At 49.6% G+C, this 57,671-nt stretch carries 43 protein-coding genes (2 of these 43 running past the window's edge); 28 read left to right on the plus strand and 15 right to left on the minus strand.

The genetic code is table 11. From position 1 onward, the window contains the following. The 3 genes from Q4E40_RS08015 to Q4E40_RS08025 form a co-directional block, all read left to right on the plus strand. Window positions 1–1,500, plus strand: partial view of an ATP-binding protein gene (locus Q4E40_RS08015; protein WP_303411274.1) — the 3' portion only. Its footprint begins 156 nt before the window's first position; the window shows 1,500 of its 1,656 coding nt (coding positions 157–1,656); its start codon lies beyond the left edge, outside the window; it ends in the stop codon at window positions 1,498–1,500. A gap of 191 nt (window positions 1,501–1,691) precedes the next feature. Then, on the plus strand, window positions 1,692–1,964 hold the full coding sequence (locus tag Q4E40_RS08020; RefSeq protein ID WP_303411276.1) for a site-specific integrase: 273 nt from the start codon (window positions 1,692–1,694) through the stop codon (window positions 1,962–1,964). 500 nt (window positions 1,965–2,464) lie between these two features. Continuing rightward, window positions 2,465–2,587 carry a Fic/DOC family N-terminal domain-containing protein gene (locus Q4E40_RS08025; protein ID WP_303411857.1) on the plus strand — a complete coding sequence of 41 codons (123 nt, stop codon included), beginning with the start codon at window positions 2,465–2,467 and terminating at the stop codon, window positions 2,585–2,587. On the opposite strand, the gene Q4E40_RS08030 is transcribed toward Q4E40_RS08025, so the two are convergent. The 3 genes from Q4E40_RS08030 to Q4E40_RS08040 are packed head-to-tail and all read right to left on the minus strand — an operon-like array spanning window position 2,584 to window position 4,553. Next, complete coding sequence (locus tag Q4E40_RS08030; protein WP_303411277.1) at window positions 2,584–3,273, minus strand: hypothetical protein; 690 nt, start codon at window positions 3,271–3,273, stop codon at window positions 2,584–2,586. The genes Q4E40_RS08025 and Q4E40_RS08030 overlap by 4 nt on opposite strands. A 16-nt stretch (window positions 3,274–3,289) precedes the next feature. Further along, complete coding sequence (locus Q4E40_RS08035) at window positions 3,290–4,039, minus strand: LVIVD repeat-containing protein (RefSeq protein ID WP_303411278.1); 750 nt, start codon at window positions 4,037–4,039, stop codon at window positions 3,290–3,292. Between the two features lies 1 nt (window position 4,040). Further along, a complete protein-coding gene (locus Q4E40_RS08040) occupies window positions 4,041–4,553 on the minus strand; it encodes a hypothetical protein (RefSeq protein ID WP_303411279.1) in 513 nt (170 codons plus the stop codon). A gap of 223 nt (window positions 4,554–4,776) precedes the next feature. On the opposite strand from Q4E40_RS08040, the gene Q4E40_RS08045 reads away from it, so the two are divergent. Together Q4E40_RS08045 and Q4E40_RS08050 are read left to right on the plus strand one after the other, a co-directional pair. Next, on the plus strand, window positions 4,777–5,115 hold the full coding sequence (locus Q4E40_RS08045) for a transposase (protein WP_303411280.1): 339 nt from the start codon (window positions 4,777–4,779) through the stop codon (window positions 5,113–5,115). 164 nt (window positions 5,116–5,279) lie between these two features. Then, window positions 5,280–6,023 carry an IS3 family transposase gene (locus Q4E40_RS08050; RefSeq protein ID WP_303411859.1) on the plus strand — a complete coding sequence of 248 codons (744 nt, stop codon included), beginning with the start codon at window positions 5,280–5,282 and terminating at the stop codon, window positions 6,021–6,023. 599 nt (window positions 6,024–6,622) lie between these two features. Here the strand turns inward: Q4E40_RS08050 and Q4E40_RS08055 are convergent. After that, a complete protein-coding gene (locus Q4E40_RS08055; RefSeq protein WP_303411281.1) occupies window positions 6,623–6,961 on the minus strand; it encodes a YegP family protein in 339 nt (112 codons plus the stop codon). Between the two features lie 95 nt (window positions 6,962–7,056). Here Q4E40_RS08055 and Q4E40_RS08060 point away from each other — a divergent pair, with 95 nt between their 5' ends. Next, a complete protein-coding gene (locus tag Q4E40_RS08060; RefSeq protein ID WP_303411283.1) occupies window positions 7,057–8,073 on the plus strand; it encodes a helix-turn-helix transcriptional regulator in 1,017 nt (338 codons plus the stop codon). A 357-nt stretch (window positions 8,074–8,430) separates the two neighbouring features. Here Q4E40_RS08060 and Q4E40_RS08065 read toward each other — a convergent pair whose 3' ends face one another. The 3 genes from Q4E40_RS08065 to Q4E40_RS08075 form a co-directional block, all read right to left on the minus strand. After that, window positions 8,431–9,387, minus strand: coding sequence for a toprim domain-containing protein (locus Q4E40_RS08065; protein ID WP_303411284.1), 957 nt, complete (start codon window positions 9,385–9,387; stop codon window positions 8,431–8,433). Window positions 9,388–9,676: 289 nt separating this feature from the next. Then, window positions 9,677–10,621, minus strand: a complete 945-nt coding sequence (locus Q4E40_RS08070; RefSeq protein ID WP_303411285.1) for an ArdC family protein — start codon at window positions 10,619–10,621, stop codon at window positions 9,677–9,679. A 77-nt stretch (window positions 10,622–10,698) separates the two neighbouring features. Beyond that, window positions 10,699–11,169, minus strand: a complete 471-nt coding sequence (locus Q4E40_RS08075) for a JAB domain-containing protein (RefSeq protein WP_303411287.1) — start codon at window positions 11,167–11,169, stop codon at window positions 10,699–10,701. Between the two features lie 516 nt (window positions 11,170–11,685). Between Q4E40_RS08075 and Q4E40_RS08080 the strand changes: the two genes are divergently transcribed. Next, the gene (locus Q4E40_RS08080; protein ID WP_303411289.1) at window positions 11,686–11,955 is read left to right on the plus strand and encodes a helix-turn-helix domain-containing protein; all 270 of its coding nucleotides are present in this window, start codon (window positions 11,686–11,688) and stop codon (window positions 11,953–11,955) included. A gap of 134 nt (window positions 11,956–12,089) precedes the next feature. Here Q4E40_RS08080 and Q4E40_RS08085 read toward each other — a convergent pair whose 3' ends face one another. Further along, a complete protein-coding gene (locus Q4E40_RS08085; protein ID WP_303411291.1) occupies window positions 12,090–12,395 on the minus strand; it encodes an ROK family protein in 306 nt (101 codons plus the stop codon). An 18-nt stretch (window positions 12,396–12,413) separates the two neighbouring features. On the opposite strand from Q4E40_RS08085, the gene Q4E40_RS08090 reads away from it, so the two are divergent. From Q4E40_RS08090 to Q4E40_RS08115, 6 genes are all read left to right on the plus strand, one after another. Further along, complete coding sequence (locus Q4E40_RS08090; protein ID WP_303411292.1) at window positions 12,414–12,557, plus strand: hypothetical protein; 144 nt, start codon at window positions 12,414–12,416, stop codon at window positions 12,555–12,557. Window positions 12,558–12,676: 119 nt separating this feature from the next. Beyond that, the gene (locus Q4E40_RS08095; protein WP_303411293.1) at window positions 12,677–13,654 is read left to right on the plus strand and encodes a helix-turn-helix domain-containing protein; all 978 of its coding nucleotides are present in this window, start codon (window positions 12,677–12,679) and stop codon (window positions 13,652–13,654) included. Window positions 13,655–14,516: 862 nt separating this feature from the next. Next, window positions 14,517–16,079: an apolipoprotein N-acyltransferase gene (gene lnt / locus Q4E40_RS08100; protein WP_303411294.1), complete on the plus strand. Its 1,563-nt coding sequence runs from the start codon at window positions 14,517–14,519 to the stop codon at window positions 16,077–16,079. Window positions 16,080–16,180: 101 nt separating this feature from the next. Continuing rightward, complete coding sequence (locus tag Q4E40_RS08105; RefSeq protein WP_303411295.1) at window positions 16,181–23,488, plus strand: HYR domain-containing protein; 7,308 nt, start codon at window positions 16,181–16,183, stop codon at window positions 23,486–23,488. A 27-nt stretch (window positions 23,489–23,515) separates the two neighbouring features. After that, window positions 23,516–24,511 carry a PorP/SprF family type IX secretion system membrane protein gene (locus tag Q4E40_RS08110; protein WP_303411297.1) on the plus strand — a complete coding sequence of 332 codons (996 nt, stop codon included), beginning with the start codon at window positions 23,516–23,518 and terminating at the stop codon, window positions 24,509–24,511. A 12-nt stretch (window positions 24,512–24,523) separates the two neighbouring features. Next, window positions 24,524–25,747, plus strand: a complete 1,224-nt coding sequence (locus Q4E40_RS08115; RefSeq protein ID WP_303411299.1) for an OmpA family protein — start codon at window positions 24,524–24,526, stop codon at window positions 25,745–25,747. A 235-nt stretch (window positions 25,748–25,982) separates the two neighbouring features. Here the strand turns inward: Q4E40_RS08115 and Q4E40_RS08120 are convergent, their stop codons facing one another. Beyond that, complete coding sequence (locus Q4E40_RS08120) at window positions 25,983–27,227, minus strand: ROK family transcriptional regulator (RefSeq protein ID WP_303411300.1); 1,245 nt, start codon at window positions 27,225–27,227, stop codon at window positions 25,983–25,985. A 314-nt stretch (window positions 27,228–27,541) separates the two neighbouring features. Here Q4E40_RS08120 and Q4E40_RS08125 point away from each other — a divergent pair, with 314 nt between their 5' ends. The 8 genes from Q4E40_RS08125 (at window position 27,542) to Q4E40_RS08160 (ending at window position 41,040) form a co-directional block, all read left to right on the plus strand. Continuing rightward, window positions 27,542–29,635, plus strand: a complete 2,094-nt coding sequence (locus Q4E40_RS08125; protein WP_303411302.1) for a hypothetical protein — start codon at window positions 27,542–27,544, stop codon at window positions 29,633–29,635. Between the two features lie 87 nt (window positions 29,636–29,722). After that, a complete protein-coding gene (locus Q4E40_RS08130; RefSeq protein WP_303411304.1) occupies window positions 29,723–30,925 on the plus strand; it encodes a DUF5689 domain-containing protein in 1,203 nt (400 codons plus the stop codon). 49 nt (window positions 30,926–30,974) lie between these two features. Further along, the gene (locus Q4E40_RS08135) at window positions 30,975–34,217 is read left to right on the plus strand and encodes a SusC/RagA family TonB-linked outer membrane protein (RefSeq protein WP_303411306.1); all 3,243 of its coding nucleotides are present in this window, start codon (window positions 30,975–30,977) and stop codon (window positions 34,215–34,217) included. Window positions 34,218–34,227: 10 nt separating this feature from the next. Then, entirely contained in the window at window positions 34,228–35,991 is a 1,764-nt protein-coding gene (locus tag Q4E40_RS08140) for a RagB/SusD family nutrient uptake outer membrane protein (protein ID WP_303411307.1), read from the plus strand. Window positions 35,992–36,131: 140 nt separating this feature from the next. Continuing rightward, window positions 36,132–36,950 (plus strand): endonuclease/exonuclease/phosphatase family protein, encoded by an 819-nt coding sequence (locus tag Q4E40_RS08145; RefSeq protein ID WP_303411308.1) that lies wholly within the window; start codon window positions 36,132–36,134, stop codon window positions 36,948–36,950. Between the two features lie 12 nt (window positions 36,951–36,962). Continuing rightward, window positions 36,963–38,591: an alkaline phosphatase PafA gene (pafA, locus tag Q4E40_RS08150; protein ID WP_303411310.1), complete on the plus strand. Its 1,629-nt coding sequence runs from the start codon at window positions 36,963–36,965 to the stop codon at window positions 38,589–38,591. A gap of 1 nt (window position 38,592) precedes the next feature. After that, window positions 38,593–39,780 carry a n-acyl-d-glucosamine 2-epimerase gene (locus tag Q4E40_RS08155; RefSeq protein ID WP_303411312.1) on the plus strand — a complete coding sequence of 396 codons (1,188 nt, stop codon included), beginning with the start codon at window positions 38,593–38,595 and terminating at the stop codon, window positions 39,778–39,780. Window positions 39,781–39,783: 3 nt separating this feature from the next. Then, window positions 39,784–41,040 (plus strand): sugar MFS transporter, encoded by a 1,257-nt coding sequence (locus Q4E40_RS08160; RefSeq protein ID WP_303411314.1) that lies wholly within the window; start codon window positions 39,784–39,786, stop codon window positions 41,038–41,040. A gap of 263 nt (window positions 41,041–41,303) precedes the next feature. On the opposite strand, the gene Q4E40_RS08165 is transcribed toward Q4E40_RS08160, so the two are convergent. The 6 genes from Q4E40_RS08165 to Q4E40_RS08190 form a co-directional block, all read right to left on the minus strand. After that, the gene (locus Q4E40_RS08165) at window positions 41,304–42,371 is read right to left on the minus strand and encodes a LacI family DNA-binding transcriptional regulator (RefSeq protein WP_303411315.1); all 1,068 of its coding nucleotides are present in this window, start codon (window positions 42,369–42,371) and stop codon (window positions 41,304–41,306) included. Between the two features lie 269 nt (window positions 42,372–42,640). After that, window positions 42,641–44,074 carry a Gfo/Idh/MocA family protein gene (locus Q4E40_RS08170; protein ID WP_303411317.1) on the minus strand — a complete coding sequence of 478 codons (1,434 nt, stop codon included), beginning with the start codon at window positions 44,072–44,074 and terminating at the stop codon, window positions 42,641–42,643. Between the two features lie 40 nt (window positions 44,075–44,114). Further along, the gene (locus tag Q4E40_RS08175; protein ID WP_303411319.1) at window positions 44,115–44,813 is read right to left on the minus strand and encodes a carbohydrate-binding family 9-like protein; all 699 of its coding nucleotides are present in this window, start codon (window positions 44,811–44,813) and stop codon (window positions 44,115–44,117) included. A 4-nt stretch (window positions 44,814–44,817) separates the two neighbouring features. Then, window positions 44,818–45,966 (minus strand): phosphotransferase enzyme family protein, encoded by a 1,149-nt coding sequence (locus tag Q4E40_RS08180; protein WP_303411320.1) that lies wholly within the window; start codon window positions 45,964–45,966, stop codon window positions 44,818–44,820. Further along, entirely contained in the window at window positions 45,963–46,883 is a 921-nt protein-coding gene (locus tag Q4E40_RS08185) for a nucleotidyltransferase family protein (RefSeq protein WP_303411322.1), read from the minus strand. Before Q4E40_RS08185 ends, Q4E40_RS08180 begins: the two co-directional genes overlap by 4 nt. 573 nt (window positions 46,884–47,456) lie before the next feature. Beyond that, entirely contained in the window at window positions 47,457–48,500 is a 1,044-nt protein-coding gene (locus tag Q4E40_RS08190; protein WP_303411324.1) for a LacI family DNA-binding transcriptional regulator, read from the minus strand. Window positions 48,501–49,325: 825 nt separating this feature from the next. On the opposite strand from Q4E40_RS08190, the gene Q4E40_RS08195 reads away from it, so the two are divergent. The 7 genes from Q4E40_RS08195 to Q4E40_RS08225 form a co-directional block, all read left to right on the plus strand. After that, a complete protein-coding gene (locus tag Q4E40_RS08195) occupies window positions 49,326–52,451 on the plus strand; it encodes a SusC/RagA family TonB-linked outer membrane protein (protein ID WP_303411326.1) in 3,126 nt (1,041 codons plus the stop codon). Window positions 52,452–52,470: 19 nt separating this feature from the next. Then, complete coding sequence (locus tag Q4E40_RS08200) at window positions 52,471–53,964, plus strand: RagB/SusD family nutrient uptake outer membrane protein (RefSeq protein ID WP_303411327.1); 1,494 nt, start codon at window positions 52,471–52,473, stop codon at window positions 53,962–53,964. Window positions 53,965–54,575: 611 nt separating this feature from the next. Next, window positions 54,576–54,815, plus strand: a complete 240-nt coding sequence (locus Q4E40_RS08205; protein ID WP_303411328.1) for an Arm DNA-binding domain-containing protein — start codon at window positions 54,576–54,578, stop codon at window positions 54,813–54,815. Window positions 54,816–55,139: 324 nt separating this feature from the next. Next, window positions 55,140–55,601, plus strand: a complete 462-nt coding sequence (locus Q4E40_RS08210) for a mobile mystery protein A (protein ID WP_303411330.1) — start codon at window positions 55,140–55,142, stop codon at window positions 55,599–55,601. Further along, window positions 55,592–56,188 carry a mobile mystery protein B gene (locus tag Q4E40_RS08215; RefSeq protein ID WP_303411331.1) on the plus strand — a complete coding sequence of 199 codons (597 nt, stop codon included), beginning with the start codon at window positions 55,592–55,594 and terminating at the stop codon, window positions 56,186–56,188. Before Q4E40_RS08210 ends, Q4E40_RS08215 begins: the two co-directional genes overlap by 10 nt. A gap of 736 nt (window positions 56,189–56,924) precedes the next feature. Next, a complete protein-coding gene (locus tag Q4E40_RS08220; protein ID WP_303411333.1) occupies window positions 56,925–57,491 on the plus strand; it encodes an RNA polymerase sigma factor in 567 nt (188 codons plus the stop codon). A gap of 63 nt (window positions 57,492–57,554) precedes the next feature. Further along, window positions 57,555–57,671: the start of a FecR family protein gene (locus Q4E40_RS08225; protein ID WP_303411335.1), read on the plus strand. 939 nt of this gene lie beyond the right edge of the window; 117 of the gene's 1,056 nt are visible here — the first part of the coding sequence; the start codon lies at window positions 57,555–57,557; its stop codon lies beyond the right edge, outside the window.

Here is a 57,671-nt window from a genome sequence, read left to right on the forward strand (position 1 = left end):
GCTGATCAAAGGATCAAAAAATCTATTGTAGAGAAAATCAACCAGGTAATTCCCCAGCGAACCATAAATGTAGGTATTAGTGCGACCATACAGACTGCACCTAATGGTGGAGAGTTTATCGAGGTTAAAATATACAGAAGTACTCAGACTATTGCCTCCACGTCCGATGGTAAATACTATATGCGTATAGCCGATGAGTGTAAACCTTTGATGCCTGATGAAATGATTCGTGTGGCTGCTGAAAAGCAAGCGTTTGTATGGGAGGAAAAGGTGGCAAGAAAAGTACACATAAGCCAAGCTGATGGTGCTAAGCTAGGTAATTTTTTAAGTGATGTGCGGAATTCAGAGCGTGTAAGCGGCTTCGTTAAGGAAATGTCTCAGGATGAGATGTTAGAGTACTACTTCTTCACTAGCGGTGATTACCTGACAAATTTAGGTGTGCTTTGGATAGGCCAGCGCAAAGACAGAGCCTTAATGCACTATTCGCCTGCTGTGCAGTTCATTAAATATGATGAAAACGGTGTTAAAGTGAACAAGCGAGTTTGGGACGATTACACGCTTAACCCGAAGGAACTTCTTAATGAAATAATTACAGGTATACCTGATTGGGGAGAATCAATAGAGATTGCCGATGGAATATTCCGGAGGACTATTCCCAACTATAATCAGGTAGTGATCAGAGAGCTGATAGCAAATGCTTTAGTACACCGGGTTTATACTATGCGTGGTGATATTTTCATTAATCTTTACCACGACCGCCTAGAAATTCATTCACCTGGGCTGCTTCCTTTAGGTGTTACCCCCTCCAACATCATTAGCAAATCTATTCACCGCAATACGCACCTGGCCAAAGTGTTCTATGACTTGATGCTAATGGAGAAGGAAGGTAGCGGTTATGACAAGGTATACGAAGTGTTACTACTTCATGGTAAGCCCGAGCCAATAGTAGAGGAATGGGATGATCGAGTAGTAGTAACGGTTATGAAGAATATCATCAGTACTGAGGTGGCTAAGCTTATGTCGCGAGCCAATGATGACTATGGCCTTAATCAAAAGGAGATAATTACACTGGGTTTGATTGCACAACACGGTACTATGACAGCTATAGAGCTGAGCAAGAAGCTTAATGTGAGAAATAGTGATGGGTTAGCTTATTGGTTGGGGAAGCTCTTGAAGCACGAGATAATCCATAGTAAGGGCAAAACAAAAGGAACTGAATATCATGTCAACCCTGAGTTGCTTAGACAAATAGATTTCAAAGGCAAAACAGACCTTAAAAAGATTGAGCCGCACAGGCTTCAGGAACTTATCTTGATGGATTTGGAAACATATCCTGGGAGTTCCATCGGAGATATAAATGAGCGCATAGGGCCGGAAATAAATAGAAATAAAGTAAAAAGGAAGTTGGCTGAACTTGTTGATTCCAAAATTCTATACACAGAAGGTGTGTTGAAAGGTACTAGGTACTTTATAGATCATAATCAAAGAAATAATGAATAAATGATCCATAAATGATCTATAAGTGATCTATAAGTGATCCATAAATGATCTTGGATAAAATACTGTTAACCCCCAAAGAGGAAGTATGCGACTGAATAGATGCACTTTGAGTTTGTTTCGCATGAAATTGCTTATAATCCCCTAAACAAATTGTGTTTGACCATTCTAGAAAGATATAACGAAAACCCGCAGTGTCTGAACCAGGACCGGGTACTGCGGGTGTTAAGCAACCAGAAGATGAACGCCTACCTCAAGGAACCGACGAGTGCGGCATCTGCAAGACGCTCACCTTCCACGCCTTCGTTACCATCGTCACCCTCTCCAACAGGATATCGATCGAGACGGTCAGCCGGATGCTGGGGCACCGCAACCTGAAGACCACCCAGCACTACGCTAAAATCTTGGACCAGAAGGTTAGCAATGACATGCAGCAGCTCCGGGACAGGCTCAAGAGGAAAGCGTGAAATAAGGTCACTTTGTTAGTTCATTGGAGATGCACCTCCTCAGCCTCTGGGCAAGGGTAGGGGCTTGTCCAGACGGAGAGCAGGCACTAAATTTACTGTAAAGGTAAAACTTAGCGGCACTTTCCTTCACCGTTGATACGGTGTGTCTGATCGAGTGGAAAAGGGTGTTATTTTAATCAGATGTTGGTGATGATAAAGAAATAGTAAAGGATATGCTCCTTGTAATGCAGGCCTCGCGGCACTTGCCTTCAGACTGTACACTGCTCGTGTACTAAGTTGGGACATGAAGTGAAGAACGTGTACCATTGTGGTATATATACTATGATTCATGTACCAAAAATTCTGCTTTTGTCTCATATTGTATCAGGCATATGAAATTAGAGACCGGCAAACCCTATAACAGTTTACCACCCCTCCCTCCGCCACAGGATCAAATTGAGTCTGTCGCTGTCCTAAAGCAAGAGAGCAAGGCGGCCGTTGCTTTGGCCGAGCTCAAGTAACTGGCACGGACACTCCCTAACCAGGGCATCCTCATCAACGCCATTGTGCTGAAGGAAGCGAAGGCCAGCTCGGAGGTTGAGAATATCATCACAACGCATGACAAGCTTCACGAAAAAGTTTAGAAAGCCGCCCCGATCATTATCCCGAGCAGCAAATGCAAGCCGGAATAGCCATAGTCCATAGCATTTCTGTTGTAGCGCTCATGGGAATAATCAGTTTGGATAGAGCTGTTTTTGATGCCTGCCCCGGAGTAAAAATCGAACAGGAGGTGGCCATCCAATGCAGGAACCTGCAGGCCAAACAAAGCCACCCCTCCTATGCGGTTGATCTTCTCGTTAAAAGGCCGGAGGCGGTATTTGTATACCTCCAAACCCTCCGGGTCCATTTCTTTAACCCAGCCCTCTCTTTTGAACTCTAAATTAAAATGGTGGTAATTAACGCCATAGGCCAAGTACACCCTGCTTTTATCTGGGCTGGTGTAGTTATTTATGTAGATTTTGTGCTGCACCTCTGCACCATAACCTAACACACGGTCATCCTCGCTGTCTTCCCAATTACGCCCCGCAAAAAGATCCACGGTTTTCGCTTTACCATTATAAGCCCGTGGTGAGAAAACAAAGCCATGCCTGCTCCCTTGCTCCGGAATGCGCTCCAGGTACAGGTGCAAGCCGTTAATGAGCAAATGCTGCGGACTGAATTTTATACTTATGGTTTTATCAGAAGCAGCCTCTAAAGCCTGTGCGTTGCCCTGTAGCAGAGAAGAGAAAAAAAGAAGTTTAACGACAACAGCAACCCTTTTTAGCATCATAAGAGATTGTTTTGGGCTAGATAGCCGGCTTGATTGAAATAGTGCTCAGCAACACCAGTTTCTCATCCTCATACTGGTACTGGTAAAGGCCATCACTGCCTATAACCAGCAGTCTGCCGTTATCCGGTATCACATCAAAAGCGTTTATCCGGAAGTGTTGCTCCAGCTCCAGGTTCATTACATCGGTAGCATTGTATACTTTCAGCCCTTCGTCGCATACAAATAGCCTGGTGTTGGCTATACCTAAACCTTTCGGGTTCGTCATGCTGTACTGCTTCAGGAGTGTCGGATCGTTTATGTTTTGCAGATCAATCACCTGCAGCTCATTTATGGCCAACCTGCAGGCAGTGCCGGTGCTAAGGGTAACGTAGGCGTAGCGCCCGTCTGTCACCACGGGGTCGCAGCTCACCACGTGCTGATACTGCGAGATATGCTGGGGAAACGCCGGGTTTTTGACGCTAAAAATGTGCATGCCTGTTTGGGTGCCAATGAAAAGCATATCCTCAAAAGGAAAGATCGTTTCGATGCCAAACCCTATCGGGAGCGACTGCCCCTGCTGTGGGTCTTCGGGTGTGCTAATATCGAAAATATTCAGGCTTGAGTGATCTACCGTATACAAATGATTTCCGCTGATGGCAAACCTGGCCATAGAACCACCCTGGCCGTGTGCGCCATTCGCCGAGGGCGAGGCAGCGTTATCGCTGGTGCAGGAAATGGCTGCCATGCAAACCAGAACGGAAGAAGCGATATGTAGAAGTCTTTTCATGTTATTCCGGCTTTTTAAGTTCCCAACCTACAATAATGGCGTCTTCTGGAGCGCCTGCCCTGTTATAGTATACTTCCAGGTTATCTGGTGGCAACAGGCTTGGCAGCGCATCGCGCACACGCTTGGCAACCTGAATAGTCTCCATCCCGCTTAATTTTATGGCAACAAGGTCTACGGCATTATCCACATACAGCATGTCATCTTTCACGGCCATATCCACGCAGCCCGGCACCTGAATAAAGGCCATATTCACAGGCGCCTTCGGATTTTGGTTGTTGATGATGTGCACGCCTTTGTACTGCTCGTTTATAAGTATATAGCTGCCGTAGCGGTAAATTTTACCAGGGTTCGAGATCGTCCGTGGCTCCTTCTTTAGAATGGAGGACTCGAGCTGCTGCCGGCTCATCAGAATGGGAGCGTAAGCTGATTCAGGCATAGGATCTACGCTGCCCGGGCAGGAACAGAGCAATGGCATCAGGAGCAGCAGCAGAAAGTTTTTTGCTTGTTTTCTCATATTAGTGAAAGGATTATAACTGGGGAAGACTAACCATTAAATATATTAATTACTTATTATACTTCATTATGTTCTTTATTTAATAATAATTTAATAATGCTCACGCGCCTCTACATGCCAAGGCAGGAAAGGATATTCTATGGGAATTCAGTGGTATTGTCTACCAGTTCAAGGGATCCGATATTTGTCTTGTCTTGAATAGGTTGACACAAAGTCGACAAAAATGCAGGAAAGAAAATTAAGAGAACGTATTGTAGCCGAGTACCTCCTGGGCGGGCGGAGTTACCGTAGACTGGGGGAGAAACACGGCGTCAACTTTTACCAGATCCGCCGTTGGGCTCTCAAACACCAAGGCCAGATGAAGAGTCCACCAAAATTCAAGAGCTTCAAGCTCTCTCTGGATTTGCAAAGAGATGCCCCCCTTCCCACTGACGTGAAGGAACTCCAGGCCGAGCTGCGCAAGACAAGGCTTGAAAAGGAGGTGCTTTTGGAAGTGATCAAGATAGCCGAGGAGGAGCTCGGCTCTACCATCTTAAAAAAGTCTGGTACCAAGCAATCCTGAGAGTGGAGCAAAGAACGCCCTTCCAAGTAGTTGGAGTGCTTTGCCGCTTGTTTGGTTACAGTAGCTAGGCGTATTACCAACATCTCAAAACAAGGCAGCAGCAAGCGCTGCAAGAGGACTTGCTGGTGCAGGAGGCACTGCGAATACGTAGCTCTTAGAAGCGACTGGGCGCGCGCAAACTGCTGGTGATGATGTCACATTTTATGGATGCTCATGGCATTGCAATAGGTCGAGACGCCTTTTCCGAACTCTTGCGTGGGCGCGATCTGCTAGTCAGGAAGCGAAGGCGCTCCAAGCCTCAAACTACTTTCTCTAATCACTGGCTGCGCAAATACGAGAACCTGACTGTCGGGTTTGTGCCCAAGGCAGCCGGGCAGCTTTGGGTAAGTAACATCACCTATATTCACCTGGAGGAAGACTTTGCCTATCTGAGCCTGGTCACCGATGCCTACAGCCGCAAGATCGTCGGTTTTTACCTAAGCGGAGATCTTGCCGCCGGGGGATGCATCCGGGCTTTGGAGATGGCCCTTCCCAACTGCCCCATGCAAGGCTATCTGATCCATCACTCTGATAGGGTTATCCAGTACTGCAGCCAAGGGTATGTTAGGCTGCTGCAGGAGCGGCGCATCGCCATCTCCATGACTCAAAGCGGCGACCCGCTGGAGAATGCGCTGGCCGAGCGGGTGAATGGCGTCCTCAAGCAGGAGCTCCTGGAGACGGTGTACCCCGGCTTCGCGGCGGCCCAACTAGCCGTGGCCACGGCAGTGAGCATCTACAATTATAAGCGCCCACACTCAAGCGTGGACATGCTCACGCCTGTGGAGGCGCACGGCAGGACCGGCGGGCTGAAGAGGCACTGGAAAAACCATTATCCTGACAAGAATGGAAAGGAGGTGCCTGTGCAGTAGGGTGCAGGCCAAGAAGGTTTGTCGCTGTTTGGGCAGGCTGTATATCCTGCTGCTCCTTTGCCAACCTAAAAAAGAGAAGCGCCGAGTTCCGAGGTAAGCTCCTCAGGGCCCGACACCCGTGGAAGGCTTTTTGCATGCAAAAATACATCTTGCTCGCTGCACCAGACCGCAGCGTGTTTCCCTGCCGCAGGAGGGGGCAAGCTTCTGAGGCGTTAGTGGTTGTAGGTTGTCATCTACTCCCGCTTTATGATGAAATTGGGCATACGGTGCAGATGAGAACACAAGTTCGGCCGGAAAAGGAAAGTAGTGAGAGTAAGGCAGGGGCAAAGGACATGTGGCTGGCGGTGTGAGCAGTGGAGAAAAGCGCAAAGAGCGCCTCGTGTCTAACAGTAGCAGCGGAACCGGAAGACTTTATGCCGGATCCGCCAATAGTAGCCCCCGGCAGCAGTATATGATAACGGAGAAGGTAGACAAATGCTTTATCATCAGAAGAAACAATGGCACAGAACGGGCACTCCCTTTACATTCAATACTGCAATGCCACCTTGTGAAGCCTATGGCTTCACAAGGTGGCATTGCAGGTTAACCTCACAAGATGTTTATGAGATGTCTTCAATAGGGGCGCCCGGAGCGTCTCTTTTAACGGCCTCGATGCCTCCCTCGCGCGCTGAACGCGTTGTGTAGTTCTCGCTTCTCCCAATGATCTCGCCATTGCTGGCTTTGAGGTTAAAGGTATAATTGTTCCAGCTGTCTCTTCTGTCATAACGGGTATCATAGGGTGCGTTTGCTCTGACAGCCGCAATGCCATTCAAGCAAGACTGCTTTGTTGTATAGCCTTCTCCATTAAGGATGATTTCCCCGTTCCGGGAGCGAAGGCTATAGTAGTACTGATTGTTGGAGGTGCTCTTGAACACCTGGAATTTTGGGTTGCTTGCCATATAATTTTCTTTGGTTTATAACAAAGCTATTGCAGGTGAACGCAATCTTTTTGCGTTCTTCTAAAAATATTTAACTTGTTGAAAAATATCTGCTTATGCCGAAATCTAAGCATGCGATCGTGCGCTTGCGGCTCATCAATGAGTGCCTGAGAAGCAAGGGTAGAAAGTATTGGTCCAAGAAGGAACTGATAGACAAAATTAGCGAAGCAAAAGACATCACGATAAGTCAGAGGACGCTTGATGGCGACATCTACCTGATGCGTCACTGCTCACAGCTTAACTATAATGCCCCAATAGCCTATAGCAAAAAAGAGAATGGCTATTATTACACTGATCCGGAGTATACTATTGAAAACCTTCCTTTAAGTGAGGTAGAGCTGAACGCACTTGCTACGGCAGCAGCCACTCTTGGGCAGTACAAGCACATGGCTCTTTTCAGTGAGTTCGCATCCACCGTGAACAAGGTAATTAACCTGGTCCAGCAAGTTAGTTCTCGCCAACTTGGAGCAAATTCGGGGTTTATTGATTTTGAGAAGGCTCCATATGTTAAAGGAAACGAATATCTTGATGTACTCATTGAAGCAATCAGAAACAGATACCCAATTAGGCTCTCTTATAGAAAGTTTGAGGATGTACACCCAAAGAACCGCACTATCAGTCCTTACCTGCTCAAAGAGTATCGTAATAGGTGGTATTTAGTTGGGTTACAGCACGAGACAGATAGCCTGAGAAAGTTTGCCTTGGACCGCATACACAATCTTGAAAGTGCGCTGAAGGTACCTTACATGGAGAAAGCAGACTTCAAGCCTGAATTGTACTTCAAGAATGCCATAGGTATTTCTCAGGAAGAGGGCCAGGTGGAGGAGGTTGTGCTTTCCTTCTCGCCTTATGACGGCAACTATGTGAAAACGCAATATTTACATAGCTCCCAAGAACTTCTGATTGATGATGACAAAGAAGTTAGGATAAAGCTGAAAGTTGTGCTTAATTATGAGCTGGAAGCCACTATACTAAGCTTCGGGAAGGAAGTGAGGGTGATCGCGCCAGAAACACTAAAACAGAAGATTCGACAAACACTTGATGCATGTAAAAAGCAGTATCAGGACTACTAGTCAAGTAGTAGCCTTCATAGTTCAGTTATGGTACAGTCTTTTTACACTTAAGGTAGATTTATAAGAAGTCAATGAGTCTTGGTTTAATCATGCCCTACTATCACCCTCCTAGATTTTGGTAAGGAAGGCTTTAATCCTAATTTAGGAAATTGACTACGGAGCAGAAGAGTTCATTTTTCTCGTTTTATGCTTGAGTTAAGTACATAAAAGAAATAAATTATATTATAATAGACACCAGGAAGCTCGGAGAGCAGGGAATTTGGATGTTCGCTGTGTTTAAAATTGTATTGATATTTGAATATGTTATGTGGAAAGTTTGGCTCCCTACATGACAAAGCACAAACTTGCTCCCTGCGCTTAAAGCCCCTTCCTCTTAGCTCCTTTCCAAGTGCCAAATCCTTGTAGCAGCCGTTTTGCCTGATGCGGCCTTGCCACCAACAGCTCGTTCACATCCTTGTAGTTTTGGTAGAGGGAGGAGAGGTCCCGGCAGTTCGGCACTGACTGGAGCAGCCGCTCACTTGCCATCCTACCTGCCTGATCATGGTCCAGGAAGAGGAGTACCCGCCGGTGCCGGCCGAGTATGTCCAAGCTCTTGCCTAGCTGTGCAAGGGAGTTGAGAACCAGGAAGCTGGAGCTAGTTGAGAGGCGTGGTCGAAGTTCGAGGAGGGAGAGAAAATCCATGAAACCCTCCAGCAGGCAGACGGTGCCCGCGCCGCCAGGGATGTAGGTGATGTCCTTGGGGGAGGAGGAGCCCTTGAACCAGCTATTGCGCAGCTCGTAACCGCCCGAGCGATTTTGAAACCCAATCGCCTGATATTTCTTGGTGCCGATGGAGAAGCTGACCGCTTGGCAAAAGGGGGCAGCCGTTTGCAGGCTGATGCCGCGCTGCTGCAGGTAGTTTGTCAGCTGGGTATTGTCCTCCAAGGGCTTGGCCTCCAGTATTTTGATACCGGTGAAGGGTGCTGGAGAGACAGCCGGATTTTCTACCTTAACTTGTTTCCCTGCTGGTTGTATGTTGAGGGCAGCTGTTGCCCCTGAAGCTATAGCCTGCTCGGAGAGGAGCTGGATGACCTCCTGGATGGTAGCAGTGCGGTGCAGGCGCATGGCCAGGTCGAAGATTTTGCCGCCCTCCCCGCTGCCGTGGTCGTACCAGCGGTTCAGGCGCGTGTTAACCTTGAAGGAAGGGGTGCGCTCGGCCATCCGCACCGGGGAGATGTACCACCAGTCACAGCCCCGCTTGCAGGCTGGCTGTATGCCTTGGTTCGATAGAAAATCGGTGATGGCGATTTCGTTGTTGATCTGTTGAATGTTCATCGTTTCTTTTCTTTAGCAGGTGTTAAGACACTTCCGTTGTGTAGCAGCTGTGCATTTGAGAGCGGCATTCTGAGAGTGCCTTTCGTGTCGTTGACTCCTTTTAAAGGTCGAGGAGGAGCACAAAATTTTTTCACAAGGCGATACACAGTTGGGGGAAATTTATGCAGGCGCATTTAAGTTGAGATGAGCCGGTTAAAGTCGTTATTCGGCTCATTGATATCGTTTATTTGAGCCGAATAAGTATGAAAGAAAAGGGCCATCCGTTTTAACAGACAGCCCTTCGCTTTCCCTAAGCAGCCTGCTTAGCTGCAAGTGATGCTCCTTTGTCTGATTCGGCTTTCAGGTCCAATATATAGCTGGCTGCTTTTAAGGCCCTGGTGCCGGCGTAGATGAGCATGGTCTTGTCCTCCCGGAGCCGACTGACCCAGCCCTGCAGGTAGGCCACAGAGTTCTGGAACACGGCCTCCTCTATTCCGGTGAAGGCGCAGAGGAAGCTAGCGCCCATCTCAGCCACCAGTTCCTCTTTGCTGTAGGCTTCGTCCCCGAAGCGGGCGGGGGCCTCGTCTGGGGTAAAGCGATTCAACCTGGCGGGGTGGCCCGTGGCGTGGATCAGCTCGTGGAAGAGCGTGGCATAGTAGGCCTCAGGAGTGATGAAGCGTCTACGGTCCGGCATCTGCACAATGTCCCTGACTGGCGCGTAGTAAGCCTGCGTGCCGCCGTGCAGGACCTTAGGGCTAGGCTGGGGGAAGCTGTCCACCACGTGCTGGCAGGCTTCGAGTAGCTGTTGCCCGGACCGTTCGGGCACGTTGGGCAGGTGGAAGTCCACGCCCTCCACTTGGTCTATGTTGAACACGGTCCAGAGGAAGGGGACAAACCTGCTGCAGGGATGGTCTTTCCCCTCGTCTGTCTGGTTTACGCGCTGATCCTGTTCTTTTGCCTCAAAGATCTTCCAGTAGACGATGGGGGTGCCTTTCTGGCCTTTCCGGACGCGGCCATCCATTTCCTGGGCCTGCTTAAACGTGAGAAAGTAGGGCGCCGTGTAATTGTTTTTCTCAGTGACATAGTTCAGGTAGAAGGCGTTGAAGCCCTCGTAGGGGCGGCCGGAGGCGTAGTTTTTGGGGAGTCCGTACGAACTCCAGGGCTTTTGCCAGATGGCTTTTCCCTGCTGTAGTTCAGCAATGATCTCGTTTGTCACCTGCTCGGCCAGGTGGTTGAATTTCTGATAGGCGTTCATAAGCTTGAATTTTAATTGATGAAAACAAATGGAGGGAAAGCAGGGGCCGTTCACTGCCCCTGCAAAAGAAAAAGGGGCTACAGGAGCCCCTCGTCTGCCAGGGAATAGTATCCCTCGCTGGTGAGGATGATGTGGTCAAGGACGGCGATGTCAAGCAATTCTCCGCCCTGCCTGATCTTTTTGGTCAGTTGCAGGTCCGCTGTACTGGGGTTGAGGTTGCCCGAGGGGTGGTTATGCGAGAGGATGATGCCGGAGGCGCAGGCCTTGAGGGCGGCCGCGAAGATGAGCTTGGGGTCGGCGACGGTGCCGGCCACCCCGCCAGTAGAGACTTCATAAATGCCCAGCACCCGGTTTGCCCGGCTCAGGAGTAGCACTTTGAACTGCTCGACGAATTCCATTTTGCCCGTGTCCCAACTCTGTTTAAGCACTTGGTAGCTGTCATTGGAGCAAGTGACTTGGGGTCTTTCGGAGGGTTTTACTCTGTTGCGGTAGGAGAGCCGGATCTCGGCTGCTCTGGTAAAGGCGGTGGTTTGAACGGTCTTTTCCATAATCTCTTGTCTTTAAGGTGTGAGGAAATTGATTATGGGGCCCCACTCGCCTTCGGAGCCGGACTAAAGGCAAGGTGGAACCAAAGAAAATGCGGAGGACTCCCGTCAGGGATACCCATTTTGTTTGGACGACCTTGGCGCAGCGTACCTGTGTCCGGGCCGCAAGGCTACCTTTGCGCCAAACCAAGTGACGTTGGATCTTGCCTTCGGAATGGCTTTGAGCATGGGATCTAAAGGAAAGCTATCGCTCTTTCGGCTTCTGTTGATAGCTATGCCCTCTCAGTCAATGAAGGATAGGTTTTACATGTATCTGCCTTGGGCGTAAGTTGAGTTACAAGCTTCTGCAAAGCGTAGGAACCAGCTTGATTCAGATTAAAATGATGAAATCTTCAACCCCGTTGGGGTGTGTTCTCCTGGCTTTTGGCTAATAAAGTTTTTTCACTAGTAAGGTTCACGTTGTGAAAAGGAAGGAAGATAGCAGGGTATCTTTCACCTTTAACCTAAACAAGTAAAACTATGCCTATAGAAATCATCACCAAGCAAGACCTGCTTCAAGCCCACCGGCAGCTGCTGGAGGACTTGGTAAAACTGATCGGAAAGCAGCAGTCTGAGGCACCGAAGAAGGTGCTCAAGTCCGCCGAAGTGCGGCGCATGCTGCAGGTCTCTCCCTCCACGCTGCAGAAGCTACGGGTGGAAGGTACGCTGCCCTCTGTCAAAGTCGGAGGCACGCACTACTATCGCTCAGAGGATATCACTAAGCTCCTGAATGGAAAGGGGAGGGCATGACATTGGATCTGCCTCTTAAGGGCGTTTGCAGGCAAGCGGGGTGTTGGGCGCCTGCGCCTCCCGCACCTGTTCTGCTTACAAGGGCTGCTGGCCAGTGCTGTTGCGTCGGAACATCACCCTGGCGCAGCAGCAAACTAAAGGTTGTGGGGATCCAAAGTGATTCGGGCACGTATGGACAATATTTTATCTCTTGCCAGGAGACAGGCCCCTATGACGCCTGCTTTTCTGCCGAGACTGGACATCCGGAGTTCCGTGTCGGTGCTGACAAGGCTCAAGGAATATTTATTAATCGCGGCTTTGATTGGAAGCCTGATATAGGCATCTGTTTCTGCCAATGATCCTCCCAAAATAATCAACTCAGGATTAAACAGGTTCATAATGGCAGCAATGCCCCGGCCAATTTTTTCACCTGCCTCGGAGATGATCTCGGTAGCCAGCATGTCGTCGTTTAAAGCAGCATGAATGATATGCTGGAGGTTGATTCTGGCTATATCACCGACCGTATCCCCGTCTCGGCAGGTGGCCAAAACAAGCCAAGGGAGCAGCGGATCCGCTTTATGCACCGGCACCGCATGGCGGGAGGCACAGCAGGGATGGATTAATAGTGCAAATTTTCTATATAGAAAGTGGGAATTTGGGCTAACTTTACTGACCGGAAATAACTTGTGACAGTACATTTACTGTCTATGTTGTCCCAAAGTCTATTCAGAGGTGTCACCCTATGAGTCAAAGTTGCACTGAATACCTGCCCGCCAAAGCCGATGACATTGCCCATGTTCTGAAGATGCTCGAGGCCTTGCATCCGATTTCCTACAACCTGCGGGAAGAGTTTTACAAGCACACCGTCACCTTGCGCCTTGAGGAGGGGGAGCACCTGCTTTACCAGGGGGAGAGATGCTTTCACATGTATTTCATCCGGGAAGGCGCCCTGATGGCGTATTCGCAACACCGTCAGAAACGGATTACCACCTACATCTCAGTGGAAAATGAATACGTCAGCTCACTTTCGGGGCTGTATGGGCAGCAGCCTTCCCGGGAGGCTATTATGGCCGTGAAGCCGACTCAGCTGGTGGGTGTGCACACGGATGTTCTCCAAGGCTGGTATGCCCGCTATTTTGAGATGAACTTCATCATTCGCCAGGTATACGAAAGCTATTACCGGGATGCCCAGGAGCGGTCACATGTCGTTCGTATTGGCAATGCAGAAGAGCGTTACCTGCATTTCATCAAATCAAAACCCGGCTACATCGACCGCCTTCCGCTCGATATTGTGGCCTCCTTTCTAGATATAAAGCCGGAAACATTATCCCGCATTATAAAGCAGAACAATAGTCAAATGCACGTACAGGAGGCAGCGGGCATTCTGGAGAAATTAGAGAAGTTTCTACAGGAAACAGAATGCTTTCGGGAAAAGACATTGAAAGTGCAGGGACTGGCCGAGCGTTTAAGTATTCCCACATACAGGCTTTCTATGGCATTGAATATGTACCATAGGAAAAGCTTTACAGAATTTTTAAATCATTACCGCATTACTTATCTGAAGACTCAATTAGAGAAGGAGGAATCCCTGCAGAATTTTACCATAGAATCTTTGGCTCTTAGTGCAGGATTTGCCTCCAGGAGTGCGTTTTATAAAGCATTTAATAAAATAGAGGGGCTTAGCCCTAAGGCCTATTTAGCCGCCTCTAAAGATGTTTAGAGTCAAATAGCAATTCCTTAAATGCCGCAATTTTATTTCTTACAGTATAAAGAAGTATGCATTATTTTGATTGCACCCCACTACTAGGTTTGCACTTCTCACTTGCAAACACTGTGCAACATAACAAGGTATAGCCAAGCCTTACATCCTGCATACTATTGGTTAGTGCCCTTCTTCACCGTCTCTGGATTACTTAAAGGATAGCATGTAGCTATTTTTATAAGCCAATTTTAATTTTTTGGTGACTGATTTACTTTCCGTTACTCAGATCTAAAATGGGATAAAACTATTCCAGGATTTAAATCAGAATAGAGATGTGTCAATTCAGGGGTTATTACTTTCTATTTTGTCTCCGTTTTTAATACAGGACAAATGAGCCCGCAGCTCGTTGAATGGTTGTTATAACAGCTTGTATATTGCATCAAAATTATAAGCTTCTTCTAATTAGATGCGAAGCACATCTTTAAAGGATTCTAGCTAAGTGATACAATGCAGAAGGGGAGCGCAGTGAAGCACGGTTAAAACGACGCCACCTGTAATTACCTGAATTTACGACCCGGTACCACCTGCTTGGCTATAGAAAACTAATTATACTTACTCAACTACCTTTTCTATAAACAGAACTTATAGCCGAACCTTTACACCCATTTTGTGAAACGATTTGCCGCATTTTTTGCTGGGGAGCATCTACTAGTTCAGTCTCTGGCATTTATGGATATTAACTCCTTTTGCCTGATTAGACCAGGGTTCAAAGCGAAATACACGAATAAGCTGCCTGCAGAAGCATTGCCCCTATGGAGCTTATTCCTTGTTAGAAATGTGAGGCAGGGCTCCGGCATCTTGTGGTCTTCAATATAAGCCAATGCTCATACAACAGCTGCGCATCTTTTCTGTCAATTATAGTTACACCGCTGTAATTATTTCTGCAATTCTTACAAGCATCTCTTTGATACTTGTAAATTTTGTCATTGCCTGGTTTGCGCTGATCTTTCTATTTCTTTCAATATTCAACGTAGTTCAGGTTCGCCAGGCAGTTTATATAGGGGCTATTTTTGGGGCTGTGTCTGCAGGTATACTAAACTACTGGATGATACCTGCCATTGCCCGGTATGCGCAAAGCAGCTTAACACTAGGTATAGGTTGCTGGCTGCTTTCGGTGTTAGCTATCAGTAGTTTATATGCTTTGCAGTTTGCGGCATTTGCTAAAGCCAGGTTTGCAAACACTTCTTTCGTTGCTGTATGCTTCAATGCCTTTTTAATGGCTTCTTTTTGGGTAATTTTTGAGTGGATGCGTGCTACAATCTTCGCCGGTATGCCGTGGTTGAGCTATAGCATCGGCATCTCTCAGGCCGGGAGCTTATTCATGGCGCAGCCTGCAGCTGCAGGTAGTATTTACATGCTCTCCTTTCTGCTGGTTCTGGTAAATTATACTTTCAGTCACGCCATTCATTCCGAAGCACGGAGGTGGCTACTGTTGCCAGTCTTAATACTTGTGACTCAGTTTATAGCCGGCGTATGGCTTTATTATAATATCTCACAACAGGCTGCTACGACTCGCCATCCCAAAATAAGTACAGCGCTTATCCTGGCTTCTTTGCCACCAGAAACTGTGTGGAATGAACATAATGGAAATGCATTGGTAGAGGGGCTGCTATCGCTCAACAGGGAGGCTGTGGTGGATAACCCAGACCTTATCCTATGGTCTGAAACCGTCATCCCCTGGACTTATAGTGCGGACGATGACTTTCTAAAGGAAGTCTCTAGAGCCACTTCTGGCAAAAATGCTCATTTTCTGCTTGGGATGAGCACTGCTGTTGCTCAGAATAGTAATGCAGTCTTCAATTCTGCTTATTTCTTTAACCCGACAGGAGAGGTACTGGACCGACATGATAAGCACGAACTGCTCACGCTTATCGAAAGGCCACTTTTTAACGATAATGGAAATATCATCCTCCCTTTCCTATCAGGCAGCGGGCAGGTGGTGAAAAAAGGGGCCAGGCAGCAGGCTATAAAAACGCCATGGGGTCAGGCTGGTGTATTGCTCTGTAACGAATCGGCTGTACCTGCTTTAACAAACAGGCTTGCTTCTGATCAGGTTTCCTTCCTTATCAATCTGGGCAATGATGGTTGGTTTTCAGACTTCTTTATTACAAAGCAGCATTTCTACAACGGCAGGCTCAGAGCAATAGAAGCAAGAAAAGACCTGGTAATCAACAACAACAGGGGAGTATCCGGATTGATACGGGCAAGTGGTGCTATTGGAGCCCGGTATCAATCTGAACGGAGCAGTGTGCAGCGAGTAGATATTTATCCTAACCAAATCGACCCGATTGATTATCACTATTTTTTATACACCATTTTTTCAGCAACGGTACTGTTGCTTCTTGTCAGGTTTTATAGGAGGACAGAGATCCTTTCAGCTTAAGTTTTAAATCAAACCGGAGCAAATGTATCTACAGGGTTTAACTGTAAGGTGCTGTATGCAAGGGTTTAACAAATTTTCCAACCAATATAATTGACGTTAGTATGAAAAAACTTTTACTGTTTTTTTTCTTCAGTTGCCTGTTCTTCGAAGCAGTTGCCGGGCCCTCGTTAAGCCATGGCAACTGGCGTTGGAGGAACGATGACGGTTCCGAAACAAACGCCACCTGGAAGGGGGCAGAGAACCAGGAGGTTGAAATCATTTCTGCGGATGAGGTACTCCGGCTACGTATCAAGATCGCCTCACAAGCTGCTAGTGGCTTTGACTACTCTTTTACGAGCCGGATAGAGAATCAAATCGGGTATTCCAGAAGTGCTGACGGCCCTTTTACCACGATCTCTGCTACTGACATTAACAGCGAACATTTTGTATTGGCTTCGAGTGATGATGTGCAGGGAGGGGCAGCAACAACCGAACAATTAACGCCAGGTGTTGGCGGGAACTTCAGGGCCGGGCAGGTGATAGCTAGTTCCACTCCACAGGGTGCATTAGTCTTCAATAATGAATCCATTATGAAGGAGTTTGAGTGGGTGCTTCAGCCGACAGCAACTGCTCAGGAAGGAAAATATTATTTTAAAATAATTGATGAATCCATCGGGCAGCCAGGCACGTTGCCTTCTGTGCTTTACACTACTTCACCGCAAAATAAACCAATAGCAGGATACCTGAATGGGCTTCAGTTCGACGGCGTGAACGATTATGTAGAAATTCCGTCCCAGCCTTCGAACCAGTTTAATTCTGAAACGGAGTTTACTGTCTCGTTATGGTTTAAGGCAAATAGCATGGCAGTTGCCGGCCTTTTCAACCGGCCTTCAGGTGGAGGGGATATGCAGTTCTGGCTTACGGCAGCTGACGGAAAATTTACCTACGGAATCGACAAGCATGGCTATGGCTGGACCTGGATTAGTACACCCGAAGCCTACAAAGTAGGAGAGTGGGTACAGGTGACCACTGTCAGGCGCAATGTTAGTGGCCAGCGCAAGATGGAAATCTACGCAGATGGGGTCTTGGTTGGATCTGGCACTGTTAATTTAAATTCTTCAGCCTCAAGCGCTCCTATTCGCATCGGTACCTACATGAATGCCGATGGAGGCTTTGCCAATGCTCAGATTGATAACGTGTCGCTTTGGGGAAGAGCGCTAACCGCAGCAGAAATCAAAACCCTTGGAGCTACAACCTTAAATGGCAATGAAGCCGGTTTGGCAGGTTATTGGCGCTTCGATGAAACAACCGGCACAATCGCCTATGACGCCACAAGCAATGCAAACCATGGTACACTCAAGAACATGGACCTGGCAACTGCCAGGGTTGCGTCTACAGCGGGTGATATAAAGACATACGAGAATGTTGCGTATTCCGGAAAACTGGCTGGTAGCGACCCCGATGGTAAGCCCTTAAGCTATAGCCTGGTTACCGCGCCGGCTAAAGGTACGATAGTACTCAATTCAAACGGGAACTATACTTATACCCCTGCGGCTAATGTAGCTGGCACAGATGCGTTCTCCTATAGTGTAAGCAACGGAACCGACGTCTCAAACACCGCTACTGTCAATGTAACGATCGTGGCCGTTAACAAAGCACCGGTCCCTGCAGTAGCTGAGCTACCAACTATAACAGCGGAATGCGCTGTTACGGTAACTGCTCCTACAGCCAACGACGATAATGATGGTGTTATTACTGGTGTTACAGCAGATCCTGTACACTATACTACGCAAGGCTCCTATACCATCACCTGGACCTATAGCGATAGCGAGGGCCTGACTTCCACCCAGACGCAGCAGGTAATTATAAAAGATGCTACAAAGCCTGTTTTTGCAGCTGTATCCCCAATCATGCAAACCAATGATGCTGACAAATGTGGTGCAGTAGTGACCTATCCGATGCCTACCGCCACTGATAATTGTAGTAGTGAAGGCAAAAAAGTATTGTTGATTTGGGATGAAATAAATACTAATACGACTAGTCTTAAAAATGCGCTGACAGCTGCAGGTCTTGATGTTGTTTTAAGTGCTACCAGCGAAACCGGTTATAATGGCACAAATCCATCCCTAACAGGTTTTGACGCAGTAATTCATTTGAATGGGACAACATATTCAACAGCAATGCCAGTTTCCGGCCAGAATGCGCTTGTTGATTTTGTGATGAATAAAGGCAAGACGTATATCACAAATGAATGGTCAGCTTTTGAGGCAAATGGCATGAGCCTTATGCATGATATTGTAGTTCTTCAAAGAACTGGGGGGATTTCCAACGGAGTTACCTACACGACAGTATCCGCACATTCCGCACATCCTATGCTGCAGGGTGTTCCGGCAACCTTTACCTTGCCAGTCGGAGGCAGTAATGTAGGCGATGCCAAAACTTACGCTTCCAATCAGCCGGTGGTGCTGATGACTTCTCCACACGGAGCAGCCGTAGCAGTGAGAGAATTCTCAAACGGAGGTAGGGCAATTGGCTTTCAACATGCAGGTAATTTCGATGGGTCAGCCATTCTTTCTGACTTAAATGCCCAGAAGCTTTATATCAATGCCGTAAATTTCAGTCATAGTAATGGCACACTTACCATCACGCAGACAGCCGGCCTTTCTTCAGGCGTATTGTTCCCGATAGGTAAAACTACGAACACTTTTACAGCTACAGATGCGGCTGGCAACGCGTCAACTATCAGCTTTGATGTAACTGTTACCGATACACAAAAACCAACAGTTGTTACCAAAGACCTCACTGTAGAGCTGGATGCTACCGGTAAAGCAACTATAACACCAGCCGAAATTGATAACGGCTCTACTGACAACTGCTCCATTCCGGCGGATGGGTATAGTTTAGACATTACCAGCTTTACCTGTGAGGATATTGGTCCTAAGACTGTTACACTGAGCGTAACTGACGCTAATGGCAATAGCCAGAATGCAACGGCTACAGTGACTGTCATTGACCCGATCAAGCCTACCATCACCGCGCCGGCAGCTGTTACGGTAAATACGGACCCTGGTAAAAATACAGCTTCAGGAGTAGTATTGGGTACACCAACTACAGCCGATAACTGTAGTGGTCTTACCTTATCAAACAATGCACCGGCAGCTTTCCCAATAGGGAACACTACTGTCACCTGGACGGCGACAGATGCGGCGGGTAATACAGCCACTGCAACGCAGGTGATAACGGTGGCAGATAAAGAAGCGCCGGTGCCAACGATAGCCACGCTGCCAATTATAACAGGCCAGTGTGCGGCAACTGTTACAGCAGTGCCAAGCGCTAATGATAATGTGTCAGGTACTGTTCCGGGCAAAACCACTGATCTCCTTTCTTATACAGAGCAGGGCACTTATACCATTACCTGGACCTATACGGATGCGGCAGGAAACACTAGTTCGCAGACCCAGCAGGTGATCGTAAAAGATGACACTGCACCCGTTGTCAGGACCAGGAATATCACTGTTGAGTTAGGTGCAAACGGTAAAGCAGGGATAGTAGCATCTGATGTAAACGATGGTTCTACGGATAACTGCGGCATTGCTTCCTATAAAGTAGACTTAGCAGAATTCGGTTGCTCCAATGTGGGAGCAAATGTAGTGACCCTGACCGTGACGGATGTGAATGGCAACGAAGCCACTGCAACAGCCACTATAACTGTAGTGGATACTACCAAGCCTGTTGCGGCAGCTAAAGGCATCAGGGTGGTGCTAGGTGCTGACGGCAAGGCCACTATAACCGCTGCTGATATTGACAACAACTCTTCAGACAACTGCGGCATCGCGTCCATAACCCTGAGCAAGTATAGCTTCAATTGCAGCAACATAGGTGCAAATGAGGTGGTGCTGACTGTGACAGACGCGAGCGGTAACGTCACCACGGCCACGGCAACTGTAAGGGTGGAGGATAACGTGGCGCCAACTGTAGTTACGCGTACCGTCACCGCACAACTGGACGCTACGGGTAAAGCTACCATTACCGCCGATCAGATTAACAACGGTTCTTTCGACAACTGCGGTATCGCAGGCATGACGCTGAACAAAGTAAGCTTCAGCTGCCAGGACCTGGGTGATAACGAAGTGACCCTGACTGTAACTGATATGCAGGGCAATGTCGCAACAGCTACGGCTGTAGTAAAAGTGGTGGACACGACTGCGCCAATAGCCCGCGCCAAGAATGTGACGCTATACCTGCGTGCGGATGGCACAGCAACGCTAACACCAGAACAGGTGAATGATGATTCTGCTGATAACTGTGCCATTGCCTTGCTAAGCCTGGATAAAACTGTATTTGATTGCTCGCATGCAGGCGAAAACACAGTGACACTCACCGTAACCGATGGAAGTGGGAATAGCTCCTCTGCCATAGCGGTTGTAACTGTGGTAGGCAATGTGGCACCTGTAGCCATCGCACAAAACATTACCGTGACGCTGGATGCTGCTGGCAAGGCTATCATTTCGGCAACAGACGTAAGCAACGGCAGCACGGGTACTTGTGGCATCAAAGCGATGTCGCTTGACAAGACAATGTTTGACTGCTCAGACATTGGTGAAAACACTGTCACACTTACTGTGACAGATGTAAACAACAATGTGTCGACAGCGACGGCGGTCGTAACGGTGGCAGACAACACGGCCCCTGTGGTATTGACCAAAAACATTACCGTGCAGCTGGATGCCAACGGCAATGCTACCATAGCTGCTGCTGACCTCAACAACGGCTCTGCCGATAACTGCGGCATTGCCTCTGTGACTGTGTCAAGAACCGCATTCGACTGCAGCCATGTAGGTGTAAACGATGTCGTGCTGACCGTGACAGACGTAAACGGCAACGCAGCTACCGCGACGGCTCAAGTAACGGTGGAAGACAAGGTTAAACCAAACGCTGTAGCCAAGAACATCACCGTATACCTGAACGCCTCAGGCACTGCCTCTATCACGGCGGCAGACATAGACGGTGGTAGCCGGGATGTGTGCAGCGAGGTTACCCTGGCTCTGGACAAAGCAACGTTCAATTGCACCAACATTGGTGAAAACACAGTTACATTGCTGGTGACTGATGCGAGCGGCAACCGATCCACGGCCACGGCTACGGTGACAGTGCTGGACAATGTAGCGCCAATCGTACGCACCCGTCATCTATCGGTGCAGCTGGATGCCGAAGGAAAGGCGACAATCACTGCTGCGCAGATCAACGACAACTCCTCTGACAATTGCGGTATCGCAACGGTTGCACTCGATAAAACTACTTTTGACTGCAGCCAGACTGGAGCCAATACGGTGACCCTGACTGTAACCGACCAGTATGGTAACTCGGCTTCCGCCCCTGCCACTGTCACGGTACTGGAAAACATTGCTCCGGCAGTGCTGACACGCAACATCACCGTTGCCCTGGATGTTACAGGCAAAGTTACCATCACAGCCGACCAGATCAACAATGGCTCTTCCGACAACTGCGGCATCGCTACAATAGAGCTGTCTAAAACTGACTTTGGTTGCCAGGACCTGGGTGAGAACACAGTAACCCTGACAGTAACTGACAAGAGCGGAAACAAGGCAAGTGCCACTGCAACTATAACAGTTGAGGACACTACTGCCCCAATAGCCATGACCCGTAATCTGGTCGTGCAGCTGGATGCGAGCGGCAGGGCCAGCATCACAGCGGCTCAGCTCAACGGCGGCTCTTCTGATAACTGCGGCATCGAAACGCTTAGCCTGGACAAGGCCAGCTTCGGCTGCGAGGACTTGGGTGAAAATACCGTGACGCTTACGGTAACCGATAAGAGCGGCAACCAGTCAACGGCAACCGCCATCGTGACGGTGGAAGATAAAGTAGCGCCGGTGGTGATCGTACAGCACATCACCATCCAATTGGATGCCTCGGGTGCAGCAACCATTACGGCAGCTGACATCAACAAAGGCTCCAGTGACAACTGCGGCATTGCCTCCATGTCCCTGTCCAAGACTGCTTTCGACTGCAGCAACGTGGGCACAAGCGAGGTAGTACTGACAGTAACTGACGGTAGCGGCAATGTCGCCACAGCCACAGCCATCGTGACGGTTGTAGATATGCTGGCACCGGCTGTGGTGGTGAAAAGCATCACCGTTCAGCTGAATGCTGCAGGCAGTGCCACCATCACAGCGGCAGATCTGAACAACGGCTCTGCGGACAACTGCGGCATCGTTTCTATGTCGCTTGATAAGAGTACCTTCAGCTGCGAAGACTCGGGCGAAAACAAGGTGACGCTTACCGTGACAGACGCAAGCGGCAATAAAGCCACGGCAGTAGCCACAGTGACAATAGAAGACAAGATAGTGCCAATGATTACGGCGCCTGTCGCCGTAGTGGTAAACGTGGACGCAGGCAAAACGACAGCCTCTAACGTGACCCTTGGTGAGCCAGTCACTTCGGACAACTGCAGCGTGGCGTCTGTCACCAACGACGCGCCAGCCGAATTCCCTACAGGAACCTCTACTGTGACCTGGACAGTGACTGACGGATCAGGTAACAAAGCCACCGCTACTCAGACTGTAACGGTAAGACGCGATGTCGTGTCAGTTGCAAACCCGGCGCAAATCAACGTGCCAATCCGCACGGCCTACGCCAACGTGCCGCTTCCTGGCACCGTCATGGTCACCTACTCGGACGGTGCAACCGAGGCGATCGGTGTGGTTTGGGCGCAGGGAACCTACAACGGCCTTATCGCTGGCATCTATCCATTAACCGGCCAGTTAACACTCGCTGAAGGTACCACAAACCTGAGAGGCCTGACCGCCCAGGTGATCGTGGAGGTAGAGCCGAACATTCCGCCAACCGCACTTTCTTTCAGCGCAACGAGCTTTAAGCCAGAAGCCAGAGCAGACGAGGTGATTGGCACACTGACCACCACCGATCCGGATGACACCGAGTTTGTCTATACTTTGGTGAGCGGCGAAGGGGCTACCCACAACAGCCTGTTTGAGATCCGTGGCGATCAGGTATACCTGAAGTCCAACAAGGGCCTGTCTGGCATGACCTCCTTTTCGATCCGGGTACGCAGCACAGACCCGTACCTGAACACGATCGAGCGCACCTTCACGCTCACTAAGCAGGCCTACGACCGCACCGTGGCCCAACTCAAGATCGTCAACGCCTTCTCGCCAAACGGCGACGGTGTCAACGACAACTGGACCATCCCGGAGCTAAGGTTCTACAACGAGGTCTACATTCAGGTGTTCGACCGCTCGGGCGTACGCGTCTTTGAGACAAAGGACCCGGAGAAGGGCTGGGACGGACGCGGACCGAACGGAAAGATCCTCAAGGGGCCCTTCCTCTTCACAGTAGAAGTGAGGGATATCAACTGGGTGAAGCGCGGGGTGGTGACCATCCTAGGTAAATAAGTTGGCAACGCTTAGAGATTCTTTAAAATGAAAAAGTTAATTCTATTCCTATTAGTAGTTGGTTCTGTTCTGGGCGCAAAGGCCCAGAACAGGAAACACATCGCCAATTTCCAGCTGTTTCAGCAATACTACAACCCATCCCTCACAGGCTACGAGGGCTCGATGCTCAAGGGCTTCCACCGCAACCAATGGACGGGCTTTGAGGGGGCTCCCAGAACCTACTTTGCCTCCGCGGAGCTGGACCTGGCAGACCTGTCGGCCTGGCAGAAGAATGATGTGCTGCGCACCAAGCAGCACGATTTCTTTGACCGACAGGGAGGCGCCCGCCATGCCTTTGGCCTGACCGTGCTGCAGGATGCATTCGGCCCCTTCTCGGAGAGCCAGGTGCACCTGGGCTATGCCTCCCGCGTACGGCTGTCAGAAAAGCTGAGCCTGCGTTGGGGCGGAGCGCTTACGTACAGCGCCCAGCGCCTTGACGGCAACAGGCTCACGGTGGACAACGAGAACGATCCCGAGTTCCAGGGGGTGCAGGGGCAGCACTTGCGCCAGGGCAAGCTGGACCTGAACCTGGGCTGGACCCTGACCGCCGATAACTTCTACTTCGGCTATGCAATGCAGGATGTGACCAAGGGCGGCATCGTGTCGGGCGGGGACGAGTTCCTGCAGGACCTTTACACCCGCAAGCACCTGGTGCAGGCGGGCTACCGCACCGCCCTTTCCGACCAGTTCGGGCTGGTGGCCAACGCCATGCTGCAGTACGACGATCAGCTGAAAGAGAGTGCAGAACTTCAGCTCAAAACGGTGTACCAGAACATGCTCTGGCTGGGGGGCAGTTACCGCCAGGACCTGGCCTGGAGCGCTACCGCCGGGGTCCGCCTGAATCAATTCCGTATCGGGTATGCCTATGAGATACCGGTGCAGAACGCCCGCCACGTGAGCAGGAGCACGAGCGAGATCTCCCTCACCTATAACCTGATTCCGGTGAAGTATCCCAAGTACGGAAAGCAAGTGACCATCTGGTAAAGCGAAGCGAACATGAAGAAGATTATATACACCATCGGATTGATGCTGGGGGCCATTACAATTGGCCAGGCCCAGACAAAACTCCTGGAGACGAATGATGAAATGGCCGGTGTGGCCCTGTTAGGAGAGAACATGCTGCTCATCACCAAAAAAGTAGAAGGCGGCCAGCACCTTTATACTGCCAGCCTTGACGAGCCGGAAACGGCAGCGCGGGCCGTTACCCTGAACGCGGGACAGATCAACGCCGTGGTCGGTGGCAACCTGGCGGCTGGCGAGGTGTTCGTCTACCATAAGTCGGGCAGAAGAACAGGGAAGATCAGCATCTACAAGTGGACGAACGGGGAGTTTGTGAAGGGCGAGGAGCTGCCGGTGCCCCGCCTGCGCAATCATTCCTATAACCTGGGCATGCACCTGACTGGGGACCATCGCCAGCTTTTTATAGCCGCCGAACTGGCCGGCTCGCAGGGATACGATGACCTGTATCGGAGTGAATGGAACGGCAAGTCGTGGTCGCGCCCGCGCAACCTGGGCAAGCAGGTAAATTCCAAAGGTGCTGAGTTTGCCCCTTTTGTCAGCAACGATTCCCTGTTCTTCTCGCGTCAGCAGGGAGAGACAGCCTACATTTATGGAGCATCCCTGAAAAACGGAGAGATGGGGGAGGCTGTGCGGCTTCAAAGTGTGGTGAACGAGAAAGAGGCCTACAATGCTTATTTCAGAAAGAGCAGCGACCGGACGGTGTGGGTGAGCGGCACCTCGCAAGAGCAGCCGCGCTATATCGCCTACATGCTGGGGAAATTACCGGAAGCAGCTGCCGCTGCGCCACTTGCCGGTGCTGTTTCAGAACCACTTGTAGCGGAGGAAGTGCCGGAGCAAATCGAGCTGAATGAGGTTGCCGACGCCAGCCCAGTGGAAACAGCACCTAAGCGGGCTGTTTCTCCATCCCTGGTGCTGTTCAATGCGTTTAACCGGGTACACCTGAACCTGAATGAACTCGCCGGCTTGTCGCGCTTCCTGCGCCAGCAACCAGACGGAACAAACTTTGTGATCAAAGGCTATTCCGATGGTTACGGGGAGCCCGCGGCCAAGCAGCGGGTGAGCGAGCAGCGGGCCCGGAGTGTGAAGGCCTACATCGAGCGTTACTTTGCAGGCAAGGGTTTTAAAGTGGAGGTAGAGGGAGAGGTGCTGCCCGACAAAGGCAAAGCGCACCGCAAGACTGAGCTGTACCTGGTACAATAGCTACGGAAGATCCTCAGCCAATGACACGAGCCACTTCGCCAGGAGTGGCTCGTGTGCGTTGTGGGGAACCAGACCCGCATTTCATGACAGGAGCCTTGAATACACCATTGCAGGGTTTGCCAGGTGCTGATTGCAGCCTGGGAGGAGTGCCTTGTGCTCTTTACTCTTGTAATGTCCAAGAAAGGTAGTGTTTCGTGACTTGCAGCCATATATGTCACGAAACGCCGCAGGCTTACTATTGTATGGATAATATTTTATCTCTTGCCAGGAGACAGGCCCCCATGACGCCTGCTTTTCTGCCGAGACTGGACATCCGGAGTTCCGTGTCGGTGCTGACAAGGCTCAAGGAATACTTATTAATCGCGGCTTTGATTGGAAGCCTGATATAGGCGTCTGTTTCTGCCAATGATCCTCCCAAAATGATTAATTCAGGATTAAACAGGTTCATAATGGCAGCAATGCCCCGGCCAATTTTTTCACCTGCCTCGGAGATGATCTCGATAGCCAGCATGTCGTCGTTCAAAGCAGCATGAATGATATGCTGGAGGTTGATTTTGGCTATATCACTGACCGTGTTGGTGACGATACTCGTGGCTCCCTGTTTCAGCCTTGCCTTAAACTGTTGTGTGATGGCCAGGCCGGAAGCCTCTGTTTCCAAACATCCTTTCTTGCCACAATGGCAAATGATATCATTCGCCAGCAGCGGAATATGTCCAAACTCCCCTGCGAAACCTGATTTCCCATAATACAGTTTCCCGTCTATCATGATGCCCATGCCGATGCCTTCATCTATGTTGACGAAGAGAACACTTTTTTCTGATGTCACGACGCCACTATAGAATTCACCGAAAGCCATGCCCCGGGTATCATTTTCAAGGTAGGTATGAATACCTATCCTATCCCTGATTATCTGACTGAGCGGTTCCTGATGTAAATGGAAGAAGCTGTAGCTATAGCCGGTTTTATGGTTCACTCTGCCAGAGATATTGACACATGCGGCTAAAATTTTATCCTTGGGGACAGTAGTCGAGTCGATGAACTCCTCGATCTTAGAGCACAGTTGATCAAGAGACTCATTTGAATTCTCCAGATGAAAGGGGATGTCCAGTTCTATTTTCAGAAACTTTTCAGAGAAGTCCATCAGACCGATGTTAATAGACTCTCTTTTAACCTCCACCCCTATAAAATGAGCCGAAGAGGCCTCCAAGCCATAGATGTTAGGCTTTCTGCCAACCCCAGCGTTGCTTTTCCCGAAATCACGAACCAAGCCTTCGGCTATAAGCTCTGTGATGAGCTCATTGATCTTAGGGGTGCTGACATTGAGTTGTCTGCCTAAATCAGCTAAGGTAGCGTTTCCCTGACTGGATAGGATTTCCAGTACCTGCTTTTTCAACAAGGTGTTTTTATAGGAAACGCCACTCATCTCATCCTGCTGCAACTCCTGAATAAGCGTTCCTTTTAACCCTTTTCTGTATGACATTCCTGAAAACTTCTAAACGATGGTAAATATATACAGCAAACACAGGCTGCTATCGATTTATAACATAAAGATAATACGGAAATGTATTTAAATAAATTTAGCTAGTCTATTTTTGTTTAAAAATTAATTTATTCAAATAAGGTTAGTTATTAAAAAATATTAAAAATGATTTGGAATATATAGAATTAATTTTCTAATTGATCCAACATTAACGCGAAGGTATGCATTCAAAATTTACACTGATCCTATTATTGCTGTTAATCACTGGTTGTAAGCAAGCCTCAGGGAGTAGGGGCAGCTTAAAAGAGCAACAGTTGATCGTGTCAGCCTCGGCAGATAATGATATTGTGAAGCTGCTGCTCAAGAATCAGATTGATTTTCAGCGATTGGAGAGTGCAGACGAGGCGATAGGGAGCGCCAGCAAGTATGATGCTGTCCTCCTGCTGGCAGATTCCTATCCTGCTACCCGTGTGCTTCTAAGTGAGAAGTCCTTTGAGCGGATTAAAAAGAAAAAATTAAAGGTATACCTGGAGTACACTGCCACCCTTCCTGGTATGGTACTGCCTCCAGAGACCAAACGCATAAAATTAGAGAGAGGGGTCGTCAATACCTCTAAAATCACCGGGCTTGATTCGCTCGAGCTGCTGGGGGTAAACGACCATCAATTCATTCCATTACAGGCAGCAGAAAGCCCGCTCATTGTGTTGGGGAAAGTAGCGGGATACGACAAGGCTGATTATGGCTTGCAGGATGTAGAGGCTTTTCCGCTTTTATTCAAGCATCAGGGAATTTTAGTAAGCCCGACAAAGCTGAGTGATGCCATCGCATCCCGGTTTGGGCCTGCAGCCTCCTGGTCCAGGGTATGGGAGTACATTTTGAGGGATTTGTTCTCGACAGATGCGATCACCCTGCAGCATTGGCCCCAGGATGTCAGCCCTTCCTACTCGAAAGAACAGGCGCTTCCGGCGAACGCCTATGAACGATCCATTCTGAAAGGTTCAGATTGGTTTTACAAGGCACGTTTGTTCATCCATCCAGACTGGCAGGATCTGTTTGAGCAGCGAACTTCGAAAAACGGGATCGAGGTGGTGCACCCACCGGTAGGATCTGATCAGCCTGTTGGTGATGGGAGTTTGGGCATATTAGAGGGCCACGCCTCCTTCATTCAGGCAGACGGGTCCCAGCCCTACCGTTGGTGGCTTCGGGCAGACTGCCAGGCGGAAGTGGCCTTTGCACTTAGTTCTGCGGCGCACCTGCTGGAGAGGGACGAGTACAAGGAGACAGCAAAAAACTTACTACATCACCTCTATAAAGACTCGAACCTGCGGGCTGGAGAGCGGAATGATCCCCAGAGTCCATCTTATGGATTAATAGGCTGGGCCACCACAGATCCCGACGCCTATTACGGAGATGACAATGCGCGTGCGCTCTTGGCGACCATCGGCGCATCGGCCAACCTCGGCACCAGTGATTGGGACGCTTATATACTAGAGGGGATTTTAGGGAATTTCAGAACGGCCGGCACAAATGGTTTCAGGGGCCCCTGGTTCAGAGACGCAGCCATGCAGAAGACAGACTGGCAAACCCTGGGCAATCGTGAAATCGTAAACGTTCATCCTCATTATGAATCCTGGCTATGGGCTTGCTACCTCTGGCTTTATGATAAGACGGGGTACGCTCCTTTGTTGCAGAAAGCCAAGGATGCCATCGCCATCACCATGAACCGTCACCCGGACTGGAAGTGGACAAATGGGATCCAGCAGGAATACGCACGAATGCTGCTTCCATTGGCCTGGCTTGTGCGCGTGGAGGATTCCCCGACGCATCGGCAATGGCTCGCGCTGGTGGCAGACAAGCTACTGGAGGACTTGCAGGAGAGTGGTGCCATCCGGGAGAAGCTGGGGAAAGAGGGACTGGGAAGATACGGCCGCATCGCTTCCAATGAAGAATATGGCTCTAAGGAGGCCCCTTTGATATCAGAATATGGCGATCCGGCCACTGACCTGCTCTATACCTTGAATTTTGCCTCATTTGCCCTGAATGAAGCTGCCGCTGCCACAAACAACCCTTCCTATAGAGCCGCCTCCAATCGGATCACTGATTTTCTGGTGCGGATCCAGGTGAGCAGTCCTGTGCATGAGGATTTAGACGGGGCCTGGTTCAGGGCATTCGATTACGAACGCTGGGATTACTGGGCTTCCAATGCGGACTCGGGTTGGGGACCCTGGGGCACCCTGACCGGGTGGACACAGAGCTGGATTATCAACAGCCTTATCCTGACAAAGGAAAAACAAAATTTTTGGGACAATACCAACGCCCGCTACAAAGGCAATGATCAGTTCAGGCAAATGGCAAGGGAGAAAATCAATGCCATGCTCCAAGAAGGGCAACCAGTAGGGAAGCAATAGCTTCCTCATGACAGCATCAAATTCACTATCCATAGCAATCAAGCATAACCATTAATCCAAATGTCTACACTTTACACCTCTAAAAATATGATGAATAGAGCATTAAGAAGGAGCCTGGCAATTATTCTGCTATTATCGGTTTGGGCCTGCAGTAAAAGCGAGGATGCCACTCCTGTTCCGTTGTCCAAGCCTCAGAATATTACAGGTTTAAGAAAGGTGCAGCAGTCCGGCGACCTGAAGTTCGGCGCTACTGCCATCAAGGGCATTGTGATTTCCGATGTGGCTGGTGGCAATATGGAAGCAGGAATGGTGGCTGTGCAGGAGGAGGGGAAGGATGCCGCCATCCTCTTGCAGTTGTCTGGGAATTCCAATTTTGCGAAAGGCGATGAGGTGACGCTTAACCTGGAAGGAGCCTCGCTCTCATCCAGGGAGGGAGAGCTGGTCATTTCCGATTTAAGTGCAAGTGCTGTTGAAAAAACGGGAAGATCTGTGGAGGTTACCCCAAAAGCAACCACGCTTTCTGACATTGTGGTCAACGCAGAATTCTGGGGCCCGATCCTGGTGAAGGTTTCTGATGTCAACCTGAGCGGCGGAACGCAGGGGAGATTTGAGGGAGAGGTGGTGCTTCGGGACGGCATCGGAGCCGTTTATTCCATGCTTCAGCCCAATACCGCGTTCACGGATATAAACATGCCGGCCATGGCCAACTCCTATACCGGCATCGTCCGGATAAGCGGAGACAAATTCTACATCAACCCCAGGAATATCGAGGACATCGTGGGAGGAGTGACTGAAACGACCGAGGATTTCGAGGATGCCAGCAATACCAGCTATGACGTGAAGGAGTTGAGTTTCAAGTCAGGTGTCTGGACCCTGGATGGCGCCATCACAGCGGCTACCGCGGCCGACATGAAAAACGGGGCACAGAGCGTGCGCATGCAGGGCACGGTTGGCAATGATAAGCGAAATGGCATGGTGAGCATGAATTTCGATCTGCAGGGGGTTAAGGGCTTGAAAGTATCCCACGGCATCTACCCAGCCAGCGCGGAGGTGGCCAACATGAACCCGACCACGGTCGATGTGGAGATCTCAAAAGACGGCGGCAACACTTACACCCTGCTGCAGCAGCTAACCATTGATGTGCAATCTAAAGTTTTGGGGACAGATGAAATAGCTGTTAATGCGGCCGCAAATGAGCAAATAAGAATCAGGTTTGTGAATTCCTCAACCCCTTTTGCCAATAACAACAGGCCCCGCATCAACATCGACGACGTTGTTTTTCAATTTTAGTGATGGAGTATTCAGGCAAATTATTCACACTGACATTTAGCATTGCACCATGAGACAGTATTTAAAACTTTTTACTTCCCTTCTCCTGCTGCTCTGCATGAGCCTGGCACAGGAAAGCGTAGCCCGAAGTGTGCAGACACAAGCGACATGGCGCCTTACAGGCTTGGTCGTTTCACAAGGCAAGGAGCCGCTTCCTGGTGTGAGTATTCATTTAAAGGGAACGCAGACAGCGACTGCAACCGATGCAGAAGGCAGGTTTTCACTGGCAGTGCCATCCGCTCCCGGGGAACTGGTGTTCTCTTTCATCGGGACAAACACACAGGCTGTGTCTTTTCAGGGGCCTGGAGAGATCAATGTGACCTTGACAGACAAAGCCCAGTCACTGGATGAAGTGATTGTGGTCGGCTACGGAACCCAGAAAAAGGAGAACCTGACGGGTGCTGTTGACCAGGTGACCGCTGAGGTTTTCACCAATCGTCCTATCACGAATCTGTCGCAAGGGCTACAGGGCGTCCTTCCCAACTTAAACCTGACGCCGGCGGACGGAAAGCCGACGCAGTCTCCCTCTTTTAATATCAGGGGAGCAACTTCCATCGGGCAGGGTGGCAATGCCTTGGTGCTGATAGATGGCGTAGAGGGCAATCCGGCCCTGCTGAACCCCCATGACATTGAAACAGTTTCTGTCCTGAAGGACGCGGCTTCTGCCAGCATCTACGGGGCGAGGGGCGCATTTGGTGTGGTGCTGATCACTACGAAAAGACCAGCCAAAGACAGAACTAGCGTGACCTATACCACGAACTTCGCCATCAAAGAACCTACTGTCGTTCCTGACTTCGTGACAGATGGCTATCAATGGGCGACGATGTTCAATGAGGCGTTTTCAAGCTGGAACAACTATGCCAGCACACCCCAGAACGTTAACAAGACACTTCGGTTCTCACCTGCTTACCTGGCAGAGCTGGAGCGCAGGTCCAAGGACCCCTCTCTTCCCAGGGTGGAGGTAGATCCTGTTACAGGAGAATATGTCTATTATGAGAATACGGACTGGTTTGATCAGCTATACAAGAAGCATACCTACTCCCAGGAGCACAACCTGGCCTTCTCAGGCAGCGGCGAGAAGACAAGCTTTTATGTGACGGGCAGGTACCTGAATCAGCCCGGACTTTTCAGGTATAATTCGGACGATTACAAGATGTATAATTTCCGGGCCAAAGGGGCCATAGACGTGTTCTCCTGGCTAACGCTGGAGAACAACACAGACTTCTCCAATGTACAGTACCACAACCCGCTGAATGTCGGAGAAGGTGGGGGTATCTGGCGGAATATGGTGGCAGAAGGCCCCCCTATGGCTCCTATGTTTAATCCGGATGGTACGTTGACGCACTCAGCAGCCTATACCGTGGGTGACTTCTGGTATGGCAAAAACGGGATGGACTCAGACCGCAGGCTGCTTCGGAATACGACAAGCTTCACTTCCAGATTTTTTGAAGACAAGTTTCAACTGAAAGGGGACCTTACCTTTCAAAGCCTGGACGACAATGAAAAGAGAATTCGGGTGCCAGTGCCTTACAGCCGGGTACCGGGCGTGATCCAGTATGTGGGCCTCAACACGAACGACCTGCGTGAGATCTACAGAGAAACACAATACATCGCCTCCAACCTGTATGGGGAATACCAACATACGTTCAAGGATGTCCATCGCTTGAAGGCCATGGCAGGGTTCAATTATGAATTAAACACGCACCGGCGAGTGGGCGCACAGCGTAACGGGTTGATCTATGAGAATGCCGATGATCTGAATCTGGCTTTGGGCCAGTCCATCATCACAACAGGTGGGTGGGAGCAATGGAACATCATGGGAGGCTTCTACCGACTGAACTATGATTTCAAGGATCGCTACCTGCTGGAGGTGAATGGCCGGTACGACGGTTCCTCTAAGTTTCCGGAGCATGAGCGGTTTGCCTTCTTCCCTTCTGTTTCCGCGGGTTGGAGAATCTCCTCTGAACCATTTTGGAATGTGTCAGAGGACATCGTCTCTGACTTCAAGCTGAGGGCTTCCTACGGTTCCCTGGGAAATGGCAATATCCGATCCTATGTCTTCCAGGAGCAGCTTGCAGTTGGCCAGTTAGGGCGCATTCTGAATGGGGTACGGCCACAGTACACCAATAATCCTTCCGTGATTCCTTTCGGTCTGACCTGGGAAACGGCCACCACCCAAAACATTGGGCTTGACCTGTCACTACTGCGAAACAGACTCAATATTGTGGGGGATGCCTATATCCGCAAGACGACGGATATGTTCACGCCTGGGGTGCGGCTCCCCGCTGTTTTTGGGGCTGCCACACCCAGAGGAAACTATGCTGATCTGGAGACAAAAGGCTGGGAACTGTCTGTCAGCTGGAGAGACGAGTTCAGCCTGGGGGCCAAACCATTCAGCTATGATGTAAGGGCCATTGTGTCCGACCACACGTCCACCATTCTAAAATACAACAACCCGGAAAAACGGTTGACGGACTTTTATGAAGGGCAGCGCATCGGAGAGATATGGGGCTTTGAAACCGCTGGCTTCTTTGAATCCAGTGAAGACGTCAACCGGTCGGCGGATCAGAGTCTGTTCAATACGACGGCTACAGGTGTCTGGCGTCCGGGGGATATAAAATTCGCTGATCTGAATAACGATGGGGTGATTGACTTTGGCGAGAACACGGTCGATTCGCCAGGCGATAGAAAAATCATCGGTAACTCGGAGCCACGCTACAGGTTCGGACTGAATCTGGGGGCAGACTGGAGTAATTTCTTCTTCAGTGCCTTCTTTCAAGGGGTGGGCAAACAAGACTGGTACCCTAGCAGAGGGGCGAACACCTTCTGGGGGCAGTACAATGCACCTTACGGACATCCCCCTAAGTCACAGATCGGCAACATCTGGACAGAAGAAAATCCGGAGGCCTACTTCCCACGCTACACGGGTTACCTGGCCTGGACAGGAGGGGGTACCTTACGGGAGGCACAGACCCGGTATTTACAGAATATAGCCTATGTCCGCTTGAAGAACCTGCAGTTCGGGTATAACCTTCCGCAAGCAGTTACTTCCAAAGTACGGGCACATGCCGCCCGTGTCTATGTCTCCGGTGAAAACCTGTTTGCCTATTCCCCCATGCACAAGATTACCACGGATATAGATGTGGAGAATACGGGTGCCTCGGACCAGGACCTGGATTCCACCAACCATGGTGACGGATTCAACTACCCCATGTTGAAAAGCTATTCTTTAGGGTTGTCCATAACGTTTTAAAGCAAGAATGATGAAGCGGATTTATATATTATTCATAATAGCCTTTAGCTTATCTGCCTGCGAAAAGCTGGACCAGGCACCAAGATCAACGGTTGGGAAAGAGGCCGTTTTTGAAAGCGAGAATGGCTTGGCGCTCTACTCCAACTCCTTTTATGATATCCTGCCCACGGCATCTGACATCCTGCGTGGGGATGCCATGTCGGATTACATCGCCAGAAAAGAGGTGCCCGACTTCATCAGACCGGGGGCTTACGGACCCCGGCAGAGTACCGGGTGGAACTGGTCAGAACTGAGAAACATCAATTACTTTATTGAAAACAACAACAACAGCTCCGTTCCGGAGGAGACCAGAAACCATTATATGGGGATTGCCCGGTTCTTCAGGGCATGGTTTTACTTTGATAAGGTAAAGCGGTTCGGGGATGTGCCCTGGATCGGCAAGTCATTTGACGTGAACGATCCGGAATTGTTCAACAGCAGGGACTCGCGGGTACTGGTAATGGACTCCGTACTGCGTGACCTGGACTTTGCGATCAAACATATCCGGACGACTAACGATGGCTCAAGGTCGATGATCACAATACCGGTTGCCTATGCCTTCAAGTCCAGAGTGTGTTTGTTTGAAGGTACTTTCAGAAAATACCATGCTTCCTATAACCTGGGCAGTACAGCCGACGAATGGCTCACGCAGTCAGCGGAAGCCGCAAAGGCCGTGATGCAGGACTTTTCCTTTTCCCTTCATACAGGCGGGGGCGCTTCGCAGGCTTACCGGCAGCTTTTTACGAGTAAATCGCCCATCACGAATGAGGTGCTGCTCGCCAATATTTACGACGATGAGCTGGCGCTTTACCACGACGCAAACTGGTACTGGACCAGTGCCACCTATGGGGACAGGGCCAATTTCACCAGAAGCTTTATCAACACCTACCTGAACCTGGACGGCACTCCTTTCACGAGCAATCCCCAATACGAAACCATGGTATTCAGCGAGGAAGTTAAAAACAGGGACGCAAGGCTCAGCCAGACCATCAGGACGAAAGGCTACGCCCGGATTAACGGTGGAAACACGGTCGCTTCCCCTCCTGAGTTTTCCTATACCTACACAGGCTATCAACCCATCAAATGGACGCTGGATGATACGTTCTACGACAGTGGGAGCCGCAATGACAACATCCTCCCTGTCATCCGCTATGCGGAGGTGTTGCTGAACTACGCGGAAGCAAAAGCGGAGCTTGGAACTTTAACTGACCTTGACTGGGCGCAGACGATCGGTGCCTTAAGGCAAAGGGCAGGCATTAGGAATGCCACTATGCCGACAACAGTAGACCCTTATTTGCAGCGCGAGTTTTTCCCTGAGATCAGTAACCCAGCCTTGCTCGAAGTGCGCAGAGAAAGGGGTATCGAACTGGCGCTTGAAGGATTCAGATTCTACGATCTCGTGCGATGGAACAAAGGCAAACTACTGGAAAAGGAGTGGAATGGCATGTATGTCCCAGGTTTGAACATTCCATTGGATATGAATGAAGATGGCGTCCTGGATGTAGCCTTCTATAAATCCATGCCGAGCACACCGGTTGCGGGAGTCACTTACATCAACGTCTCTGACAATGCGAACGGGAGGCCGAACCCCCTGGTGCTATCTCAGGGTGACAAAGGGGAGATTATCTGGCTACACACAATTCCGAGGATATGGGAAGACAAATTTTACCTCTATCCCATACCTGAGTCAGAGCGTTTGATCAACCCGGCACTCGGCCAGAACCCGGGGTGGTAGAAAACAGCACAGCCAGTGCCCCTCTACCTGACTCATCACTATCCTCTTCCTCTACCCCTACTAACGTGGCGTTTTCAATTGGGGTAGGGGGGAGATAGTCTTTGCTATTTTTCAACAGTGTATCTACTAAGCTTATGAATATGAAATACCTGGCAGGCTTCTTTGCCCTGTTCCTGCTGCTTTCGTGCAAAACTTCTTCTGAAGGCACGCCTGAACCTAAAAAGCAGACCATCAAAGTGATGTCCTACAATATTCATATTGGGAACCCACCCTCCAAACCAGCCGGAGAAGTTGATTTGATTGCCACAGCCAAGGCCATCAATGGTGAAAAGCCTGACTTGGTAGCCCTGCAGGAAGTAGACGTGCACACCACGCGCTCCGGAACTACCCTGCACCAGGCAAAGGAATTGGCAAAGCTGACGGGCATGCACTATTTTTTTGCAAAGGCGATTGACAGGTCAGGTGGAGATTATGGCGTCGCGCTGCTGTCCCGCTTTCCGATCCTTTCTTCATCCGTTCACGCACTGCCTGTAGAAGACGGTTCTGGTGCTGAACTGCGGGCTGCCGGCATTATTGAAGTCGAGTTTGCCCAGGGGCAGAAAGTGGTATTTGTCTCCACGCACTTAGATCATCTAACAGATAAAAACAGGGAACTGCAATCCAGGGAGCTCATGCGGGTGCTGGCCCCATTTGCGCAGTCTCCCATCATCATTGGGGGGGATTTCAACATGGACCCTCAAAACGGAAACTGGAGCCTGTATGAAGAGGGATTCAAGATGGGGTGCGGCAATACCTGCCCTCCCACCTTTCCGGCTGGAAGGCCCATAACGACTATTGACTACATTCTGCTAAACAGGGCAGCCTCTTCCAAATTCACTGTCAAAGACTATTATACCGTGTCGGAACGCTATGCCTCGGACCACTTGCCGCTGGTGGCGGTGCTTGAATTTGAAAATTAACCCCCTATCCCTATGACAAGCTTTTTTAGAGTGCTTGCGACACTGTGCCTGGTGATTGCAGGCATGACTGTATACGCAGGTTCCCCTCCTAAACTGGTCGTCGGGCTCGTGATAGACCAAATGAGATGGGACCATTTACATCGGTATCAGGACAGGTATGGCAAAGATGGGTTTAACCGGTTGTTACGCAAGGGCCATTCCTTCAACAGTACCTTTATCAACTATGTGCCTTCCATGACAGCGGTGGGACATGCCAGCATCTACACAGGTTCGGTGCCAGCCCTACATGGCATAGCCGGCAATGAGTGGTTTGATTTGAAATCTGATCGCATGGTTTACTGCACGGATGACAGTACGACCCACCTTGTAGGGGGAGAAGAAGCCCTTCAAAGCATGTCTCCCCGACAGCTGCTCACTACGACCTGGACAGATGAACTGATGCTGGCTTCAAATTTCAGATCCAAGGTGGTCGGCGTTTCCCTGAAAGACAGAGCCGCCATTCTGCCCGCTGGTCACAAGCCGACAGGCGCTTTCTGGTATGATGACAAAAGTGGCAAGTTTGTGACCAGCAGCTGGTATTTCCAGAACTTGCCAACGTGGGTAGAAAAATTCAACAGCCAGCAGCTGGGGCAGCAATTACTGGCGCATGAGTGGGAAACCCTATACCCTGCTGCTACTTACCAGCAAAGCACAAACGACCAGACAGCCTGGGAAAGACCTTTCAAAGGAGCACAGACAACACGTTTTCCCCACCAGGTTAAGCACCTTTATCAGACTGACAAAGGGATTATCCGCAACACGCCCATGGGGAATACCTTAATTCTGGAATTCGCCAAAAGCGCCATCGAAAGTTATCAGCTGGGTGGCGGGACCCTGACGGATGTGATTGCCATCAATTGTGCCTCCACGGATTACATTGGCCACCAGTTCGGGCCCAATTCCCTGGAGGTGGAGGATGCCTACCTAAGACTCGATCAGGACTTAGCCTCTTTCTTCAAATACCTCGACAAGAAGATCGGAGTCGATAACTACCTGGTGGTGCTGACGGCAGATCATGGAGCCGCGCAGTCCATTGGGTATCTGGAATCGCTCCGTTTTCCGACAGGGTGGCTGAGGGGAAAGGAGAAGGTCAAGCCATTGAATGAATTGCTAGCCAAGAGATTCCAAACGGATGACTTAGTCAAAGCCATCTATAATTACCAGGTCTATTTTGATATGGCGAAGATAGCGGCAGCTGGTTTGGACTTCCAAGCGATAAAAGCACACGCAATCGGGTATTTGCGACAAGAGCCAGGGGTACAGTTTGTGGGGGACATGGACAACGCCAGTCAGCTTGCCATCCCTGAGCCTATCCGAACGATGATGGTCAATGGCTATCATTTTAAAAGAAGCGGTCAGCTGATGATTATACAGGAGCCTGGCTGGTTTGATGGTCCCCTGAAAGGAACCACCCACGGTACCTGGAATCCGGCTGATACACAAATCCCCCTGATTTTTATGGGATGGAAAATAAAAGCGGGGCATTCGAACGAGCGCGTTGAAATAACGGACATCGCCCCAACCCTTTCTTCGCTCTTAAATCTTCAGGCGCCCAGTGGAAGCATTGGGAAAGCCCTACATGTAGAACTTAAATCAAACTGAAATGACTAAAATTGATTACGCAGCCTTATACAAGTCCAATCTTTTAGAGAACGTGGTGCCTTTCTGGATGAAGCATTCTGTTGATACGGTCAATGGCGGTTTTTTTACATGTCTGGACAGAGATGGACGTGTCTATGACACGGATAAGTTCATGTGGCTGCAATGCAGGCAGGTATGGACGTTCTCGATGCTCTACAACGCGTTGGGCGAGCAGTCCTGGATAGATGCTGCCCGGCAGGGGGCTGAGTTTTTGAAGAAAAACGGACGGGATGAACAGCAGGACTGGTACTTTTCCCTGACGAGGGAAGGAAAACCGCTTACACAGGCTTACAATATATTCTCGGATTGCTTTGCCACGATGGCATTTGCTCAGCTTAGCAAGGCCACCGACAATGCCGCGTATGCCAAAGTTGCCATCGATACCTTCCATAAGATCCTGGAGCGGAAACAGCATCCAAAAGGGAAATTCTCAAAGGCCTTCCCCGGGACCCGGGATCTGCAAGGGTTCTCGCTCCCCATGATCATGTGTAACCTGGTGTTGGAAGTGGAGCATTTACTTGATCCGCAGCTGGTGGAGCAGACCATTGCCGAAGGGGTAGATACCGTGATGAAGACCTTCTATCAGCCGGAGCTGGGAATTATCCTGGAGAATGTGGACATGGAGGGGAAGTTCTCTGATTCGTTTGAGGGCAGGCTGGTAAATCCGGGCCATGGCTTGGAAGCCATGTGGTTCATCATGGATATTGCCGAGCGGACCAATGACACGGCTTTGACAGCGCAGTGTGTGGAGATTGTGCTTTCCACCCTGGAGTTTGGCTGGGACAAGGAGCATGGGGGCCTGTTTTATTTCCTGGACATCAAAGGTAATCCGCCTCAGCAGTTAGAGTGGGATCAGAAGCTGTGGTGGGTTCACATTGAAGCCATGATCGCAGCCCTCAAAGGGTACCTGCACACAGGGAATGAGCAATGCTGGGAGTGGTTTGAGAAACTCCATCGCTACACCTGGGAGCACTTTGTGGATCAGGAGCACGGGGAATGGTTCGGCTACTTGAACAGGCAGGGCGAGGTGTTGCTTCCCCTGAAGGGCGGGAAGTGGAAAGGTTGTTTTCACGTGCCCAGGGGCTTGTATCAGCTGTGGAAGACGATGGAAAGGGTTGAGAAAAGTAAGTATTCATTAGCAAAATCGTAGAATATGGCCATGTTACCGGTTAAAAACCAGCTGGAGGTATCCCAGGAAACCACAACCAGCAAGAATTACCTGCCTGCGCTCATAGCTTTGGCGGTTCTGTATTTTATGATGGGGTTCATTACCGTACTAAACGATACCCTGGTCCCATTTTTTAAGGAGGGCTTCACCCTTACTTATTCCCAATCCTCGTTGGTGCAGTTCTATTTCTTCCTTACCTATGGCTTACTCTCCATCCCTTCAGGGAAAATAGTGGAAAAAATCGGGTATAAGAATGGCATGGTAGCCGGTTTCCTGATAGCCGGATTAGGCGCTTTTCTGTTCCTGCCCGCTTCCTGGTTCCACCAGTATGAGTTATTCCTGGCAGCCCTGTTTATTGTTGCCACGGGAATCGTGTTGTTGCAGGTTGCGGCTAATCCTTACATAACCGTGTTGGGTTCACCGAAGACTGCCGCCTCCCGCCTGACGCTTATACAGGGGGTTGGGTCCATCGGTACGACAGTGGCGCCTCTTTTTGGAGCCCAGTTCATCCTCTCGCGGTTAAGTGAATCTAACGCCTCAAGCGATGCCCTGGTGAAACCCTATCTGATGATCAGCCTGGGGTTGCTGTTAATTGGAATTATTGTGTTTCGTTTAGCTTTGCCTCAGATTTCCGCCTCCGAAGGCAATGAAGAAGCGGAAGGTACGGGGCAGCGATCTATTTTCAGTTTCCGCCATCTCAATTACGGCATCATCGCCCTGTTTATGTATGTAGGGGCGGAAGTGGCCATCGGCTCCTTCTTGACGAACTATATCGCCGATACACTTTCGATCGAGGAGCATGCGGCCAACCTGTACTTGTCTTTTTACTGGGGTGGCATGCTGGTTGGCCGGTTCATAGGTGCCTATGTGTTAAAGCTGTTACAGCCTTCAAGAGTACTGGTGATCGTTGCTTCTTTATCTGTAGCGTTGATCCTGACCTCCATACTTTCAACAGGCTATCTGGCAGTTTGGGCGATGGTCTTGGTTGGCTTGTGCAACTCCATCATGTTCGCTGTCATTTTCTCCCTATCAGTAAATGGTCTTGGGAGATTCACCACCAGGGCTTCCGGTTTACTGTCCACCGCGATTGTAGGAGGAGCATTTGTGACGTATGCCCAAGGGGTATTGATTGATCATTTTTCCTGGGGGGTAGCCTTTATCATTCCACTGTGCTGCTATTTCTATCTTATTTTTTATGGTTTGAATGGATACAAGCCATCTAATACTTTCAAAAGTTATTAACTGTAAGCTTGAACCTGATTTTAACGCTGAACGGGCATTTTAATCATATTTCACTTCGATATTTGATGAAGACAGGACATTTGATGAAGACAGGACAAAGGTATAGGAGAGGGCTTTGCAAGAAAGCTAGCTACCAATGAAATTTACTTGTCACTGTTGACAGAAGCACTAAAGGTAATTAACAAGCAGTGACTTTGGCATGCAGCTTGGAGCACCGGCTAGTTCCTGTCTGTATTGTATTGACTAACGCACAGAAAACTTTACTACATGTCTGCTTCAATGTAGTAGTGCAGGTTTTCCTTTGTAATAATATCCAGCGGCAGGTACTTGATCGGGTTATTCTTTTTCTTAAAGATCAGATGATCAGCCAATCCATGGATGCCCCAGTAGCCTTGCCCTTTGGGGTTCTGATTGATCAAAAAGTCAATCTGGCCGCTGTTCAGGTAATGCAGGTTCTTCTCAATCAGGTCATAACCGACCAGGTTGACATGCTGCAGGCCCTGCTGGAAAAGGTACTCGGCTACAACACTGGCTTTGGAGTTTGTTACAAAAATGCCTTTGATATCAGGGTTGGCCTTGAGGAGTTCGTCTAGTTGCTGCGGAATAGTTTGCTGCTGCTTGCTTTGGAGATCTGTCTGCAGCAGGTGCATGAGCTTGTCCAGACCCTGCGCCGCAAAGTAATCCACAAAGCCCTGCTCTTTGTGGATCAGGTGCGTGGAGTTTTGTATATCCTCGTCGATATGTGCTACTACAAAAGTGGCCTTGCCTTTATAGCCAAAGTGAAGGAGCTTGCCTGCCAGCACACCACTCTGGTAAGAGTCCTGCCCGATATACATAAGCGGTTCACAAGCAGGAATGTGGGTGTTAAACAGCACAAATGGAATTCCGTCTCTCTTCCACTTGCTGAAGTAGGAGAGGGACTGGCGGTAAAAGATAGGGGCTATCAGGACGCCATTACAGTTTGACTCAGAGACCTTGTCCGCCTCTTTTACAAAGGAGTTCGCATCGAATGGATCAAAAATGTACCGAGTGACACGAATGCCGTATTGGTGTAGTTCTTTTTCAGCTTTTTCAACGCCAGTCTGGGGGGCCTGCCAGTACCGGTCAACGGCCGGGTCAGGTATAAGTGCGGCAATGTTGTAGATTTTATTAGTGACAAGGGCCCTGGCTATGATGTTGGGGGTGTAATTAAGTTCTTCCGCTATTTTGAGTACCCGCTCCCGCACTTCTTCAGCCACACGACCCCGGTTGTGAAGCACGCGGTCCACGGTGCCTGTCGATACATTTGCTTTCTCAGCTATATCTTTTATTCTGACGATTTGATTACCCACGTGCTGCACTATCCTATTAAACACATACCCTAGTCAGGAAGGTAGCTGCTATCAGTAAACCTGCTTTCACTTCCCTGACTCAAAAATATTAATTTAAATTCATATTCAGCGCATACAGTTTTGCTGTAACAGCGCTACCGGTTACCCAACAAAAAAGAATGACGGTGCCTGACTCCATTAGAGCCAAGTACCGTCGTTCTCCAATCTACCATAGCCTTAGCGCTTTTCACAGGTGACAGCTGCCAGAAAGCGCTAAGGCCGGGTGTGTGTCAGATTCTGACATTTGTGGTGCCTGCCCCCTGCAGCGATATGTCTACCGGTGCATTTTTCTGCCAGGCGCCCGCTGTAAAATCAGGAACATCGATGGAGTTGGAGCGGTTTGCCACCGACCATTCGCTCAACAGGCCAACCGCTGTCCAGGAGGCAGCATCGTATACATCCTGGTCCAATGGCAGTCCATTACGCAGGCAATCGATCAGGCGCCATTCCATCAGGAAATCCATGCCACCGTGGCCGCCGATTTTTTTTGCCATTTCGCCCAGTTTCTTGATGATCTCCGGGGTGTATTGCTCTTCTACCGCCTTAAACTCCTCCGGTTTAAGCCATCCGTTGTGCCCTGTGGCTATCTTCTTCTCCGGCCATTTCCGGGCAATGCCCTTGGTGCCACTCACCAGGTGGATACGCGAGTAAGGGCGCGGCGTCGTAACGTCGTGCTGAATCATCATGGTTTTCCCTTTCTTGGTGCGGATGGTGGTCGTGTTCATGTTGCCACGGTAAGTATCCTGCACGTAAGGCGTAAAGAAGGAGTCCTTCGCCGCCAAGCGCTTAGCCTCCTCGTACATCTGGAAATCATCGGTCGATACCGAAACCAGGTAGTCCATGGCATCGCCCCGGTTAATGTTCATGATCTGGCAGATCGGGCCCAGGCCGTGCGTGGGGTAGAGGTTGCCATTCCGGGTCATGTTTTCTTTCAGGCGCCACATGTTTTCATAGCCCTTTTTAGAGAAGTTCAGGTCCAGCAGCTGGTGGATGTAGGCTCCCTCGCCATGAATGATTTCCCCGAAATAACCCTGCCGGGCCATATTCAGGGTGAGCATTTCAAAGAAATCGTAACAGCAGTTCTCCAGCATCATGCAGTGTTTCTTGGTACGCTCGGAGGTCTCAACCAACTGCCAGCATTCTTCTATTGTCAGGGCAGCAGGCACTTCTACTGCCACATGCTTGCCCTGTTCCATCGCATATAATGCCATGGGTGTATGTGTATCCCATGGGGTGGCGATGTAGATCAGGTCAATATCATCACGCTCACACATCTTTTTCCAGGCATCCTCGCTGCCTGCGTATGTAGTCGGATTATGGTTGGTACTGCTGTCAGCCAGCTTCTTTTGTACTGCCTGTACTTTTTCCGGTACCAGATCGCAGAGACCTTTGATCTCTACCCCCTCAATTCGGTTCATGCGCATTACGGCACCCGGGCCTCTCATGCCCAGCCCTATATACCCTACCCGTACTTTGTCAAGCTTAGGCGCTCTGTAGCCGGACATGTTGAATTGCTGGGTATGGGAGCGGCCTGTCTGTTTTTGTGCCTGGTCAGTACCTGCTGGGACGGCTGCTGTAGCACAGCCACCCAAAAGACCGGTTCCCGCCAGACCAATGCCCGCCAGACCAGTTAGTTTGAGGAATTCTCTGCGTTTGTTACTCATGGTGATCTCTTTAAGTCCAGATGATATATTTTAAGGTTGTTTATGCTTTAAAAAATTGAAGGCTGGTGTAGTCACCCTCCTCTTGATACTCCGTCGGCAGAAACTGCAAGCTTCCGAAGAACGCTGGCAAGTGAAAGTTTGGTGTCGGAGTCTGCAGCTGATTCCAGGTAAGGAAATGGGGGACGGGTAATTCATCTCCACATTTATAAAAGTTACCGCTGGCCTGCACCTTCTCCAGGCTGGTAAAGTTATGCTCGGAGAATGCGGATGCAGGTATAGCCAGTGTGAGGTGCCAGGTTTTAAGTGGTGATGCGGTGTTTCCGGCCCGCAGGCTGGCAAAGCGCCTTATCTTAGAGACCGTGTCTGGGTGCAGTAGCTTTCTGTTGTGACGGTCAGGACCAAAGCCCGCACGACAGGTGCCCAGACAGTTGAATTCCAGATTATAGTACTCCCGCTCTCCCTGAAAAGAGATAAAAAACTCAACACAGCTATCCTTGTACACCGGGTCATGGGTTTTCCGGTACCTGGCCTGCACAGAGGCCTCACGGACATAATATTTCAGGAAGATGCAATCGCCACTATAGGCAATGGCAAAAGCCGCGTCGGGTTTTTCGTCAGTAGATAGCCCAAGGGAATTGCTGATCTGTTGCTGGGGTAGCTTATCCAGTTCAAGGGAAATCAGGTTCAGCTGACTGTCCCGCTGCAGGTGGCGGAGGAGGGGGATCTGTAAATGGTCCATAGCTTTATCCAGGTCGTTGTGAAACCATTTGACGGCACGAGGCGAGTATTCCCTCTATTATCCCCTGCAGCAATTCGGACTTTTCTTCCAGAACCTCGACTAACCGGAATTGTGCCCTACACCGCTGCAGGTTATGCGCCGGGAAATGCACCTTATAATAGTGATCTCCATCCAGGTAGTCTGTCAGGAAGCGAAGGCCCATGATGAAAGGGAGCAAGGTGATTCCGAGCGATAAGGAGCCTATCTCCTGGTCAGTCAGTGATTTGTGCGTCTCTTCCAGAAAACCCTGGGTAAAGCCCCGGAACAGGTGAAGGTCAATGTCTATTTTGCCTAAGTCCTTTTCGTCCTCGGGCGTGGTAACAGCAGTGGTTCGAATGGCATCCCCATAGTCATAAGCAACGAATCCGGGCATGACGGTATCCAGATCAATCACGCACTGTGCGTTGTCCTGGCTGTCGAAGAGCACGTTGTTAAACTTGGTGTCGTTGTGTGTGATACGAAGTGGTAAACTCCCTTCACGGCCAAGCCTGATGATCGCCGCCATGGCATGCGCACGCTGCCTGACAAACTGAATTTCAGGCAGAACCTCTTTAACTCTGCCGGCCATATTTTCCCCGAGGGCTGTTTCAAACTGCTTCAGCCGGTACTCTACATTATGAAAGTCAGGTATGGATTCGTGTAGTGAGCGGGCATTCATATCAGCAAGCAGTGCCTGAAAGCGTCCAAAGGCTTTACCACCTTCATAAGCCTGCTGTGCATTTTCAACCACATCGTAGCTGCGTGTACCTTGCAGTAAAAGGTAAAGGCGCCAGTAGTTGCCGTCCTGGTCCTGATGATACATGGAGTGTTGATGGGTCGGAATAAGTGTTAGCACCTCCCGGTCTGACCGCTTACCTGGCATGGCATCCAGCTTCTTCCTCAGGTGAGCTGTCACCTGCTCAATGTTTTGCATTAGCTGCGGCACATTCCTGAACACATGGTGGTTAATGCGCTGCAGCAGATAATCAGGAGCAGTTGGTGTCTGGTTCTTGACATAGTAAGTGTCATGGATATGGCCTGAACCATAAGGTGTTATACTGGCAACACTCCCCTCTATGGCAAAATGAGAAAGAACGTTATCGAAGTTGGATGCGGCTTCCGTGTTATCTTTCATTGTGATGTCTCCCATAGGTTCTCAGGATAGACCTTGGCTTCTACCAGGCTATTGATGCGTTGCATAGCTGTTGATTTATCAGCTGGATAAGTCACTCCAAACCATTTCTCGGGAGTTGGTATTACCCTAACCCGAGCCTCACCAGCAGTGATCATTTTATTCACCACTTCCGGCAAGTAAAACTCTGCTTTCAGGTCGCGCCCTTTCTCATGCAGGAACTCCTTGAGGTACTTCTCAAAATAAGAAAACACGCCTGGCTTAAACGCCATGAGGTTCATAGACACCATAGCATTGCCCTGCAACTGCTTATGGGATGCGTCTTCATCCTGCACCAGAATTTCGCCGCTGTCTGTGCGTACGATTTTGGTTAGTTCCGTTAAAGAAGCGAGGGAGCCATCGGGGGCAACAGTACAAATGCCACGGGATACGCTTCCATGTTCAGAAAGTGTGTTTGCGAGTTGGAATCCGATCAGCCCGTGCTCCTGGCAATCTGTGCTGTTGTTTAAGAATGCAACGGTCATGCTGAGTGACTCATAGCCATAAAAGTCGTCCGCATTGATAACAGCAAAGGGTTCGTGTATGTGAGAGGAGGCCACCCATACCGCATGGCCTGTACCCCACGGCTTTTCCCTCCCTTCGGGGACGCCATATCCTGTTGGCAGCATGTCAAGCTCCTGTGTCACGTACTCAACGGGAACATGGTCGGGCAGCCTGTGCCGCATGACAGCCTTGAATTCCTCGGCTATCGATTGCCGGATTACGAAGAGGATCTTGCCGAACCCCGCCTTTACAGCATCGTGGATAGCGTAGTCGATGATCGTTTCTCCATTGGGCCCGAAACCATCCAGTTGCTTCAAGCTGCCATATCTGGAGGCCATACCCGCTGCTAAAACCAGTAAAGTGGGACGTTTCTGCATGTAATAGAAATTAGGTGTCATGATGCCCCATCTAGACGAGGCTAATCACAGGTAGGGAATTCACCCAGTAAGAAAAAGCTGCCTGACAGAAAGCCGCAGCTGTGTACTGTTGTAAAAAGACTACTGTTCGGCTAACCAGCGGGAACAGGCTCGCCTCCATTAATCCAGTAGCGAGTGCTTTCATGTCAACAGTCACTAAAAGTAGAAATGAAGACTATACAAAGCAAGAAAAATTTGATAATGTTTACGAACACGCAGCGTGTTTGTTCGATAACACACCTCTTGCTACAGGCAGTTGGTTTAAATTCGTCTGTCGCGTCTTCTAATGGTAGGTAAGGTGTCCGGAAGGGTTTTGAACCCCTTCTAAGCAAGGTATAAGGAGGGAAGACAGTGTCCGTAGACCAGTCCATAACAGGATTCAAGGGCACGCCGGCAAGTTTTGCCTGAACCAGCAGGCAGGAGAGCAGCCTGGTACTGTGTGAATCCGAAATCCTGGAAGGGTTCACAGCCAGGCATGGTGGTGCCTGAGGTTGGCGCTTTAGCAAATGCCATAAAAGATTTAAAGGGTCAGAGCTACTGAAAAAGGTGCTCTTCCTTCAGGTTTTCTACAAGCTGGGATGCTATCATGACCTTATAATATGCCTGTGATTTTTTATGTTCTGTTCCTTTAGAAGATAAGAGGTCCATGAGAATCTCCGTCGCCCGCTGCCCCTGATGATAAGGGAATTGCTCTACTGAGGCCAAAGGAGCGTGTGACATGTAGTTTGTCATGGGTAGATTGGCATAGCTCACATACTCCAGTTCTTCATTAATTCTTATGCCGAGCTTCCTGGCATGATTTAAAGCATAAAGCCACACGTAATCATTGAAAGTCACCACAGCAGTCACCCTACGCTTATTCGCTAAAAGCTGATCGAGTGCGTTTTGGGCTCCTTTCTCAGTCAAGTCACAGTCCACGATCAGGGATGGATCAAATTTAAGTCTGTTCTTCAACATGGCTTTGATGTAGCCCTCCCGTCTCTCTGTGCTGGCGTAAAGTGTATCAGGCCCGTTGATCATGCCGATGGCGCGGTGTCCTTTCTTTAAGAGATAAGTGACTGCCTCAATGGTTCCGGTGATCATGTTGCATGAGACGGAATGGATATCTTCTTTAGGCGGGATTCTGTCAAAAAACACGACAGGGATGTTGTATTGGCTGAGGCTGTCAAAATGCTCAAATGAGGATGTGTTCTTGGAAACGGAAACAATCAGGCCATCCACCCGGTGGTGTTTTATTTTTTCCACCAGTTGTTTCTCCTTTTGTTCGTCATCATGCGACTGTGCCAGCAACACGGTATAGTTCCGCTTATAAGCAGTGTCTTCTATTGCGCTGATGGCAGCCGAGAAAAAGGCTTCCGAGAGCTCAGGCAGAATGACACCGATCGTGTAGGTTTTGCCTTGTTGAAAGAAAATAGCTGTTTGGTTTCGCTCATAATTAAGTTCCTTGGCGAGCTTCTTTACCTTTAAGCGGGTGGCCACGCCTATGGTGGGATGGTCATTCAGCGCCCTTGACACCGTAGAGGTAGAGATGTTAAGAATTTTAGCAATTTCCTTTATCGTTGTCGGTTTGCCAGTCATGTAATCGAAGCGTAGTACTCTTTAAAAATAGACATAATGCGTGGCAATGTAAAGCGGTGAGCCGGGATTAATATTGTTTTGCAGCAAGAATACTTGTTATAGCGACTTTTTATGCGTGTGCGATAACAGGTTGTGCAAATGCTTGCAGCCGTCGCCCAGGCAGGTGCTTCACTATTTCTATCCACTGGCCTTTCTTGTTGGTTCACCTTCCCCCGACCTGTATGCTTTAACCAGCGGCTTTTTAATAAAATGCCTCATTTCACCCGGTGAAGCATAGGGTGATTTGATGTGCAGACTGCATCCAGTGCATGTATGGGCGTAAGGCTGCAGCAGCACATGCTGGCCAGGTTAAAGTTTTACGCAAACGTTTGAGTAATTTCTGAGGAGCTGAAGTTAAGCGGCATCCTGTATTGCCCCTTGGGAGAGTTCCTGCATGTTGCCCCTGCCACCACCCGAATGCCTGTTTTAATGACTGTGGCGCAGTCTGAAGTTGCTTCTGAACAAGCGGGAGCAGCTTTTTGCTTTCACAATTCGCCTCCCCATTTGCCTCCTCGTCCCCCGGTCATGTTGCGCTATCTGCCTGTAGCGCGGGTGGAATAGGGTAAAGCGCATGGCTTTAGAGGAGGAGTAGGCAAGTGCTAGGCAATGTATGTTTGAACAATGATATTGAAAAATCAGAGGCTGGGTCTTTTGCAAACGTTTGCGTTGTGATTTTGGAGCCAAGGATGGAGGATAGAATATTATTATTTTTAAATTAAATCATGCGTTATCGCACACACTATTATACTTTGACAATCTAACCTGGAACCACTAAGCTCAAAAAGTATGATTGAAAACTACAGAAATGATGGAGCTTTTCTTCACAGAATCCTCCACCTGCAAAATCGAAGGAATGGGAAGCTTCTCCAGCCGCTGCCACTCCTGGTCAGTGTACTATGCTTTCTGCTTGCCTTAAACCCCTTATTTGCGCAAAGCAAGCAGGCAATACGTGGCAAAGTAGTAGATGATAGGAATCAGCCGCTTATTGGTTTGACGGTGGTCGTGAAGAACTCAACCACCGGCACGACGACCAATGCAGAAGGTGACTACACCATCACAGCCACTCCATCTGATGTGCTGGTCTTCTCTTATATAGGTTATCAGGCGAAGGAGGTGCCTGTGGGTAGTCAAACGACGATTAATGTGACCATGGCGACAGAGGCCAAAAGTCTTGATGAAGTTGTCGTGGTAGGCTACTCGAGCAGGTCACAGTCTGAACTGGTAAGCTCGGTATCAGTGGTGAGTGGGGAGAAGTTACGGGACGTGACCAGTAACAATACAGCTACGATGTTACAGGGAAAAGCTTCCGGTGTGGTGGTGTCGAGTTCCAGCGGCCAGCCCGGCGAGGCGCCAACCGTGCGCATCCGGGGGACAGGTTCCATTTCCGCCGGGGCGGAGCCGCTGTATGTGGTGGATGGCATCATTGGCGGAACTGCCAACCCAACAGACATTGAATCGATCACTGTGTTGAAGGATGCTGCTGCTACAGGCCTATACGGCTCCAGGGCTGCCAACGGGGTGATTGTGATCACGACAAAGCGGGGTAAGGCCGGTAAAACGCGGGTGTCTTATAACGGCACTACGGGTGTGAGCCGCCGTACAACAGGCAATTTTGAGGTGATGGACGGGCAGCAGCTGTTTGACTACACCAGCCGGATGTACCAAAACGACTACACCGGCAAGCGGAACAATCACATTGCGACGCTCAGCAAAACAACACCTAACCCAACAGAGGCAGAAATAAATGCTTACCTGTCCTCCAAGAGCTTCCCGGCGACCTATGGAGATTATGTAAAAGGAGTGTTGCCTGCCCAACCGGGAAACACAGACTGGCTGGATGAAGCTTTCAGAACCGGCATTACCAACAACCATCAGCTCTCCGTGTCAGGCGGCTCGGAAAAGACCCGTTTCTACCTTAGTGGAAACTACTTCCAGGAAGAAGGTACGGTCGTGAATACAAGTTATGAACAGACCAACTTCAGAGCGAACATCACCCACGACATCAACCCGGATGTAACAGTCACGGCAAGAGTCAACACGCAGTTTTCAACCAGAAACAATGATCCATCTGGTGCCATCTACCAATCATTCATCAACATGCCCTGGGACAGTCCCTACAACGAGGACGGTACAATCCGGTATGTGGATGCCAGCACGAGTGAGTGGTACGGCCGTGACAGAAGTAATTTCCTGTACACAAGCCAGTATAATTACAATAAACGCAGAGGCCAATCGCTGGATGGGGACCTGAAGCTGGAATATAGGATAACAGACTGGCTCTCGTTTTCTACGACCAACAGGTACAGTGTGGGCAATTCACGCGCTGAGTCCAACAACGATTCGCGTACACCCGGCGGCAAGTCTGTGAATGGCTCCCTGAGCAATACTTATAGCTATAACAATAGCTTCCTGACCTCCAACCTCCTGACTACAAGCAAGCAGTTTGGCCAGCATAATGTGAGGGGAATACTGGGCGCTGAGTATCAGGCTAACTTCAACGATGGCATGAATGCGACAGGACAAGGCATTTTTCCCGGACTGGAGGTGCTGGATGCTGTCGCCAAGCCTGTCACAATTGGGGGTTACAAGTCACAAAGTAAGTTCATGTCCGGCTTCCTGAACGTGGACTACGATTACGACGGCAGGTACTTCGCCACGGTGTCCTATAGGAGAGACGGCTCTTCCCGCTTCGGTCAGGACAAGCGCTTTGGCGATTTCTACTCCATCGGCGGCGCATGGTCTGTTTCCAACGAAGATTTCTTTCAGGAGCTTGCCAGTACGATCCACCTCTTCAAGGTGCGAAGCAGCTACGGTGTGACAGGCAACGCCAACATCGGCGACTTTGCTGCACTGGATCTCTATCAGTTTAACGTGCAGTATGCCAACCAGCCCGGTGGCTTTCCGCGCCGTCTGGTGAACCCGAACCTGACTTGGGAAAAGGCGCACACCTTTGATGTCGGCCTGGAGGTGGGCTTGTATAGCCGGGCGACCCTCACCGTGGACTTCTACAACAGGACCAACAAGGCTATCCTGCAGGATGTGCCGCTCTCCTCTGCCACTGGTTTCTATTGGCAGACGCAGAACATCGGCTCCGTTAGAAACAAAGGGATTGATATAGAATTAAGCACGCAGAACCTGACAGGGAACTTTACCTGGGAAACAGACCTCAACCTTTCTTTTAACCGCAACAAGGTTTTGGAGTTGTACGGTGGGCAGCCCATAGAACAGGGCAACCAGCGCATTGAGGTAGGGCAGCCGATTGGCTCCTGGTACATGAGAGACTGGAAAGGCGTGGATCCGGCTACGGGGGCTCCGCTGTGGTTACTGAGAAAGTATGATGCGGAAGGCGACTTTGTGAAAGACACCGTGACGACTTCTTATAACAGCGCCACACGGGTATACACCGGTACGGCTGTACCTAAATTTTCCGGAGGTTTCCGCAACACCTTTGCCTATAAAAACTTTACCCTGTCTGCTTTCTTGAATTTTGTATACGGCAACAAGGTGTACAACTATAACCGGGAGCTGTTTGATGCAGATGGTGCCTACCCAACTTATAACAATATGGTGCTCCAGAACGGCTGGAGCCGTTGGGAAAAAGAAGGCGACATGGCCACGCATCCGAAAGCGGTCCTGAACGGCAACCTGGCCTCTAACAAAGTCTCGTCGCGCTACCTGGAGGATGGCAGCTACCTGCGTCTGCGTAACATCACCCTATCCTATAATCTGCCGGCCGCCTTTGCGACGAAGTTAAAAGCAGAAGGGGTGCGCGTGTTTGCCAGTGGTGACAACCTATGGACATTGACCAATTTCTCAGGTATGGACCCGGAAGTGGATTTGACCACCGGCTCCTCCGTCACGAGATACCCCATCAGCAGGAAGCTCATGATCGGCGTTAACGTTGACTTTTAACCCTTAAACCCAATCAGCCATGAAACTTATTTTTAGAAAATATATTTTCCCAGCTATGCTTAGCACCCTGGTGCTTGCCGGCTGCTCCGATGATCTGGACGTTAAGCCTTACGATGGGCTTACGTTTGATCAGACAACCAATACGCCTGAAGGACTCAAAGCTGCCACTATAGGAAACTACAGTTATCTGAAAGACAGTTATTATACCCGCAATTATCACATGTTAACGGAATATGCCAGTGACAACGTGGCGTTGAGCGGTACTACTACAGATCCTTTATTCTACGCCTACAATTACCAGCATCTTACCTCCATGTCCATTACCACAAACTTCTTCCGGAAGGCTTACCAGGCCGTTTACGGAACAAATGTGGTGATAGAGAAGCTGAAGGAGGGGCAGTCCGCGGATCTCGACCAGATACTTGGCGAGAACTACTTCCTACGGGCCATGGTGCACTTTGACCTGGTAAATGTTTTCGGGCGCCCTTATGCGCAGGATCAGGGAGCATCGTTGGGAATCATGATTCGGGACAACACCGATATAAACGATCTGCCGCCCCGAAGTACAGTAAAGCAGACGTATGAGTTCATTCTCAGAGACCTGGAGAAGGCGGCGCAACTGATGGGCAGCACCAAGAATAGCAGCTTTGCCTCAAAAGAGGTAGCCTATGCGCTTCTGTCCAGGGTGCACCTCTTTATGGAAAATAACGAGAAGGCGATTGAGTATGCGAACATGGTGATCAACTCCAACCGCTATGCCTTGGTAAGCACGGCTGATCTACCCAAGTATTTCTCGTTCGCCAACGAAAGCAACAAAGAGACGATTTTCGCCATCAAGCACACCATACAGGATGACAGAGGCTGGGCTTCTCTTGGGTCTATGTACCTGAGCGATGGCATGGGGTACGGTGAAATGTATGCCTCAGCCAGTTACCGTAACCTGGTTGATAAATTTCCTGATGACAAGCGCAGAGAGTTTATTGTGCCGGTATACCTGAGAAATGCAGATGGCTCGATCAGAACAGGAGCCGATGGCAAACCATTGCTGGCCGCAAGAAACGGTTATGAGAAGTACTTCATTACAAAATATTCTTATCAGGAGGGTGTCGTCACGTTGAGCTCTCCTGTATACCTGCGTCTGGCAGAAATGTACCTCAACCGCGCGGAGGCCAATGCCAAGTTGGGGAACCAGGCTGCTGCGTTGGAGGATGTAAACCTGATCAGGCAACGGTCTGGCTTATCAGGCGATGCCCTTTTCTCCCCTTCTAACATGATGGGCTATACCAGTGTATTGGACGTAGTTCTGGATGAGCGCCGACTGGAGCTGGCTTGGGAAGCGCATCGAAAGTTTGATGTGTTCCGCAATAATCGCACGATGGTTCGCAACTACCCAGGAACACACCTGCCTTCCGGGCAAACAACCCAAGAAATACCTTATACACATCCACGGGTCGTGTTCTTTATTCCGGAAGAGGAGATCATACTGAATCCTAACCTGGTTCAAAATCCATAGCCTAGGCGGCGGTAAAAGAATCTTTCGTTAAAGCTGCTTCGGACGGAAGATGTGCCTCGTTCAGGACTTTAAGCAGTGGGCAATCTTGTATTTGTATCTGAAATATCAAAACGGGGTTGTTAGAAAGGTCAGAAGGGGTGGCGTGATAAAATAAACTCAGAGACCCTTGACTTACGAAAGCCGCCAGGTTTCTCCTCCTGGGTGAAGCGTCTCGACCTGTTTGCGCGCATGGTGTTTACTGGCATAGGAAGATTTCCGAGTTGGAGCGATGGAATTGTGGGAGCATGCGATGTAGAAAGGGTGGGCATTGACACAGCAAAGAGGTGGGCGGCACCTTTCATGAGCCTGTCACGCTTTTGAATGCGACTAAGGAACCTTCATCACCACTTAGTCCCCTGTCAGTTAGCAAATAAGCCCTTAAATCAGCGATTTGAGGGCTTATTTGTTTTTAGCCCCTCCTGAATTTTACATTTTCTCTCCTTTCTGAGGCAGCCAATTCGGGTACCCGAATTGATGTGCAACCAGCTGTCTGTAAGCAAGATGTACTGTGTTTTTACATCTTGTGCAGCCTTCGGTTGATTGTTGAATTCAAGTATAAAAGGAGGAGTTGTATGGACACCAAGATCAGTATCCTGTTCTACGGCAGGAAAGCCGACAACCTTTCGCCGATCTACCTGCGCGTCACGCTGCAGGGCAGGCGGCTGGAGTTGAGCACCCACCGCTACATCTCGCCCGAACGATGGTCGGCCAAGGCCCGGAGCGTGAACGCCTACCTGGACACCTTGCGGGCAAAGGCCTATGATCACCACCGGAAGCTGCTTGAAAGCCTGCGGACCTACTATATTTTTTAATTCTAAGCTGTGAGAAGCGTAATTTTCATAGTGTTATACCACTAATCATGTAATAACCTCAAGCTCTATATGTCTTCACGTATTTTTGATATTCCTTTACACACATTCTCGCAGTGTCATTCTGTATAATCAACGTATAGGTTGACTGGAATAGTCAATGAATCAACTAATATGTTTACTTTTACAAAATAATAGTATACTTTTATGTTTACTATAACATGATGTCTGTAAACTAATATGTTTACTCCATTCAAGAAAAGTAAACTAATATATTTACCTTTATCAAGTAACAGTAAACAAATATGTTGATTAATTAAGGTGTTTATGCGAAATAAAAAGAAGCTACTGCTGGAGCAATTGGATCGAAAAATTGCTCCTTATAAGGTTTTGGCTAAGACTCCAGTCCCGGAACAAGGTTGGATTCACGCTATTCGGGTCGCACTTAACATGACTTTAGAGCAGTTAGGTTATAAGCTGGGCAAGACAAAGCAAGGCATCAAAAAGATAGAGGAAAGAGAAGCTACTGGTTCAATCTCCCTAAACGTGTTGAAGCAGGTAGCTGAAGCGCTTGACATGCAGCTCGTGTACGGCTTTGTGCCGAAGCAAGGGTCAATGGAGAAGTTCGTCGATCAACGAGCACAGCAGCTAGCAAGAAAGATCGTCCTAAGAACAAGTCAGCACATGAAGCTGGAGAACCAGGGAAATAGCGATGACCGAATCCGGCAGGCAATCGAAGAGCTAGCTGAAGAGCTTAAACGTGAAATGAAGGGCACGTTATGGGATTAGAATATGCCTATCTGGATGGCCAGACTCCTTTAGATGAAGAAGAGAAAGAAGGGCTGCTACTCAAAACGATCACCTCACACGGGGAACTGGACGAATTCGAACAGCTAAACATTGAAAAGGCAATCGCCTGGACTATGGGAACCAGGTTCAAGAGGGATGCCATACTGACTGAGAAGTTTATCAGAACGCTGCATAGGCGCATGTTTGGCGATGTATGGAAATGGGCGGGAGAGCTCAGGAGAACAGAGAAAAACATTGGTGTACCTTGGGTTACAATAGGTATGGAACTCAGGTACCTGCTAGAGGACACCGCCTATTGGATCAATAATAAAACGTATCACCAAGACGAGATAGCGATCCGCTTCAAGCACCGGCTGGTCAATATCCACTGTTTCCCAAACGGGAACGGGCGGCATTCACGCATCATGGCAGACATCATCATGGAGTCCATCTTTGGGGAAGATGCCTTCACATGGAACAGATCCAACATGGTGAAAGCGGATGCTACGCGCAAAGCCTACATTGCCGCCATTCGAGCTGGCGATAAAGGTGACATAACGCCGCTGCTTCAGTTTGCGAAAAGCTGAGCCTTATGCGGGAAGTTATTGGATTAGAAGCAGGAGATAGTAACTGGGCATAGGCTCTTTCTTCCCTAAGATTGTATACCGGAAGTAGGGTAATTAACTTTTACTTTCTAGGCTTGATGTTTGTGAAATAAAGCAGTAGATTTGATTAAAGAAAATACTAGAATCCTCAGTAGGAGGTAAATTCGGGTGACCGCTGAAATTTGGAGTAATAAGTAATTGATAATAAACGTGTTGTGGAGTAAGTTCAAATCCCTCACTCTCTGCTGGTAGCGATACCATAATCATCTGAAAGCCTGCAAATGATAAGTTTGCAGGCTTTTTTGTTTTTGCACAACTGTCAAATTATTCACTTTTTCGCAGTATGAAGGTGAGTTAGCTGGTGAGTGCGCCATACTTTTGGATTGTTCATATAGACAGCGAGCTGCAAGGGTGTTTCTATTGGCTGCGTCAGTGCATCCCTCGCCGCCCCGTGATGGAGCAGCAGCACGACTGTATCGTAAACAAGCCTGATAGCTGAATTATCAAAAAAGTCGGTCTCGTAATAGGCACTTCCCTACATGGGTGGGATATAAAGGCAGGTATACAGAAAACAATAGGAGTAGTTGTGACAAGAGGTAGTACCTGCTCATTGCATCTGCCAGCTGTATCGGCGCTGTAACACCGATTTAACAGAAACTTAACCCACGCGCTCCTGAAATGTTGGTTCCTTTGTACAGGATTAACTTTTACCAGCGTGATGACTTCTGACAGTACCGACCTGCTAAGCATAAGACCCACCTCAGATGAGGCTGCTTTTGAGCAGCTATATGATGAGTACCACCAAAAAGTATACTTCTACTTCCGCAAACAGACCCACTCCGAGTTCATGGCCGAGGAGCTTGTACAGCTAACCTTCATCAAACTGTGGAAGCACCTGGAGCGCCTCTCCGACGACGCGCCCATTTCCTCCCAGATCTTCCGGATAGCCCGCACCACGCTCATCGATACCTTGCGGAAACAAGCAGTGGAGCGCGAGGCCCTGCAACACGCCCAGCTTCCCGGAGAACATACCTATACCGAAAACACCGTGTACGCCCACTGCCTGCAGGAGGACATTCAGGCGGCGGTGGAAAAACTGCCGCCGGTGCGCAAAAAGGTTTTCCAGCTTAGTCGTTTCCAGGGCCTCTCGTACCAGGACATCGCCCGGGAACTTTCCATCTCCACCAAAACAGTGGAAGACCACCTCACGAAAGCCACCAAACATTTGAAATTGCTCCTCAGGTATAGTCACGTGCTGCTGTGGACCTGGCTCGGCTCATGTTAAATAATTGTTTCCGGCAGGGGACAGGCTGCTGAGGATCGTATTCACTGTGTTTAGATACCACAAATGGACTCACACCAGCTAGAGCGATTTCTGCAAAACAAAGCCAGTGCCAGCGAAGCCAAAGCGGTGGCCCGGTATCTGGAAGAAAGCCCGGCTGCACTCGAGCGATGCCTGCCGGAA

It is taken from the genome of Pontibacter coccineus, assembly GCF_030546575.1.
Taxonomy (GTDB): Bacteria; Bacteroidota; Bacteroidia; order Cytophagales; family Hymenobacteraceae; genus Pontibacter; species Pontibacter coccineus.

Coding starts and splice junctions, on each gene's coding strand:
- Q4E40_RS08130 (WP_303411304.1), top strand. CDS start 29,723: ATGATGAATAGAGCATTAAGAAGGAGCCTGGCAATTATTCTGCTATTA.
- Q4E40_RS08120 (WP_303411300.1), bottom strand. CDS start 27,227: ATGTCATACAGAAAAGGGTTAAAAGGAACGCTTATTCAGGAGTTGCAG.
- Q4E40_RS08220 (WP_303411333.1), top strand. CDS start 56,925: ATGACTTCTGACAGTACCGACCTGCTAAGCATAAGACCCACCTCAGAT.
- Q4E40_RS08215 (WP_303411331.1), top strand. CDS start 55,592: ATGGGATTAGAATATGCCTATCTGGATGGCCAGACTCCTTTAGATGAA.
- Q4E40_RS08040 (WP_303411279.1), bottom strand. CDS start 4,553: ATGAGAAAACAAGCAAAAAACTTTCTGCTGCTGCTCCTGATGCCATTG.
- Q4E40_RS08145 (WP_303411308.1), top strand. CDS start 36,132: ATGAAATACCTGGCAGGCTTCTTTGCCCTGTTCCTGCTGCTTTCGTGC.
- Q4E40_RS08075 (WP_303411287.1), bottom strand. CDS start 11,169: ATGGAAAAGACCGTTCAAACCACCGCCTTTACCAGAGCAGCCGAGATC.
- Q4E40_RS08090 (WP_303411292.1), top strand. CDS start 12,414: ATGAATGATATGCTGGAGGTTGATTCTGGCTATATCACCGACCGTATC.
- Q4E40_RS08190 (WP_303411324.1), bottom strand. CDS start 48,500: ATGACTGGCAAACCGACAACGATAAAGGAAATTGCTAAAATTCTTAAC.
- Q4E40_RS08200 (WP_303411327.1), top strand. CDS start 52,471: ATGAAACTTATTTTTAGAAAATATATTTTCCCAGCTATGCTTAGCACC.
- Q4E40_RS08140 (WP_303411307.1), top strand. CDS start 34,228: ATGAAGCGGATTTATATATTATTCATAATAGCCTTTAGCTTATCTGCC.
- Q4E40_RS08155 (WP_303411312.1), top strand. CDS start 38,593: ATGACTAAAATTGATTACGCAGCCTTATACAAGTCCAATCTTTTAGAG.
- Q4E40_RS08045 (WP_303411280.1), top strand. CDS start 4,777: ATGCAGGAAAGAAAATTAAGAGAACGTATTGTAGCCGAGTACCTCCTG.
- Q4E40_RS08195 (WP_303411326.1), top strand. CDS start 49,326: ATGATTGAAAACTACAGAAATGATGGAGCTTTTCTTCACAGAATCCTC.
- Q4E40_RS08175 (WP_303411319.1), bottom strand. CDS start 44,813: ATGGACCATTTACAGATCCCCCTCCTCCGCCACCTGCAGCGGGACAGT.
- Q4E40_RS08170 (WP_303411317.1), bottom strand. CDS start 44,074: ATGAGTAACAAACGCAGAGAATTCCTCAAACTAACTGGTCTGGCGGGC.
- Q4E40_RS08065 (WP_303411284.1), bottom strand. CDS start 9,387: ATGAACATTCAACAGATCAACAACGAAATCGCCATCACCGATTTTCTA.
- Q4E40_RS08030 (WP_303411277.1), bottom strand. CDS start 3,273: ATGATGCTAAAAAGGGTTGCTGTTGTCGTTAAACTTCTTTTTTTCTCT.
- Q4E40_RS08060 (WP_303411283.1), top strand. CDS start 7,057: ATGCCGAAATCTAAGCATGCGATCGTGCGCTTGCGGCTCATCAATGAG.
- Q4E40_RS08070 (WP_303411285.1), bottom strand. CDS start 10,621: ATGAACGCCTATCAGAAATTCAACCACCTGGCCGAGCAGGTGACAAAC.
- Q4E40_RS08085 (WP_303411291.1), bottom strand. CDS start 12,395: ATGCTGGCTACCGAGATCATCTCCGAGGCAGGTGAAAAAATTGGCCGG.
- Q4E40_RS08115 (WP_303411299.1), top strand. CDS start 24,524: ATGAAGAAGATTATATACACCATCGGATTGATGCTGGGGGCCATTACA.
- Q4E40_RS08105 (WP_303411295.1), top strand. CDS start 16,181: ATGAAAAAACTTTTACTGTTTTTTTTCTTCAGTTGCCTGTTCTTCGAA.
- Q4E40_RS08205 (WP_303411328.1), top strand. CDS start 54,576: ATGGACACCAAGATCAGTATCCTGTTCTACGGCAGGAAAGCCGACAAC.
- Q4E40_RS08035 (WP_303411278.1), bottom strand. CDS start 4,039: ATGAAAAGACTTCTACATATCGCTTCTTCCGTTCTGGTTTGCATGGCA.
- pafA (WP_303411310.1), top strand. CDS start 36,963: ATGACAAGCTTTTTTAGAGTGCTTGCGACACTGTGCCTGGTGATTGCA.
- Q4E40_RS08180 (WP_303411320.1), bottom strand. CDS start 45,966: ATGAAAGATAACACGGAAGCCGCATCCAACTTCGATAACGTTCTTTCT.
- Q4E40_RS08160 (WP_303411314.1), top strand. CDS start 39,784: ATGGCCATGTTACCGGTTAAAAACCAGCTGGAGGTATCCCAGGAAACC.
- Q4E40_RS08110 (WP_303411297.1), top strand. CDS start 23,516: ATGAAAAAGTTAATTCTATTCCTATTAGTAGTTGGTTCTGTTCTGGGC.
- Q4E40_RS08080 (WP_303411289.1), top strand. CDS start 11,686: ATGCCTATAGAAATCATCACCAAGCAAGACCTGCTTCAAGCCCACCGG.
- Q4E40_RS08095 (WP_303411293.1), top strand. CDS start 12,677: ATGAGTCAAAGTTGCACTGAATACCTGCCCGCCAAAGCCGATGACATT.
- lnt (WP_303411294.1), top strand. CDS start 14,517: ATGCTCATACAACAGCTGCGCATCTTTTCTGTCAATTATAGTTACACC.
- Q4E40_RS08185 (WP_303411322.1), bottom strand. CDS start 46,883: ATGCAGAAACGTCCCACTTTACTGGTTTTAGCAGCGGGTATGGCCTCC.
- Q4E40_RS08210 (WP_303411330.1), top strand. CDS start 55,140: ATGCGAAATAAAAAGAAGCTACTGCTGGAGCAATTGGATCGAAAAATT.
- Q4E40_RS08135 (WP_303411306.1), top strand. CDS start 30,975: ATGAGACAGTATTTAAAACTTTTTACTTCCCTTCTCCTGCTGCTCTGC.
- Q4E40_RS08055 (WP_303411281.1), bottom strand. CDS start 6,961: ATGGCAAGCAACCCAAAATTCCAGGTGTTCAAGAGCACCTCCAACAAT.